The organism is uncultured Maricaulis sp. (assembly GCF_963976135.1).
Lineage (GTDB): Bacteria > Pseudomonadota > Alphaproteobacteria > Caulobacterales > Maricaulaceae > Maricaulis.
Genome location: NZ_CAXBKN010000016.1, coordinates 1 through 41351, shown reverse-complemented (window position 1 = coordinate 41351; position 41351 = coordinate 1). Strand labels below are relative to the sequence as shown.

Sequence of the window (41351 nt, the reverse complement as noted above, 5' to 3'; positions counted from 1 at the left end):
GGTAAATCCAGGTCGAGAATTTCTGTGACGGATCATAGGTGCCCATAAATCGCCACGCCGCTACGAAAGCGTCCTGAACGACGTCCCAAGCCTCGTCGCTGCCGCGCATGGACCGATGCACGTAGCGATAGAGCGGTTCTTTGTACCGGTGCATCAGCTCGGTAAAGGCGCGTTCCTCACCTGCCGCTGCTGCCGCTGCAAGGTTGGCATCTGTTCGCTGTGTGTTGGGCATGTGCTCATGCCTCCAGCTTTCTCGGCGCGTTAACAGGCCCAGCAAAAAATGCTTTCCCCTATGCTCCGGGACATAGGTCGCACACCCTCATGACGTGGTCGATTGTGGCATCTTGTAGCACCTCAAATCTTATTGGGGAGATCAGTCGATCACGGCTTCCAGCGGGAAACGCGTCCACATTTGGAACGACGGTGCCGCGACCCAGGATTCGGCACGGTAATCTCTCGCTCCGGCAACCCTGTCAGATCGACCGTCTCTGGCTACCGTCGCATCTGACATCACTTCAATGGAACCGACAGGCACGCCCAGAGTGTGCCTGCGCACGATTATCCTCCGTTGCCAGGCCCGCATTGAAGGTTACGGCCACGTCCAGCGTGACGGACCAACTTGTTTATACCCCGCGTCGCTTAATGTGATCATGCGCTTCGGCGGCGTTCAATTCCCGGGTCGAGTTCCCTGCCCTGACATAGTATTTAGATGTGTTCGAGACCGACATGAAAATGGGCTCTGGCGATTTGTCGACCAACACCCAACAAATGATTTTTTCCTCAATAACAGGAAACCGACAGCGGACATGTGTCGCCGCTACAGCACCCAGATGCGTTTGCAATACGCTAATGAAGGCACGCTCAAAGCCATCCGGGTTTTTGTGCCGGATCGTCTCAAAATCCGCTTCAAGGCCTGTGATAGTGCCATCATCGCCCACGCCAATCAGCAATCGCCCGCCGCGATGATTCATCAGACCCGCCACGGTCTTGGCGATTACGGCTTCGAGGCTTTTATTGACGCGCGCCTCCTGAATGTCCCATCTGAGACTTGATTTGAACTCCGTGACCTCATTCTCCCCGCCCTGCACCACGCTTGGCAGCGCGGATTGGAGGTCCTCCAACAAGCCCTCATTTCGATGAACCTGAACCGCCAGTGCATTTGTGAGGATTGAAAAGGCTACGCCAATTACACCGCCCAGAACGGCGAAGATGCCATTCATCGCGAGAAAATTGGGGCCGGGAACCTGGCTCAAACGCGACTCGGCAAAGCTGCCAATCCCGTCATGGTTTGCCAGCAGCAGGTCCCGGAACTCCAACCACACCACGAGCATGTTGATCGGATGAAGGATGATGACCCCGACGACGGAGCCGACCACAGCATAGAGCACGCCCTGCCGCCCTGGATCGTAGGGTGAGCCCAGGTGCAATTTGTGAAAAAGTTTACCGAGCATCGGACCCGCCTTTCAATGCTTGTTCGACATAGGATTCGACGACATCGACCGCGCGCCTATTCAAGCGAAGCTCTTGCCAGCCTCAACCCGCGACGCATCAAGCGTCGAGACAGGCATCGAGGGCGAAAATATCACCGCCACCGCGATCGCCGCGGGCGATGGACAGAGCACCGGCAACGCGCTGTCCGCCCGGCGCCCCAAAACCTGCCCTCTGAGCCTGCAAGAGCATGAGCCGTGTGTCCGGCCCAAACTCATGCAATACCTTGGTGGCCGCCGCGAAGTGTCTCATATGCGATATCCTCCAGTTTGATTGAGCCAAAGTTGCCGCGATCAAGACTTCTGCAGTCCAAAGCTATTACGGCTGGCATCATGTCTCCCCTCAGCCGACAGACCGAAGGTGACAAGCCAACCATCGCACCGTCCATGGAGCGCTCATGTTCAGAGTGAAGATCGCTGCGCGAATCGCGAAGCCCGCGCATCACGCACCCCGCCGGAGATCAGCCCACCCCCACATGACACCAACGAGATTTCCCGCCCCAATCTGAAGGTGCCGTCCGCACGAAGCGCAGGCGCGTCTAAGGACGCCTGATAGCGATAATTTAAGGGTTCGCCGCTTCACGTGCGTAACCGTTAGGTGAAGCGACCGCATGGAGATGACCAATGGCCATGAAGAACCTGACAGCGATCATCAGCCCGGAGATGGTGGAGCCGGTTGAGAAGCGCCTGCGCCACCTGGGCGTTCCGGGGTTGAGCCTGTCTCACACGAAAGGCTATGGCGCATACAAGAATTTCTACCAACGCGATCTGATGACGACACACGCCCGGCTGCAGCTTTTTCTTGAAGAGGAGCGTGTTGCAGAGGTCATAGCGGCTCTACGTGAAGTGATGGGGCCCGTGGGGGATAACGGGGGTATCGTGTCCGTTTCGCCAATCGAGGAGTTCTATCACCTTTGACAGGAAGTCACTTGGACTCCCCGCCACCGGGGTCCGGCGGGGCGTGCGAAAAGAGATGGGCGGTGTGTAGCGTCACTGGCCGGTGCCGCAGCGCATGCTCCGAAAAGTCGTTGGCAAGGCGACCCGCCAAAACACCTGTTCCAACCAATCGATGAGTTCCCCGCGACCGATTCCGCTCCGCGGGACCACGCACCAAAGACCAGGACGAGCGGTTCATATTGCCCCTGCCGACTTAGCTGGTTCACGCGACACCTACTGCTCATCATGATTTGCGTGCCTCAAAACTACGGAAGAGAACGTCTTCGAATTTGCGGGCCAACCGATCTCGAAATCGTACGCTTTTCACAGCCAACGGTTCGGTACATGACAGAAGGCATGACCATAGTGGGGTGCCCCGGACAAAGGGGCACCCCGCAATGTCAAAATTGAACCGATCGTTCAACATCAAAAACATACGCCACTCCAGATTCGCCATGGCCCATGCTGGCCTGGTCCTCCAGCAAAGTGAGCGCCTCATCGATCCTGTCGGGTTGGCAAACGAATTCGATTTTTATCTCCGATATGACCCGCGTTCCCAGGGAGGTCGAGTACTCAACCTCCTGAATATCAAAAGCCGCCAACATACCTTTGACATCAACGATAGATAGCGGTCCGAAGTTTGCTCGAACGAGTGCCTGCACCACGTCAGCAGCGCGGGCTCGGTGTACATAGGCTTTCACTTCTTTCATGGCTTTGCCTCCTTATGCGCAAGCGCGCGGGTCTCCATCCATTCGTAAATCGTTGGAATGAGCAGGAGCGTAAGTAGCGTTGACGTGATCAATCCGCCGACGACGACAGTCGCCAATGGCCGTTGCGTTTCCGCCCCAACGCCGGATGAGATGAGCATGGGTATCAAACCGAGGATAGCCACACTCGCGGTCATCAATACTGGCCGAAGGCGCATTTCAGCCCCCTCGCGAACCGCGTCGCGAATTGAGCGTCCCTTGGCCTGTAGATCGTTCATAAAGGACACGATGACGATCCCGTTGAGCATCGCCACCCCGAACACCGTGATGAAACCAATCGCGGACGGCACGGAGAGATACTGACCCGTAATGAACAAGGACAGCAGACCGCCGATCGTGGCGAACGGTACATTCGCGATAATGAGCGCCGCGAACCGAAGTGAGTTGAATGCTGTGTACAAAAGCACGAACACGAAGAAAATCGTCACCGGAACGATGATCCCAAGTCGGGCCATGGCGCGTTGCTGATTTTCGAATGCCCCGCCCCATTCGATCCAGTAGCCGGCGGGGAGATCCACCCGATCTGCGATTAGAGCGTTTGCATCTGTGACAAAACCGTCCACGTCACGGCCTTGCACATCCATCTGGATCACCGCATATCGCTGCAACTGCTCGCGGCGAACGAAGGAATAGCCCTCCGTAACATCAATATCCGCAACACGTGACAGGGGCACAACAGCGCCACCGGGCACAGTGATGGGAATGTTCCGGATTGCCTCGACGGACTGACGCGAGGCATCGTCCAAACGGACCGTGATATCGAAACGCCTCACCCCATCGATCATCGTGCTGACTGGTTCTGCGCCAATGCCGGTGCGAACGAGCGTCAGGACATCATCCGCGTTCATGCCATATCGCGCCAAAGCCTCGCGATTGACCTGAATTCTAACCTGGGGCTTGCCCAAATTAGCTTCCAGCGCCAAATCGGCGACCCCGGGCACATCGCCCACAACATTCAGTATCTCGGCACTCAATCGGTCCAGTTCGGCGAGGTCCTGGCCATAGAGTTTGATCGCGAGCGTGGAGCGAACACCGGAGATCAACTCCTCAACCCGCATCTGAATGGGCTGAGTAAACGCAACAACCGACATCGGCGCCGCGACCTCCAGCCGTTCGCGCATTTCCTCGGCGAGATCGGATACTTCACGGCGCACTGGCCATTCACTTTGCGGCCTCAGCGCGGTGTAGATTTCCATATAGTTGACATCCGCAGTTTCACCGTTTTCCGCCCGACCGATCATCGCAATTGTCGTTTCCACTTCAGGAAACTCCGCGAGTGCCAACTCAATATCTTCTGAGATGGCGATGGACTGATCGAGTGAGGTCGACGGCAAGGAGGTGACCCGCCACATGATGGAACCTTCTTGAAGTTGCGGCATGAACTCTTTTCCGAGAAACGGAAAAAGCGCCAAACTCCCGATCAGACAGGCGACCGCGATACCTACAGCAACACGTTTCTGGTTGAGGCAAAAATCAAGCGCGGGTCGATAACCTCGCTTGATGAAGCGCACTAAGAATGTGTCGCGCTCAGGCTTTGGCTTCAGGATGAGGGATGCCAAAACAGGAATGACAGTGAGGGAAAGGATCAACGATCCCGCCATTGCAAAGGTGATGTTGAATGCCATTGGCTTGAACAACTTTCCCTCGAGGCCCTCAAGCGAGAACAAGGGAAGGAAAACCACGATGATAATGATGATCGCGAAGGTGATCGGATTGGCCACCTCACGGGCTGCCTGCAATACCGCCGCGGTGCGGTCCACCTTCCCTCCGCGTTCAAGCTCTTCGGCCATGATGCGAAAAGAATTCTCCACCATCACAACGGCGCCATCAACCATCATACCAATGCCGATAGCCAATCCGGCAAGTGACATAAGGTTGGCAGACAATCCCGCCTCCTGCATTCCGATAAAGGCAATAAGCATGGCCAAGGGGAGCGCGGTGATGACAACAATCGCCGACCGCAATTCTCCCAGAAAGAGAAAGAGTACAACGGCGACGAGAATGGACCCCTCAATCAGAGCACTCGTCGCTGTATCAACCGCCTCGTCGACAAGTTCGGTGCGATCATAAATCGGACGCACCACCACACCCTCTGGCAGAGCGCTTTCGACAACCTCCATTCTTTCCTGCACTGCGGCCACGACGTTGCGGGCATTCTCACCGACACGCGACAATGCCATGCCGAGCACAACTTCTTCGCCATCACGCGTGACGGCACCAAATCTCAAGGCGGGTGCCTGAGTAATCTCAGCGATATCGCGCAGAAATACAGGCGTGCCGTCCACAACGTTCAACACGATCGACCCGATATCTGCTTCATCGCGAACGAGGCCGAGCCCGCGGACCAGGAACTGCTCTGAGCCCTGATCAATATATTGCCCTCCGACTTGTCCATTGTTGGCCTGCACGGCCTGCATCACCTGTGTGAAGGTCAACCCGTACTCGATCAAAGCACGCGGATTGATGCGGATCTGATATTGCCGTTCCTGCCCGCCCCACGACATGACGTCATCCACACCCGGCGCGGTGCGGAGAATAAGTCGCACACTCCAATCTTGAAGTGTGCGCAGGTCCATGTCGGAAATATCTTCCTCCAGGACCCCGTCGGCTCGCTCCAGAGTGTACCAGAACACTTGTCCGAGACCGGATGTGTTCGGTCCCATTTGAGGAGTTCCGTACCCCTCCGGCAAACGCGCACCGACTTCCGCCAGTCGTTCCATGACGAGGCGTCGCGCAAAGTAGATGTCAACATCGTCCTCAAAGTAGACCGCAACATATGACAGTCCGAAGAGGCTGACCGAGCGAATTTCCTGCACGTCCGGCAGCCCGGCCATGCTGGATTCAACCGGGAATGTTATGAGTTGCTCGACGTCTTCGGCAGCCAATCCCGGCGATTCCGTATAGATGTTGACCTGGATCGGTGTGACGTCAGGAAAGGCATCAATCGGGATGGTCCGGACGGCATTCAGACCGAGAAAGGCGACGACGAGGAAGGCGATGAGAACCAGAAATTTGTAGCGAAGGGAGAATTCAACGAGTTTGTTCAACATGACGCGCCCCTAGTGACCATGACCTTCGCCCATTTCGGAGCGAAGCAGGCGTGATTTGAGAAGAAAGGTTTCGGTAACCGCGATCCGTTCGCCGGGGCGAAGTCCTTCGATGATTTCGATGAAGTTTTCGGACTGCAGACCAACGCGAACGGCGCGCATTTCGAAACCCTCATCGGTTTCCACAAAGACGACAGATTGGCCCGATACGCTTTGAATCGCAGATGCTGGCACCCGCAACCGCGAGACCGGGTCCTCGATTGCGATGCGCACCGACACGAACATTCCCGGTCGCAATCCGGTTGTCGCACTTTCAAGAATTATTCTGGCACTTCCGGTACGCGTGCTCTCACCCAGTTGCGGGTTTACGAATGCAATGGTCGACGATGCTAATACTTGACCGCTCTGATCGACGATCTCGACGGCGCTGCCCGCACGAACTCGCGACATGTCATCGCCGTAAACTGCCGCATCAACCCAGACGCTGCTGGTGTCGGCGATGACAAAGGCAGGTTCACTTTGCCCCGCGGTCAGGGTCTCGCCCAAAACCGCATGGCGTTCAATGACGGTGCCTGAGATCGGCGCGACCAAATGATACTGCGTCAATGACGCACCAGATCCGGATACCGACAACTGCGTGAGGGCGACGCCGAGCGTTTCAAGTTGTTGCCCCACTGCGCGGACTTCGATCTGTGCTTCGTTCAAGGCTTGACGAGCATCCAGGAAGTCCTGCTCCCGCGAAATGCGGTTCTCCCAGAGACGTTCTTCACGTTCGAACGAAGTCTGTGCAAGTTGCAGACGTGCTCTCGCCGATAAATAGGCCGACTTGGCGTCCGCCAACTCGCGACTCTCGAGCGTAGCCAACACCTGTCCTGCCTCGACAACATCCCCCTCGCTGGCCGCGACGTTTTGAACGATGCCCGGAATGCGCGGCGAGACGTGGGCGACCCGGTCCTCATTGAACCGAACCTCGGCAGGGACATTGATCGATTGGATGATTTGGCCGTGGCTCACTGCTTCGATCTCAATATTGAAGGACTGGAGCATGGCGGGCGTGAGTTCGAGATGCTGGCCTTCTTCAGCGACATCCGCAGGCGCGTCACTGTGACCGGCCTCATCGTGGCTTTCAGCGCTGCCTTCTGATGCCGCGCGCGGCGAGCAGGCAGTGAGGGCAAACGTCGATGCCGAGAGTAGCAAAAGTACGAGTATGGTTTTCCGGTTCATCGAGAAGCCTCCAATTGGTGGGCGTCGGCGAGGGCACGAAGCCGTGTTCCGCCGGTCAACAGGTCTATTTGGATCGTAGCGAGATGCACGCGCGCCGCTGCATCGATAGCGCCAGCACGCAATTCGAAGAATTGCCGCTGAACATCAAGAAAGTTCAGAAGGTCAATTTGCCCTTCGTGGTAGGCCATTCGTGCGCTCTCAAAGGACCGCTCTGCCGCAGGCAGGATACGCGTTCTGATAGCGTCAAGCTCATTCCTGGCGGCCGCCCATTCTGTGTAGCTCGAAGCGAAATCGCCCAGGAGTTGCCGCCGCACACTTCCTTCGGTTAGTCGCGCTGCCGTTTCACGTCGTCCGGCCGCTGCTATCGCGCCCTGGTTTCGATTGATCACTGGAATTGGGAGTGAGATTGATGCGACGAGTGCGGTGTCTTGCCCGCCGGCGAGCCGCCGGACACCCAGCCCCACGGTAGCGTCCGGGATGGCATCTGCCCGGGCACGGCCGACATCCGCACGTCTTATGTCGGTCTGTGCGGCGGTCAGCAGCAGTTCAAGGCTGGAATCCACCGCGTCGGAATCCAGCACCTCAAGATCGCCGATGCCGCTGAGGGCGTCGGCGGCTTCCAGCCTAGTGCTGTTCGAAAATTCTTCTCCCAGCATCATGAACAGTCGTCGCAGATTGGATATCTGCTGCAATTGTAGAGAAACCAGTTCGGATCTGACGCGCGCCGTCACGACTTCAACCCGTTGCTGCTCAATCGGCGACGCCCGACCAGCTTCCACCCGTCGATTGACGGCATCGGCCATCTGATCAGTCAAGGACACGACTTCGGCTTGTAGCGAGACACGCTCGCTGGCCGCAACAGCGAGCACATACTCGCTGGCTGTCGTCGCAAGCACGTCGGTGAGAACGATTTGAGCCCGTATTCTGGCGGCATGGACTTCTGCATCCGCGGCACGGCGGGCATAGAAAAGGTCTCCGCCGAGACGCACTCGCTGAGAGATGCCCACGGTAGTCTCAACCTGATCAGTGCCACGGCGATCTGAGCCGAAATTTTCGACATCCACTGACAGGTCTGGATTGTCCCAGAGCGACGCTTGCATGGCGTCAGCCTCACTCCCGGCCAGCTCTTCACGAGCAGCCGCAAAGCGCGGGCTTGATTGCACTGCCGCGTGGAGCGCCTGCGGCAGTTGGAGGGTGGTATCGGATCCGCTCTGTGCGGCGGAGGGGGCTGCGATGAGTACGGCGCACAGCATGGCCATAAACATCAAGCGCACGGGCCCATCGGCCTGGCGCACGGCTAAATTTCGCATGAATGATCCTTCGATCGTTGCTGAATGAAACTAGTGGAAGTGCTAGTTCAGAGCGTCGATCGGAGGCGGTGTGGGAGGGCCCGCGTGCCGCGTAGGAAGGAGTGCGTCCGTATAGGAACCGGTCCCAACAGATTCGAACATTTCCCACTGGCTCAGCGTATGCGATGGGGCCGATGCATGGCTATGACACACGTGACACTCGTGCGAATTGCCGATGGGGTCATCCCCGCTGCCCGAGCCAAAATCTGCGGAGGTGTGCGTGAACTGGTGATCGATAATATCCGCAACCGGGTCTGCCATAGCGATTGACGACATTGCCAACAGCACAAGCACCAAACCCAAGGACCGTATGTGTCGCAGATAGTTCAAAAACGACTCTTCCCCTGACGAGAGCACCGCCAGCCTGCATCAAGGCCTCCGCACCTGCCAGTCGTCGCGCCGATTGTCAACGGACCCGGCTCATGGTCCGGCCCGGGAAAACCACTTGCGGGTGGGAGCCACGGGCAAGAAATTGTGTATGATCTCGACGACGCGATCATCCAAGCGAAGTTCGAATCCAGCCTTCACCGCTCGCGCTTCCGATAGGGCTATCGAGCAGACGCTTCAGCCGAGAGCGGCTTTCCGCCGGCCGGGATGGCGGGGGTTCCCAACGCCTCGATCACCCGGCAATCTGCGACCCGACCGCCCGCGCATTGCGCCACCATGCGTTCCAGTTCGGATTTCAACGCCATCAGCCGCAAAATCCGGCCCTCCACTGCCAAAAGCTGGGCCTTGGCTATCCCATTCACAGTATCGCAAGGCTGGTCCGGTCGATCAGACATGCCCAACAAATCGCGGATAGCATCCAGCGGAAAGCCCAGTTCGCGAGCGTGGCGGATAAAAGCCAATCGATCTCGAGCAGCCTTGGAGTAGAGCCGCTGGTTTCCGGAAGACCGCTCTGCCTCCTGTAAAAGCCCGATTTGTTCGTAGTAGCGGATGGTTGGAACCTTCACGCCAACAGCCTCGCTCAACTTTCCGATGGTCAACATGAGAAACCTCTTGAACCTCTAGTTACTAGAGATGTTAGAGCTGCAAGTCACTGGAGACAAGCGTCGCCCTTCGAGGGGGATGGAAAGGTTTATAATGAGCTCGAATGACACTTCGGAACGCTGCGACTGGACCGTGACTGGTATGGATTGTGCCAGCTGCGCGACCAGGATTACCACCGCGTTGACCCGCCTTCCGGGTGTCGAAAACGTGCAGATCGGCGTAATGTCGGAACGATTGACGCTGTCACTCGACGTCACCCGCACCGAGCGTGAAGTCGTAGAGACAATGGTGAAGAAGCTGGGTTTCGGGATTGCCCCCATGAGGTCGCCGGCCGCCCGGAGGGAGGCGGCTGTTCCGCCCGCGGCCGAAATGATCAACAAGAACGGCGACACTGTGCCTGATCGCCAGGGTCAAGGCACAGGAACAGGGACTGACCTCAACAACCCAAAACCTGTTGAGGCCGAGAATGCAGGCAAGCAAAAGCTCGACCATGGCGGCGGACGCCACAACGGGAACGCCGACCCGGACAGGCGTTGGTATCAGACCGCCAAGGGCAAGTTGGTCGTCGGCACCGCTCTGTTACTGGCCGCAGCCTGGGCGGTTAAACTGTTCGCCTCGGAGACCTTTGCCAATTATGCCTTCATCGCGGCATGCCTAATCGGGGTTGCCCCAATCGCTGTCCGCGCCTTTGCCGCGGTGCGGGCCGGCATCCCCTTTACCATCGAAGCGTTGATGACCGTCGCAGCGACCGGGGCGCTGGTGATCGGCGCTGCGGAAGAGGCCGCGCTGGTAGTCTTCTTGTTCGCCGTAGGCGAGGTACTGGAGGGCCTTGCTGCCGAAAAGGCCCGCGCCTCGATCAGGGCCCTGGCCGACCTGATTCCAAAAACGGCGCTCATCGAGGAAAACGGAGAAATTCGCGAAGTTGATGCCAGCACGCTTGCGATCGGCCAACGCGTGCTGGTCCGCCCGGGCGACCGCATTCCCGCTGATGGCGAGATTGCAGAAGGCTCGTCGGGCATTGATGAAAGCCCGGTTACGGGCGAATCGATGCCGAAGACCAAGGGTCCGGGCGATGTGGTTTTCGCGGGCTCGATCAACACTGAAGCGGTGTTGCGTATCACTGTCACCAAGACCGCCGAAGAGAACACCCTTTCCCGCATCATCGCATTGGTCGAAGAGGCCGAAACAGCCCGGGCGCCAACTGAACGTTTTATCGACCGGTTCAGCCGCGTCTACATGCCCGCAATTGTCGGGTTGGCCGTGCTGGTGGCACTCATCCCGCCGCTTGCGATGGGCGCAGACTGGGAGACCTGGATTTACCGCGCACTGGCCCTGTTACTGGTCGGTTGCCCCTGCGCATTGGTGATCTCGGTTCCCGCCTCCATTGCCTCCGCGCTATCGTCTGGAGCCAAGCGGGGGATCTTGATCAAGGGAGGGGCCGTTATTGAGGCAGCGGCGCGCGCCACTCGCGTGGCATTTGACAAGACGGGAACCCTGACGGTAGGGCGGCCCGCCGTGACCGATGTGATCCCCCTTGATGCAACGGAACCGGAATTGTTGGCCGTGGCCGCGGGGGTAGAGACCGGTTCAAGCCACCCGTTGGCGGAAGCGATCCTGCGTCGAGCCAAAGAGAACGGCGTTACTGCCTTTCCTGCAACCGCTGCAAAAGCGCTGATCGGTAGGGGTGTCGAGGCAAAGGTTGGAGGAGCCCTGGCCTGGGTTGCTTCGCCGCGCTACGCCGCCGAGATGGGTGCATTGGATACTTTTGGCGTCCGACGGGCGGCGGCCCTGGAGGAAGCGGGCAAGACCGTCGTCGTTGTGTTTCGTGAACGCGTCATCCTTGGTTTGATCGCCATGCGTGATGAGCCGCGCGCCGATGCCATTGAGGGTGTGCGCCAATTGGGAGTGATGGGCGTCACGTCGACAATGCTCACCGGTGACAATGCCCGAACCGGGGCGGCAATTGCCGGCGTTCTGGGCGTGGAGCATCGAGCAGAGCTGATGCCCGAAGACAAGGTGGTGGCCATCAAGGAAATGGCGGCGCACGGCGGCGTGATCATGGTCGGTGACGGAATCAATGATGCCCCAGCACTCGCGGCGGCATCCGTGGGCGTGGCAATGGGATCGGGCACCGATGTGGCGCTTGAAACCGCAGCCGCGGCCCTGCTGCGCAACCGCGTCACCGATGTAGCCGCGATGGTACGGCTGGCCCGCGCGGCGATGGGCAATATTCGCCAGAATGTGACGATTTCGCTCGGGCTGAAGGCGGTGTTCTTGGTCACAACTGTGCTGGGCATGACTGGCCTGTGGCTCGCCATTCTCGCCGATACCGGGGCCACCGTCTTGGTGACCCTGAACGCCCTGCGCTTGCTCCGCTTCAATCCAGAACGCGAGAGGTAGGGCGATGACGATGTTCGCGTGGGCCAGCTTGGGCGTTCTGGTGTTATATCTGGCGGCTTTCTTCGCCGGATCGATGCTGGCGGCAAGGACGGCAAGACGATCAGTCTGGCTGTTCGCTCGGGCCACCGGAGCGGACGCGCTTGCAGCCTTCGGTTTCAAGCTGGCCTTCGGACTGGCACTCTTCAGCCCACTGTTACTGACGGCCTTTCCCGCAATTGCGGTGCTGGACCCTTTCTGGTCACCGCAGGGCCTGTTTGCAGGAATGACGGGTCACTTCATCGCCATCGCGGGTGGGATGCTGGCCTTCGCGGCACAGATGGCGATGGGGGCCTCGTGGCGCGTCGGTGTGGCGGATGATGCGGTAGGAGCGCTGGTGACCGGTGGGCTCTACGATCTGTCGCGCAACCCGGTATTTTTGGGGCAAATTTTGTTGTTGGCTGGCGTCGCACTAGCAATCCCGACGGTGGCCGGAGGCGTCTCAGTCGTCATCTTCTGGGCATCAGCAAACCGCCAGATCCGATCAGAGGAGCGGGTTCTGACGCAAAGCCTGGGACAGGTGTACAGCCACTATCTAACGTCTGTTCCACGCTGGTTCGGTCTACCGAAAGCACGCGACATGAAAAGGACCGTGCCCATTCAAGTCGCAGGCCTCGCCACGCTTGCGCTCGCAGTGGATCAGATCAGCAAAACAGTGATTTTGCTGGTCATGGAGCCGCCTCGGGTGATTCCGGTGACGCCATTCTTCAATCTAACCCTTGGGTTCAACGAAGGCGCGAGCTTCGGCATGTTGAGCGGGCTGATGCAGGGGAAACCTTGGGCGATGATCGCCCTAACGGGCGTGATCATCGCGGTGGTCGGGGGGTGGGCATTTCGGGCGAAGACCGGATTGCAGCGAGCCGGGTTGAGTCTGATCCTCGGCGGCGCGCTCGGCAACATCCTTGACCGGATCCGACAGGGCGCCGTCACAGACTTTCTGGATTTTCATTGGGCGGGCTGGCATTGGCCGACCTTCAACATGGCGGATGTGGCCGTTATCACAGGCGCAATGCTGATTTTTTTCACTGTTATACCCCGGCGGCACAAGACTGCGGCCAGGCGGCCCTGAATGGCAGAAGCCTTGCGTCCGATTACCACGAATGATACGCATTCGCAAAATCATTGGAGATACTCGATGCGGGCCATCGGTCACTTTCTCGTCGCGGTGTTCGCGTTCGCAACGATCGCCTTTCCGCCCGCCGGCCTGGCGCAAGAAACCGCGCCCTCGGCGCAGGTAGCCTGGCGTCTTCTCGACTACCTCGCGGTCGACTATCCCGAAGCGGTCAGTGACGGCCAGGTGCTCAGCCAATCCGAGTATGCCGAAATGCAGGAATTCTCGGCATCGGTGCGTGACCGGCTGGCGGCGCTGCCGCCGTCGACCGCCCAACCGGGTCTCGTCGCTCAGGCCGAAGGTCTGGTTTCGGCCATCGGCCGGAAAGCGCCCGCCCCCGAAGTCGCTGACCGAGCCCAAAGACTGGCGAGCGCGCTACTGCTTGCCTACCCGACGCAGCTCGCTCCGTCGGAGGCGCCAGATCTGGCACGCGGAGCCGCGCTTTATGCCGAGCAATGCGCCGCCTGTCACGGCGTCATGGGACATGCGGACGGCCCGGCCGCCAGCGGGCTCGATCCGCGGCCGATCGCCTTCGCCGATGCCGCGCGTGCCCGCCAACGCAGCCTGTTCGGTCTCTATCAGGTGATTTACCAGGGGCTGGACGGGACCGCCATGGCGAGTTTCGCCGAGTTGCCGCCGCAGGATCGGTGGGCCCTCGCCTTCTATGCTGGAAGCCTCGCCTTCGATGAAACCGCGGATCAAGGCGAACGGCTCTGGACGGGTGATGCCCGGCTGCGCGCGCGCTTTCCCGATCTTCAAGCGCTGACACAAACAACGCCCGCAGCACTCGCGGCCGAGATCGGCGAGCCCGCCGCGACCAATCTCACAGCCTATCTGCGCCGCCATCCCGAAGCCGTGTCGCAGCGAACGGACAATCTGGGCGTCACCCGCACCAAGCTCGCCCAGAGCCTGGCCAGCTATGAAGCCGGAGATCGCCAGCTCGCGCAGGAATTGGCGCTGTCGGCATATCTCGACGGCTTCGAACCGGTCGAACCGACGCTCGCCGCCCGCGATCGTGCCTTGTTGACGCGCATCGAAAGCGCAATGGGGGCCTTTCGCGCCAGCGTGTCATCCGGTGCGCCATTGGAGGAGGTGCGAGCGCAAGTAGAGCAGTTGGGCGCCCTGATGGACGCGGCGGAAGCCGCACTGGCACCCGAACAAGCAAGTCCTGTTTCAAGTTTCGCCGGTGCATTCACCATTCTCTTACGGGAGGGTGTTGAGGCCCTCCTCATCGTAGTGGCAATGATCGCATTCCTCGGCAAGGCGGATCGGCGCGACGTTCTGCCTTATGTGCATGGAGGCTGGATTTCGGCGCTGGTTGCCGGCGTCCTTACCTGGGTGGCGGCCACTTCCCTGATCTCCATCAGTGGCGCGAGCCGCGAACTGACCGAGGGTTTTGGCTCGCTGCTTTCGGCGGTCGTGCTGATCTCGGTTGGCATTTGGATGCACGGTAAATCGCGGTCCGACGCCTGGCAGGACTACATCAAGGCGAAACTCTCAACCGCGCTTTCGCGTGGCTCCGCGTGGTTTTTGTTCTCACTCGCCTTTGTGGTCGTCTACCGGGAAGTTTTCGAGACAATCCTGTTCTTTGTCGCACTCTGGAGTCAGGGCGCGCATCTGGCGATGCTCGCGGGGGCGGCAACGGCGGCGCTGGCTCTCGCATTGGTTGGTTGGGGGCTACTCAGCTACAGCAAGCGTCTTCCGATCTCACAGTTCTTCTCGTACAGCTCGATGTTGATTGCGGCACTGGCCGTGGTGCTCGCGGGCAAGGGGTTCGCGGGCCTACAGGAGGCCGGCCTGCTCGGCATTCATCCTGTCTCATTCGTGCCTCGCATCGACATTCTCGGTGTCTTTCCAACCTGGGAAGGCCTGGCAGCTCAAGGTCTGGCGCTCACAACGATTCTCGTCGGTTTCTGGTGGGGGGGCAGAAAGAATGCGGCGGAGCGACACGGGCCTTAGCGCCGGGCCCCGGTCAAGGAGGCCATTTGAGGGCGGGGAGCTCGGTTCGGTCCGATCCGGTTTGTCGAATATGAGCGCACCGTGTGTGGACAGGTTTATGCGATCTGCCGGTTCAAAGCTGATAGACCGGCGCAAACCCGCCTCCACTCGTGCGAAAATTCGTTGTCTGCCCCTGATAGACCCGAGCCGCGAGCAGCAAGGTCTCCCCGGCATACGTGTAGACCCTGACATCGTATTTGAGGGTCATCCGCTCGCCACCGACGGTGACCGCCCGCAGCGTCGGCGGGATCAGAACCTGGGCGATATAATCACCAGCCAAGATTTCGGCCCATACCCGTTTGGTCAGTTTGTCACCACGATAGGTAGCCCGACTGCCAAAGCCGGCGGCGGGTTTGAAGAAATATCCGCGCCGCCCTGTCCATAATTCCTCCGCGGCATCCGCCGTGACCGGTCGCGTCGCAGGGATTTGCGCGAGCGCAGCGCGATGGCGCTCGCTGACGCCCCAAGCCTCAAGCCGCGCGGCATCGCTGAGCCATATCAGGTTGCGCTTGTCGGCGTAGAGCTTGTGATGGCGAGGTGCCGGACTGACAACCGCGACATCGTCCATCAACGCGGCGCGGAGTTGAGCATTGGCAGGCTCGGACAGGTTGAAATCTGTGAGCCTGTTATAGACCATATCGATCACTTTGCCGCCGCCAACAAGGCGGCCGGTTTTACACGATAGCGCCTGGGGTCCAAGGATCACTGTTTCGATCCCGCTGCGGTTCAATAGATCCCGGGCCAGAAGCATGTCGGGATAGAGATATTGTTCACCGGCGTCCTGGTCGATGATAGCGACGGTGCGTGGGCGGCCTGCACGGCCCGCGCGCTGCCATTCCGACACGAAGCTCTCAACAATAAGCGCATCGATTGCGCCTGTATTCGTCAGGCGCGCGTCACCGCAAGCCACGGCGCGTTCCGCGACGGCACGCTGAAGCGCACCGACCAAAAACGCGCCGCCAGCATTGGTATTGACCTCGATGAGTTTCGGGCCGTATTGGGAGATGTGGAAATCATAGCCCATGAGCAGACTGCGGGTGTGGGCCTGGACACCGGCAACACCATCGCCTGAACGCTTCAGCACAGCATCCTGATACGGCGACAGCGCGGCAACCGCTTCAATGGCCTCGATTTGTGCCTGCATCGCTGCAAGGTCTGCGGGCGAGACGAACACAGCCGTTGCAGCGAACAAATTGGGGCGAGCGGCGATCAATTTTCCCAAATCAGGGTCGTCGGAGCGCTCAAGAATAGCCGCATCGATCTCAGCTCTGCCGAGCGTCATACAAAAGCAAGACTGATTGAGCGCGATCAGATTCGCCGCACCGTCCAGTTCGCAAGTCCCATCACACCTCATTGCCAGTCCTTTCCGGACAATCCCTCGCATCTGCACACGCCGCCAGCGTCCCGTTTATATGGACCGCCACACTGGTGCGAAAGCCCGGCCCGCTGTGAGCCTGACGGATCTTGAGGGCTTGCTCCCCGCGTGACGTATTAATACTGCGCACCAATTTTCTGCTGCGCGAGCTGACAGGGATGTAAGGATCATGCAAGCAAGCTGGCGTGGCGGATGCGGCGTAATCACTCATAGCGACGAGACACAGCAACGGCTTCAAGACATCCTGCTGTCTGCGGAACGCGGCAAGCTTGCGCTGACGCAAGCGGAGCTGTCTGGCGTGTTTTCGGCAACCGACAGGCTGGCGAACGCAGCGATGTGGCTCGTCGCCCACATGGCTTATGCGCGCCGGGTCGATCTGTCCGGCGCACCGCTAGAGGCAGAGGATTTCAAGCCCGCGCCAGAGGGACATATGGGAGGCTCGCTCAACATGGCGGTCGCCTTCGCCGGCTATCTTGCGGCCAATGCACTCAGTGGACACACACGCGCCTGGACCCTGGGCCAAGGTCACTGCGTCGCTGCCATCGAAGCGGTCAACACGTTGACAGGCGATGTGTCAGAGGATCAACGCGGACGTTATGATCGCACCGAAGCGGGTCTGACGGCCCTCGTCCGCGACTTCTACAGCTATGCAATCACGCCGGAAGGCCGCCCGGCGGTTCCACTTGGCAGTCATGTCAATCCTCATACCGCGGGCGGCCTGTCTGAAGGCGGCTATCTTGGCTTCACCAGCCTGCAATATATCCACATGCCCTTGCCAGGCGAGCGCCTGGTCGCCTTCTTGAGTGACGGAGCGTTTGAAGAGCAGCGCGGGTCCGACTGGGCGCCCCGATGGTGGCGCGCAGGCGATAGCGGCCTCGCCATACCGGTCATGGTGCTCAACGGCCGGCGGATCGAACAACGTACCCAGATCAGTCAGGAAGGCGGCCTTGACTGGCTCGTCAAGCACCTCGAGCTCAGCGGGTTCGATCCCATAATTGTGGACGGTCATGACCCACTCTCTTATGCTTGGGGCATATTGGACGCCGAAGCTCGATTGGCGAAAATCGTCGAGAGCGATGGTCCCTACCCCGCGCGGCTCCCCTACCTGATTGCACCTTGCATCAAGGGGTTCGGATTTCCCGGGGCTGGCAGCAATCGGGCCCATAATCTCCCGCTGGATGGCAATCCACATACCGACGCCGCAGCGCGCCTTGCATTCAATGACGGGGCAAGGGCTCTCTTTACGCCCCCGGACGAGTTGGACGACGCGATCCAGCGCCTCGGCGTGCACGCGGTGCAGGACCGGCCACGCGAAAGCCGCAACGCCCTCGCTGTCCGCAAGGTCGCAAGTCCGGTCCTGCCTGCATCGACCGCGCCGAGCGATCGCGCGCCCGCCCCAAAATGCGCGATGGACGCCATTGATCGCTGTTTTTCAGAGATTGTCCGCGCCAATCCGCACTTGCGGGTCCGCGTCGCGAACCCCGATGAGTTGCGCTCCAATCATATGCCACTGACCCTCGAAATGCTGAAGCATCGGGTCAATGCACCGGAAGCCGGCACGCCAGAGGACATCTATGGCAGCGTCATCACAGCCCTGAATGAAGAAGCCGTCATCGCCGCCGCTCTCGGCAATAAGGGCGGTCTCAACCTGGCGGTCAGTTACGAAGCTTTTGCGATGAAAATGCTCGGCGCGCTGCGCCAGGAGATCATCTTCGCGCGCCGGCAAAAAGAACTCGGCCGGCCGCCGGGCTGGATCAGTGTTCCCGTGATTGCCACATCGCACACTTGGGAGAACGCCAAAAACGAGCAATCGCACCAGGACCCCACCTTGCCCGAGGCCTTGCTTGGCGAAATGTCGGATACGGCTCGCGTCATATTTCCGGTTGACGCAAGCAGCGCCGCAGAGGCCCTGCGCGCCGTCTATCGCGGCCATGGCGAGATCGCCTGTCTCGTAACGCCAAAACGAGATGTCCCAGCCCTCCTATCGGCCAGCGAGGCGGTGTCGGCCCTTGAATCCGGTGCCATCCACATTGCTGGCGATGCGGCGTCGGCCCGCATTCAGCTTGTGGCGGTTGGCGCCTACCAGGCGCATGAGGCCCTGCGCGCTTATGATCGCCTCACCGAGCACGGTGTTGCGGCCTGCGTAACGTTGATCCTAGAACCTGGCCGGTTCCGGTCAGGGCGCGACCCGCTGGAGCAAGCCTTCACCGCAACGGACAAGGCCCTTCATGAGTTGTTCCCGGTCAATCTGGCGCGCGTCCTCCTGACCCATACCCGGCCGGAGCCGATGACGGGCCTGCTGAGGCGCCTGGACGGCGGCCCCGATCAGTTGCGCGCGTTGGGCTATATTTCACACGGCGGAACATTTGACGTGTCCGGCATGTTATTCGCCAATCGCTGCACTTGGGCCCACGCAATCGACGCGGCCATGACCCTTCTGGGCGAAGCCTTTCCCGGCGTGCTGTCGAAGGACGAGCGAGCCGCCATCGAGGGGCGCGGAGACCCATCCGTCCTGCAATCCCTGAAGCCCATTCAACGCGAGGAGACCGCACCATGACCCTGACCCTCACCAGCCTTGGCGGCGCAGGAACCGTTACCGGATCACGCCATCTTCTTGAATATAACGGCCAGCGTCTGATGATCGATTGCGGCCTGTTTCAAGGGTACAAAGCCTTGCGCGAGCGCAATTGGGCTCCCTTCCCCATCGATCCAAAATCGATCGATGCCATCATATTGACCCACGCGCATATTGATCACAGCGGTTATCTGCCGAAATTGGTCAAGGACGGTTATCGCGGTCCCGTCTACTGCTCGAGCGCGACAAAGGATCTTTGCGAAATCTTGCTGCGCGACAGCGCCTATATTTCAGAGCGGGATGCTGAACGTGCCAACAGGTTGCGCTATACAAAGCACAAACCCGCCGTGCCGCTCTACACGGTCGCTGACGCCGAGGCGGCGATAGAGCAGCTCACGCCGATTGAATTTCACGAAGACATTCATCTCGAAATCGGCGCGGATTTTCAGCTACGGCGCGCCGGCCATATTCTCGGCGCCGCAACAGTCGAAGTGCGTTGGGGCGGCAAGACCATTGTCTTCTCCGGCGATCTTGGCCGCTATGGCGATCCGTTCATGTACGACCCGGAGCCCGTTCGCAATGCGGACTATGTGGTTATTGAGTCGACTTATGGTGATCGCACGCACCCGAAGACCGATCCAATGGAGCAATTGGGCGAGGTGATCGACCGCACCGTCAGGCGGGGTGGCACGGTGGTCATTCCGTCGTTCGCAGTCGGGCGCGCGCAACTTCTTCTCTACCACATCTGGATGCTCAAGAAGGCCGGCCGGCTCACCAATGTAGCGATCTACCTCGATAGCCCCATGGCGATCAATGCAACGGACTTGCTATGCGCTCATTTGGACGACCACAGATTTACGCCGACGATGTGCGATGAGGTCTGCGGGATCGCGAAATATGCCCGCGACGTCGAAGCCTCAAAAGCGATTACCAGCGATGTGATGCCGAAAGTCGTGATTGCAGCGAGCGGCATGATCACGGGCGGGCGCGTACTGCATCATGTACAGTCCTTTGGCCCAGATCAAAGAAACACAATCCTGTTTGCTGGATACCAGGCCGCCGGCACCCGCGGCGACAAGATCCTGAAGGGTGCCGACAGGGTCAGAATGTTTGGCCAGGATGTGCATATAAACGCCGAGGTCACCAGCCTGCCGGCCCTGTCAGCGCATGCCGACGCTGATGAGCTGATGAGCTGGCTGAGCGGCTTTGAGACACCGCCGGCGCGGGTCTTCGTCGTCCACGGTGAGCCGGAGGCGTCCAGCACATTCAGCGCACGAATCCAGGACGAACTCGGTTGGCGCTCCGACGTGGTCGAGATCGACAAGACCTATGAGCTTGGAGGCACGCAGTGATGGCGCCTGACAAGCGTGCTGCCTTCGAAGCCGCGCTGACCGCGCGGCGGCTGAGATGGCACACTCAGGACGATGCGATCATTTTGATGCGGACGGACTGTCCGATATGCCGTTCGGAAGGTCTGAACTCGCGCTCACGCATACTGGTCCGATGCGGCGAGAGGGAGGTCGTCGCAACCCTTCACCAGGTCGACGCTGAGTGGTTGAGTCTTGGTGAGGCGGGCTTGTCGGAAGCGGCCTGGATCCGGCTTGACGCTGAGGCGGGTTCCATCCTCAAGGTTAGCCATGCACCAACGCTGCCTTCGCTTTCAGATGTTCGCCGGCGTATGACCGGCCGACGACTCAACGGCGTCGCTTTTGAGCGGATCATCACCGACATCGCGGCCGGCCGGTACTCCGATATCCAGCTGGCCGCCTTTGTCTCCGCCTGTTCCACCCTGAAGCTCGACATCGATGAGATGAGATCCCTGACCGGCGCCATGGTCAAAGTCGGCGAGCAGCTTGAGTGGGATGCAGAGATAGTCATGGACAAGCATTGCGTCGGGGGTTTGCCGGGAAATCGCACAACCCCAATTGTCGTGGCCATTCTGGCCAGCCTTGGTTTGACCATACCAAAAACATCTTCACGCGCGATCACCTCTCCGGCCGGCACAGCCGATACAATGGAGACATTGGCGCCAGTCGACCTCACATTGGCGGACATCAGACGCGTCGTTGACGCCGAAGGGGGGTGTCTGGCGTGGGGCGGCGCAGTGCAACTCAGCCCCGCTGACGATGTTCTGATCCGCATCGAACGCGCGCTCGACATCGACGCCGAAGGTCAGCTCATCGCCTCTGTCCTATCAAAAAAAATCGCCGCCGGCGCTACACATGTTGTCCTGGATCTACCCGTCGGGCCCACCGCAAAACTGCGAAGCCAGGCTGATGCCCGAACGCTGGCTGACCACATGGCGATAGTCGCCGACGGTTTCGGCCTGAAGACCAGATTCGTCTTCAGCGACGGGCTGCAACCAGTCGGGCGCGGTATTGGCCCCGCGCTTGAGGCCCGGGATATATTGAGCGTCTTGCAACGACGCGGCGACGCGCCGCCCGATCTGCGTGAACGCGCCATTGCGCTTGCGGGTGCCGCTCTGGAACTTGCTGGCAAAGCAGAGGCGGGATCCGGTTTAGCGTTGGCGCAAACCGCGCTCGATAATGGATCTGCCTGGGTGAAATTTCAGGCGATTTGCGAAGCTCAGGGCGGTATGCGCGAGCCGCCGACAGCAGCGCAAACGGCGCCGGTGACGGCTATCCGGGCGGGCAAGTTGGTGGCGATAGACAATCGCAAACTGTCGCGGCTCGCAAAACTCGCTGGCGCGCCGCAACAACCCGCCGCAGGCCTGATGCTCCATAAGCGTCTCGGAGACACAATTGCGCCCGGCGACCCGCTCGTGACGATTCACGCTGAGGCCTCCGGTGAGATCGAGTATGCGCTGAGCTATGCCCGCGCCAACACTGACATGTTCACAATAGAGGGCTGACCCATGACGATCTACATTCCCCTGCCCGGCAATGAGGCCATGGCCGCCGAGCTCGCCGAGCTCACAAACAGCGAGCTTGGCGCGCTCGAGCTGCGTCGCTTCCCCGATGAAGAGACCTATGTCCGCATCGCTTCGGATGTCGCGGGCAATGCAGTTGAACTGGTCTGCACGCTGGCCAGGCCCGACCCGCAATTGCCCGGGCTGCTGTTCGCGGCCTACACGGCGCGCGAGTTGGGCGCAACATCCGTGGGGCTGATCGCGCCCTATCTCGCTTACATGCGACAGGACAAACGTTTCTCCGATGGCGAGTCGGTGTCCTCGCAGCATTTTGCAAGACTGCTCGCCGGGGCGTTCGACCGGGTTGTGACCGTCGATCCGCATTTGCACCGTATCCATGATCTCGGAGAGGTGTTTTCGATCAACACCAAAGTCGTGCACGCCGCTCCCGCGCTGGCAGACTGGATCAAGGCCCATGTCGAGAAGCCGCTTATCGTCGGGCCGGATGTTGAAAGCGAGCAATGGGTTGCCGACGTCGCGCAGCGGGCGGGCGCCCCGCATTTGGTGCTCACCAAGGTGCGCCTTGGAGACCGGGATGTTGAAGTGATCGCACCGGGTCTTCAAAAATGGAAAGGCCTGCAGCCCGTTCTGGTCGACGATATTGCCTCCTCGGGGCGCACAATGATCGAAGCGGCCCATCATTTTGAAAAGGCTGGCTTTGCCAAACCTGTCTGCGTCGTTGTCCATCCACTGTTCGCCGACGATGCGTATGAAGCGTTGGAGGCGGTCTCCTCGCGTATTGTCTCCACCAATACCATCCCACATGTCTCCGTCGGCATTTCCATCACGAGCTTACTGGTCTCTTGATACCAAAACGAAATCTCCTGGCCACGACAAGCCGTCGACAAGGGACGCTCCCGATATCGGAAGCTGAAAGAGCAAGGGCGTCCCGAAGGGCGCCAACATCATGAGCCTGGCCAGACTATTTCTCGTATTTTTTCTTTGGGCATTGTGCTTTCCCTTGATCGAAGTCGGGCGCGTTGATGTCTCGCCACTGCGTTTCGCGACGATGAGAGCGATTCTGGCCGGCGCAGTGTTATTGGGGACAGCCGTCATCTTGCGCAAACCGTGGCCGCGGACCCGGCGCGTTTGGTTGAAAATCGCCTGCATTGGAATCGGAGCGACCAGCTTGGGTTTCTGGGGCATGTTTGAGGCGGGCCGGTGGGTCGCGCCCGGTTTGGCGACCGTTCTGGCAAATACCCAGCCACTGATCGCGGCTGTGCTGGCCGTCATCTTTCTCAGGGAGCGTTTATCCCCGCGACTCCTGACCGGACTGCTCGCGGGTTTTGCCGGCATCGCGCTGATCGCATTTACCAACGCACATCCGGAGGACACCGCGGATCCGGCGTTCGGTCTGCCATTCCTGATGATCGCGATTCTTGGGATTTCCGGCAGCAATGTACTCATCAAGCAGATCTCCCGGGAAATAGATCCACTGGTTATGATGGGGCTCCAACTGCTGATAGGTGCGGTCCCGCTGGGACTGGCCGCCCTTGTCATGGAGGCGGATCGACCATTTGAATTTACCGCATCGTTTGGCCTCGCATTATTTTTCCTGGCATTGCCCGGCACGGCGTTGGCGTACTGGTTATGGACCGGTGTTTTGCGAACGATGGATTTGAACCGCGCCAATGCCTTCAGTTTCCTGGTGCCCGTGATTGGTTTATTCATTGGCTGGACCTATTTCGGCGAGCGTTTCACCGCAATGACCTTCCTGGGAATCATCATCGTCCTCGGCGGTTTGACCCTCGCCAATTGGCCCGAACGGGAGACCAACCATGACCGATCCAAATAGGCCTCGCGGCAAGCCCCTCTTCGTTGGCCTGGCACTGGCCGCGGCCGTTTCAGCCGGTTGGACCGGCTATTGGCTCATGATCAAACCCGGTAGTGATACCGCGTCCAGACGACCGCCCTCACCGGCGGCTATGGAAATAGACGAGCGTGATCAACGGCTCGTCACGATGGGTGAACCGCTCTATGCGACCAATTGTGCGTCCTGTCATGGGGCCGATATGGAAGGACAGGCTGATTGGCAGCGCCGGCTGCCAAACGGGCGGTTACCTGCGCCACCGCATGATGAAACCGGGCATACCTGGCACCACCCGGACAGCACGCTGTTCGATATTGTGAAATATGGCACCGCCGCCTTGCTGCCGGTAGACTATGAAACCGATATGGGGGGCTATGAAGACATCCTGACTGACGCGGAGATCCGCGCGGTGCTCGCTTATATCAAATCGCGATGGCCAGACGATATTCGCGACCGCCATCGCCAGATGACCGAGGCTGCCCGGCAGTAACAATTCCTGCTGTCGGATGGGAAACCAGGCACCGACAAAGGGGGTCACCAGCTTATCGGCGGCCCAAACCTGCCCCTCGGCTCATATTGGCATTCACTTGAAGACCAACCGCGCCAATTCGGCGCGGCGCGAGCGGCAACCGATCACTGAATTTTTCAAAAGCGTTATTGGGTCTTTGACGTCCAGGCAACGCCGGAAATCGAGGTCGCTCCCCCCCCGGTCTACTCTGCGGCAGCCAAACGAGCGGGACCGCGGAGAAAAGCTAGGACTCGAGGTTTCATCGCCAGCGCCGGCTTCTCGACCGTCACCCGCATCACCCAGCCGGCGGCAATGGCGCTGACGGTCATGATCGCGAACAGGGCGTTGGCACCGAGGCCCGGCATCAGCGCGAAGGCCATCATGCCCAGCGGCCAATGCAGGATGTAGATGCCGTAGGAGACGTCCTCGACTTCGCGCAATGCCTTGCCGATCCGGCCGGGCACATCGAGGAAGCCGGCCCAGAGATAGAGCCAGGCGAGGGCGATCTGCAGCATCACCGGACCCATTGCGGTGCCCTGGCTGGCGAAGGCGGCGAGCAGTGCCAGGCCGACATAGCCGGCGGAAAGCGGCAGCTGGTCACGGGCAGCATAGAAGCCGGCGCCAATCATGAAGGCGGGGCCGAAACGGGCCATCGAACCGATCGTATCGTCGCCCGGGCCGCTATAGCCCGTGATCTGATAGAGAACGCCGAATGCAGCGGCGAGGCCGGCCCAGACCAGGATCAGGCTGCGGTTGCGGTAGAGGCCGACCGCAGCCAGCAGGCCGACGCCGAGATAGGCGAGCAATTCATAGCGGATCGTCCACAGCGCGCCATTCATCGTCCCGCCGATCGGGGAGGCGTTGAAGACTTGCGGCAGGCCGGCCATCGGGTCGGCTTGCGACAACACCATCAGCGGAAATTGCAGCGTCTGGGCCTGGCTGAAATAGGCGCCGAGCGGAAGCTCGGTGAAGAGCGGGCCGATCACCAGCCACATCAGCAGCACGGCGGCGATCAGGCCGGGGAAGATCCGCAGCACACGCGACAGGGTGAAGGAGGTCATGTTCGGGCGGTTGAGCAGGCTGGCGGTGATCATGTAGCCGGACAGGATGAAGAAGCCGTCGAGCGCCAGCTGCACCGTCGCGTCGACAAACTCCGGCCAGACGCCGTGATAGGGCAGGCCCATCGGGATCAGGACGGCATGCGCATAGACGACGACCAGTGCGAACCCGATCCGCATGGCCGTGAATGTGTTCGACTTGTCTTCGAGCCGGCCATGGCCGGAATGAAAGATCGCACGCATCGCTTCGTCCTCGTCTGCCCGTCCCCCGGCGCAGCGATGCAAAAAGCGGGCCGCCCCTGCCCACCCGCCCTTACGGCTAGAGTGTGGATTCGATAGAATTCGGGTTCCAAATTTGGATCAGATTCGATCCTGCCAGTGTGATTTCCATCCCAAATCGAGAAAACGGACCTGTGCGGATGTCACAGATCCAACCAGGTCGCGCCGCGACGGTAGGAGGCAAAACAAGAGCGGGTCTGCCGGTATTGCACCGAGGTGCGGGCGACGACCGTCAACGATGGCTTGCGTTACTAGCCCGGCCAGACCCACGTGGAGCGCGGTGCGTCCTGGCCTCAATTGCCAATGCGAATGCGCGCGGGACCAACAAACTGATAGGGCGGGATCACAAGGTTTTCTGGCGCGGGACCGCGCCTGACGCGACCCGAAACATCGTAGACCGAACCGTGGCAGGGACAATACCAGCCGCCAAACCGGCCACGATTATCACCGCTGGACTGACCGAGCGGCACGCATCCCAAATGTGTGCAGACGCCGATGACGACCAACCATTCAGGATCAATCACCCGGTCAGCATCATTTTGTGGATCGATGAGGGTGTCATCATTGTCGTCCGCGCGCGCCTGCCCCATTGCCTCCAACGTCCGTCTTACGATGAAGACCGGCCGTTCCCGCCAGGCGATTGTCAATCGCTCACCAAGCTGCATGGACGACACGTCGACTTCTGTCTTGCTTCCCGCCAGGGTATCGGCAGCGGGATTAAGGCTATCAATGAATGGCCAGACGGACAGCCCCGTGCCGATCACCGCGCCGCCTATGGCCGCGATGTAGATGAAATCTCGCCGTGTTGTCGTATCATCCATTACAGTCCCTCGGCGGCTTTGCGCGGGGTTGGGCTCGCTGGAGATCGCCGCGGAGCCGAACAGGTTGCACACGCCATTTTGATGATCCAGCCCTGATTTGGCCCGGTTCAGATTGCGGGTGATACAGGTGTTACGTCTCAGTCCACCCCTCCCCTCAACATGGAGACACGGCGTCCTGAGGCGTCGCGATCTGGATCCAATACCGGCGTGGTCGACGAAGTTGAGCGAACATGTCATGGGAATTTTTGAGGATGGGGAAGCGAACCGAATCCGAGACCCAACCACCCGGCCCGGCGTTGGATGGGGAAGGATACACCGATCGGGAACACCGCCACTGCCCGGTCGCGGCTATTCTAGCCGGCGGTTGAATAGCCAGGTGCCGATCGAAAGCGTCGCAATCGCAATAACGATCATCGGCCAGGTGTGAGCCCAGATATCGGAGGCCGGCAGGTCCTTCAGGAAAATGCCCTTGCAGATCACGATGAAGTGCGTGATCGGGTTAGTTTGCGTCACAAGCTGCAGCCAGTCGGGCATGTTCGCCACGGGCGTTGCATAACCGGACAGCAGCACGGCAGGGATCATGTAGATAAAAAGACCGATCACCGCTTGTTGCTGCGTGCGAACAACCGATGAGATGAAGAGCCCAATACCGATGATGGACAAGAGGAAGACGACCATCGCGAGGAAGAGTGCCGCAAGATCACCGCGGAGCGGCACGTCGAGGAGAAAGACGCTAAACGCCAGCATGACGGCCGAACTGGCCAATGCGATCAGAAGCGCCGGCAAGGTTTTTCCAATCAGAATCTCAAATGGCGTCAGCGGGGAGACGAGCAGCTGCTCGAATGTTCCCAATTCACGCTCTCTGGCAATTGCGAGTGCGGAGACCATGAAACCGACGATCGATGCGAGTACGGCAAAGAGTGCCGGTGTCGCCGACCACAACGGTTCCGAATTCGCGTTGAACCAGGTTCGCGAAATCACGGCCGTCGGCATTGTAATCCCAGCCTCATCCAGGAGTTCCAGATTGTAACTCTCGGTGATCCGGTAGATGTAACCAGAGACGATCTGCGCGGCATTGGAACGTCTTCCATCCAGCAGGAGCTGGAAGTTCGAAGAGTGGCGCCGCAAGATCCGCCGCGAAAAACCATCTTGAAAATGCAGACCTACGAGCACGCGTTGGGCATCGATTGCAGCACCGAGCTCTGCTTCGGATTCAAAATACAAGATCTCCTGGAACCGCGAGCTACCGACAACACGGTCGAGGATTTCGCGAGAATACCGGCCCTGGTCCCGATCAACGACGCCGAGCGAGATGTTCGTGACGTCCTGGGTGATTGCAAACACATAGATGAGCAGCAAAAAGGGCGGTGCAATCAGGACGACCAAACGTGTTTGCCGGTCGCGGGCACTTGCCAGGAGTTCCTTTTTTATCAAAGCGAAGAGGCGCGTGAGCATAGCTAGTCCAGCCGTGTACGGGTCCTGAGGAGCGTGATCGCGAAAAACACCAGCGCTATGCCTGACAAGGCCGCCAGGTTGGGCAAAATAATCGGCCAGACGTCCCCCGTCAGAAAAATCGTCTGAAGCGAGGGTACAAAATAGCGCGCCGGGACCAGATAGCTGACCCACTGCAGCGCGACCGGCATACTGTCCACTTCAAAAACGAAATTGGAAAAATAGAAGGCTGGCAAGAAGGCCGCGAGAATGGACACCTGGGCTGCTACGAGCTGGTTTCGCGTCAGGGTGGAAATCAGCAGACCCTGGCCCAGAGAAGTCAGCATGTAGACCGCAGAAACCAGGGTCAATATCGCCGGTGAGCCGCGCAGCGGGATGTCGAATACGACAATCGCGAGCACGGTGGAAAGTGCCATCGAACCCATTCCCAGCAGGAAGTATGGGGCGAGTTTTCCAATCAGCAATTCGGCGATGTTGACGGGGGTCGCAAGCAGCGCCTCCATGGTCCCGCGCTCCCATTCGCGCGCGATGACGAGCGCGGTGAGCAATGAGCCGATCAGCGTCAGGATAATGGCGATCGAACCCGGTACGAGATAGTTCCGGCTGGCCAATTCCTGATTGAACCAGACGCGATGTTCGATGGTGACAGGCGGCGTGATCATCGCTCCACCGCGGCTCAAGCTCTCCTGCTCAAGCCAATTCACCCAGAGCAGCTCGATATAGCCCTGAACCAGAATAGCTGTGTTCGGATCGCTGCCGTCGACGATCACCTGGAGCGGTGCGCTATGGCTCCGGTACGCCTGGTCGGCGAAGTCCGCCGGCAGAACGATGATGGCGTGAAGGTCGCCGGCAATGAGGGCAGGCTCAAGGACGCGTCGATCTCGCGCGTATGTTGCATCGAAAAAGGGAGAATTCGTGAGCGCAGCAGTGAAACTGCCGGATTGCGGAGTCGCTTGCTCGACAACAAGACCGACATTGTAGTGACGCGGATCAAACGAAACGCCATAGCCAAACAGGAAGAGCAAGAGGGCCGGCAAGATCACCGCGACCGCGAAATTGCTTGGATCACGCAGCACCTGGCGAAACTCCTTGCGGACCAGCCCTTGAACGCGCCGGACGCTGAACACCGCGTGCGTGGGATCATCGCTCATGCTGCAGCCCCGTCACGGTGTGATGCGCTGACGAGCTGGATAAAGGCATTTTCCAGCGTCATGCCCGGATCGCCAGCCGCGGCTTTCAGAGCCGCCGGGCTGCCCTCTGCGATCATATTCCCTTCGTAGATCAGCCCAACGCGGTCACAATATTCGGCTTCCTCCATGAAGTGTGTGGTGACGATTATCGTGGTGCCGCTGTCGGCAAGTGCATTGATGTGGGACCAGAACTCCCGCCGTGTCCTCGGGTCGACGCCCGATGTCGGCTCGTCGAGGAAGAGAACATTCGGCCGGTGCATCACGGCACAAGCCAGGGCGAGACGTTGTCTGTGGCCGAGCGGGATGGTCCCGGCGTTTTGATTGATCAGTTCATTCAAATCGAAGGTGGAGATCATTTGCCTGACCGTCGCGCCGCGCTGCTCCGCGGTCAAACCATAGACACCGGCAAAAAAATCCAAATTCTGGCGAACACTCAGGTCGCCGTAGAGAGAGAATTTCTGCGCCATATAACCCAGTCGCCCACGTGCCTCACTGGGCGATTGGCCGAGGTCGAACCCGGCTATTGAGGCGTGTCCGGATGTCGGCTTGAGCAACCCGCAGAGCATTTTGAAAGTCGTCGACTTTCCCGCTCCATTGGGGCCGATCAAGCCGTAGATTTCACCCCGCGCCACCTCAAAGCTGATGTCACGCGCTGCAACGAAATCCCCAAAAGCTTTCGTCAATTTGTCGGCCCGGATGGATGCATCCCGGTCGCTTTTGGCAAGGTCCGGCGAAGCTCGAAAGGGGGACCGGGACGTTCTCGCACCGCCCAACCGATCCATGAATGCGTCTTCGAACCGGGGGCGTACCGGCACCAATTTGGTGTTCGCGAACGCTTCAAGGAGCGTGTCGGAATCACCGCCCTCGCGAATTACCAGTCGCAAATTTTTCCCTTCAATCACGCCATCGATGACATCGGGGCTCGCCAGCAGATCGTCGAGCGCCCGGCGGCGGCCCGCCTTCATGCCCGTCAGGTGAAATGTCCTGCCTGTCAGCGGTTCGGTCATCGCTTGCGGCATCCCGTCAAAAATCTTCTGACCTTCGCTCAGGACGAGAACGCGCGGGCAGAGCTCTGCTTCGTCGAGATAGGCGGTACTCCATATGACGCCGATCCCGTCATCGACCAGACCTTGAACCATGTGCCACAGCTCGCGCCGGGAAATGGGATCAACGCCCACGCTCGGCTCATCAAGGAGCAGAAGCCTGGGCTTTCGGATGAGCGAGCAAGCGAGGCCGAGTTTTTGTTTCATGCCGCCTGACAGCGCGCCGGCCAATCGGTCCGTGAACGGGTGAAGGTTCGTAAATTCCAGAAGAGTTTCGAAACGCTCGGTGCGCGACTTGCCGGAAACCTCGCGCAGGTCCGCGTACAGGCTCAGGTTCTCCATGACCGTCAGGTCTTCGTAGAGACCAAATTTTTGCGGCATATAGGAAAGAACAGCGTGTAGGCGCTGAGCGCTGTTTCGGGGGTCCAGACCGCACACGCGCACCGCGCCGGCATCCCGATCAAGAAGCCCTGCGAGCAGCCGCAACAGAGTCGTCTTGCCAGCGCCATCGGGCCCAACCAAGCCAGTGACCTCGCCGGCATGCACGTCAAAAGTGAGGTTTTGCAATGCCGGCACATCGCCTACGCGAAAGGATTTGCCCAAACCGGCAACGGATATGAGCGGATCAGTCATTGTTGATTGAGCGATCGACATGGACCGTCACGGGCATGCCTTGCCGCAGGTCGAGATCCGAATTCTCGATGACGATCCGAACGCGATACACCAGGCTGGTTCTCAGCTCCCGCGTCTGCACCGTTCGCGGTGTGAATTCTGCGGTCGGTGAAATAAAGCCAACGCGACCGTCATAAGTCCCACCTGAATCGGTGGTCACGGTGACCGGCATGCCCGGGTGGATATGGCCGAGATCTGGCTCATCGACATAGGTTCTCGCCCAGACAGTAGAATTCAAGGTCAGCGTGAAGACCGGTTCGCCCGCTGCAATGACCGATCCAGGTTCGCGGATGCGGGTGAGGATTTGCCCGTCGCTCGGGGCAATAAGTTGTGCATCTTCCAGCCTTCGATGCGCAAGCTGGAGTGAAACCTCCAGCGCGTCACGTTGCGCCCGAGCCGCCCGGATGTCTTCTTCGCGAGGACCTTGTTGTACCAGAATCAGGGTTTGCTGCGCCACGCGAAGGCGCGCTGCGGACAAATCGACCTGCATTTGCGCCTCGTCATGAATCTGGTGCGAGGCAATGTTGCGTTCAGCCAGCGTTTGCTGGCGATCGAGCGTGGCTTGCGCGAAAACGAGAGCGGCTTGAGCCTGTTCGACATTGGCCCGGGCTTGGGCAATTTCCGCAGGGCGGCTGCCGGCGGCGAGCGCATCCAGCAGCGCCTGTTGCGCGGCAAGTTGAGCTTCGGCAAGGGTTACAGCGTCGTCGAAATCAGCCCGCTCTAGCACCGCGACGATATCGCCGCCGGACACGCGCGCGCCCTCATCGACATTCACTCGTTCAAGCCGCCCCGGGACACGAAAACTCAAATCGACCTCTCGCACATCGATGTTGCCGTAAAGCGTCAGATGAGTGGGGTGTTCGGGCTCGGAACGATTGAGCCACCACATTGCGAGCACAACAAGCAGGCCGATGAGGGCGAATCCCGCCCATCGAATTCCTTTAGTCATCGCACGCCTCCTTCAGAGATGTTCGCGACAACAAGCCGTTTAATTCGAACTCGGTCAGATCTCTGGCCAGACTCCGGCTGTCCGATTGCGGTGAGACAAAGACCGCAAAATGCAGCGCGCGTTCGATCATTCCAAGAACCACCCAGCCCACAAGGTCCGGATTGAGCGGTCGAACCAAGCCTGCGGCAATTGTATGCCGCATATAGAGGGCGAGCGCGCCGGCGATGCGGTCAAAGTGCGCTGACAGGCGAACCCGATCCTCCGGCGGCAAGGAAGATTGTGCGTCAAGGATGAGGCGAGTGAGTTCGGGATGATCCCGGCAGAACTTGATCAGTATCGACCAGATTCCCTCCAGCTGACAACGCAAGTCGTCCTGGTTTTCAATGGCAGTGACTGGATATCGGTCAAGCGTTTCTGCCATCAGGTGCGCAAAGAAGCCATCAATCAACTCCAGGAAAATTGCCTTCTTATTCCTGAAATGAAGGTAGAAACTGCCCTGGGCAACACCCGCATTCCCGACAATGTCGGAAACCCGAGCACCCTGATATCCCTTCTCGTGAAACACGACCTCGGCGGCATCGAGAAGTCGCCGTTGCATATTGGTCGGACTACGCACGGCCGAGGGGTCGTTCACGATACCAATCTCCCATTAGTACTGACTGACATGTCAGTCAGTACTAATGGGAGGCGAAACCGGACGCAAGCCCTGAACGGAAAAACCGGTCATTTGATCGCCACGTTCCGCAAAGCCCCGGTGATAAGGTCCGTGCGATAGCAAGCCGCACAATTCTCCGCGCACCCACGATCACGAGGCAGAACTGATTGGAAATCGCCCCATCGGGACTTATTCGCTGACGACCATTGAGGTTTAGACACATGTGAAAGAAGGTGATGAAAACGGCAAATGGCTGATCACAGGAAAATTTGTCACTTCAAACTCCGGTCAGAATTCGCCTTTCCTCCCGCGTCAGGGAGAGCTTTCGAGATTTCCTGCATTCAGAGTGAGGGGTAGGGCCAGGTACAGACGTATTCGTTCATGACCGCGCCTGTTGCCTGGCACGCTGTCCGTCTCCCCCTTGGCTAAGCCGACGGGTAGCAGGCACGGTCACACCTGTTTGTTGAATGTTGGAGCTATCCTTGCTGTCTCGACGTCACTTCCTAAAGGTTACGGCTGCCACCGGCAGCGGGCTGGCTGCGAGTTCGCTGGTGCCCGCCTGGGCGCAGAGCGGACCCGACGCCAATCTCGGCGGTCTGCGCCCGCTCTCCGGCACCGAATTCTTGCTGGAAATTGGCAGATCGCAGGTTCGCATTGACGGGCAGAGCGGCCCAGCGATTACGGTCAATGGACAGCTTCCAGCCCCTTTGTTGCGCTGGCGCGAAGGCGATGACATCACGCTTCGGGTCCACAATGGGCTCGATGCGGACACGTCGATCCACTGGCATGGCATCTTGCTTCCCAATGAGATGGATGGCGTGCCGGGCGTCACCTTTCCCGGCATACAGCCCGGTGAGACCTTCACCTACCGCATTCCCGTTCGCCAGGCGGGTACATACTGGTACCATTCCCATTCGGGTCTGCAAGAACAGCTGGGCCATTACGGGCCGATTATCATCGAGCCGCGCGGCGGTGATCCGGTCACCTATGACCGGGAATACGTCATCGTGCTGTCCGACTACACGTTCGAGGGCCCGCATCGGGTGTTCCAGCGCCTGATGGCGCAAAGTGACACCTATAACTTCCAACAAAGAACACTGCCCGATTTCTTCGGCGATGCGTCGCGCGAGGGATTCATGTCGGCGCTCCGCGACCGTCTGATGTGGGGCGGCATGAGAATGAGCCCGACCGATATCTCGGACGCGACATCGGCAACGCTCGACTATCTGGTCAACGGGCACGGCCCGAATGATAACTGGACCGGCTTGTTCAATCCCGGGGAACGTGTCCGGTTGCGCTTCATCAACGCCTCGGCGATGACGTTTTTCAATGTCCGGATTCCGGGACTGCCGATGACGGTCGTCCAGGCCGACGGTCTCGACGTCCAGCCTGTCGAGACCGACGAGTTCCAGATTGGGGTCGCCGAAACTTACGACGTGATCGTCACCCCGCAGGACGACCAAGCCTACACGCTGATGTGTGAAACGATCGACCGGAGCGGCTACGCTCGGGCCACTCTGGCGCCGCGCCTGGGCATGGTCGCGCCGGTTCCGGCGCTGCGCCCGAGACCAACCCTGACAATGCGCGATATGGGCATGGATCATGGCGCGATGCCGGGCATGGACAACAACTCGATGCCGGGAATGGATCACGGCGCGATGCCTGACATGGACCACAGCTCAATGCCGGGAATGGCTCATGACGCTAGCCTCCCGCCAGCCCCGCCTGCCGGGATGGACCATGCAGCGATGGGGCACGGCGTCCAGGGATCAGCCGCCGGCATGCAGGCGCATGATCACCCGCGCGGACCCGGCGTTGCCGGTGTCGCCATGCGACCGGTCAGCCGATTGCATGAACCGGGCGCCGGTTTGGAGGACGTTCCGCACAGGGCTCTGGCCTACACGGATCTGCGCAGCCTGGAGCCCAACCCTGATCAGCGCGCCCCGACCCGCGAGATCGAGGTCCATCTGACCAGCAATATGGAACGCTATATGTGGTCGTTCGACGGCAGGCGGTTCAGCGAAGTCGTCGAGCCGATCCAGTTCACCCAGGGTGAGCGGCTTCGCCTGACGATGGTCAATGACACGATGATGGTTCACCCCATTCATCTGCATGGCATGTTCTTCGATGTGGTCAATGGCGAAACCGGTCACAAACCGCGCAAGCACACGATCAACGTCAAGCCCGGAGAGAAACTCTCAGTAGACGTCACGCCCGAACATCTGGGCGACTGGGCCTTTCACTGCCACCTGCTTTATCACATGCACGCCGGCATGTTTCAGGTGGTCTCGGTTCGCGCACCGGCAGGCTCCGACCGTCACATGCATCACGGAGCGCAATAATGAAAACGTCTACATGGACCGCGCTGGCCTGCATGATCGCGTTTGGCGCCCCGGTTGCCGCCCAGGATTATGCCGATGCCTACTATCCGCCCGAGGCGATGAATGCAGCGCTTGAAGCGGTGCGACACGAAACTGGAGGACAGCGGCAGTTCTACTTCCAGGCGAACAGGTTTGAATACCGGTCCGATGACGAAACGCAGAGTCTGGCATGGGACATCAACGCTTGGTATGGTGGGCGCCTGAACCGGTTGTGGATCAAAAGCGACGCCGCGTACGACCTCGACAGCGGTGCGTTCGACGAGGCGCGGTTGGAAGCTCTTTGGTCGCGGGCGATCTCACCATATTTTGATGTGCAAACGGGTCTCGCCCATGATTTCGAATCCGGCAATGGGCGCACCCATGCCGTGCTTGGAATACAAGGTCTCGCCCCCTATTGGTTCGAAATTGATGTCGCGACCTACCTATCCGATCAAGGTGAGCTGACCGGCGCAGCTGAGGTTGAATATGAGCTTTTGCTGACCCAGCGTCTCATACTGCAGCCGCGAGCGGCGGTATCCTGGTCTGCAGATGCGATCCCCGATCTTGATACCGGAAGCGGCTTCACCGACATCCAGGCCGGCTTGCGTCTGCGGTATGAGATCGTGCGGCAATTTGCGCCCTATGTCGGGGTGGAGTGGACACGTCAACTTGGCGACACTGCCGACTATGCCCGAGCGGCTGGCGCCGATCAGGACACAACCGCCCTAGTTGCAGGCTTGCGGGTCTGGTTTTGACCCTTTTCTCAAATCAACAGAACGGCCTTGAATGTGCTCGCCATGACAATTGAACCAATCAGAGTAGCTTTCACAACGCGCGCGGCGAGGATCGGTCCTGTGGTTCGCCCTTGACGGCAGATCGACCGGACTGATTTCGCCGCGTGATGCAGCGAAGAGTCCCCAACATTTCTCCACGGGCATCCGTTCGCGTTGTTCAGGAGAGCGCTCGTTAGATGAGTGATCAGGAGTATGACATGTTCCCTTCCGCCTTCGCTCGCGCGGCCATAACGGCGCTCGTATTTGGCACCGCCGGTCTCGCGCAGGCCCAGGACCATCCCTTGTCCCTGCCGGAAGCCGTGCTGCTGGCCGGACAGGTCGAAGAACCCTCCGTTGAGGTCTGGCGCACCCGCGCCGAGGCGCTTGACAGTCAGGGGATCGCCGATGCGGCTCTGCCCGATCCGATGCTCCGGGTTGGTCTGGCCAATATCCGGTTGAGCGATTTTGACCTGAACCGTGAGGGCATGACCCAGACTCAAGTCTCCATTCGCCAGATGTTTCCGCGTGGCGATTCGCGGCGCCTCTCGCGGGAAATCCGCGAGTGGGAAGCGCGCTCGGCGCGTGCGGCGGGGGCGTTGGAAAGCCGGCGCATCCGTCTGAGCATCCGTGAAGCCTGGTTGGAACTATATTATCTGGACCGGGCCGCAGCGATGATCATCGAACATCGCAATGCGGTCGGACAGCTGGGCGAGATCGCCTCGGCCAGCTTTGGCGCGGGGAATCGCAATAGTCACGATGTGATCCGGATTGATCTTGAACTTCAAACATTGACGACGCGCCTGGTCGAGATCGAGCGCAGTCGCGAGGTCGCGCGGGCCGCACTGGCCCGCTATCTTGGCGACCAGGTCGCGGCACGGCCCCTGACGCCGCAAACGCCGATTTTGCCGGCTCCGGATGAAATCGATGCGATGCGGGCGCAATTGGTGCGCCATCCGGCGATCGCCATCCTGGACGCCCGCATCTCGGCGCGCGATCGCGGTGTGGAACTGGCCCAGCAGCGCTACCGGCCCGGGTTTTCTCTGGAGGCCGGCTATGGCCTTCGCGACAGCCGCTCCGATCTGGCCTCCATCGGCGTCAGCGTCGAGATGCCGCTATTCGGACATAGCGGTCAGGATGCAGGGGTCGCGGCGGCCCGTAGCCTGCGCGAGGCGGAAGTGCTCAGCCGTGATTCGACCTTGCTGGAGATGGACCGCGAATTGGCAGCGAACCATGCCAGTTTCCGGCAATTCACCCAGACCGTTGCGCTCTATCGCACCGATGTGCTGCCGCGCTCACGCGAGACGGCGCAGGCTGTCCTGCTCGCCTATGGCAATGAGCGGGCTGACTTCGCCGAGCTGGTCCGCGCCGAACTCGCACTGCTCGATACCGAACTTGCCCTTTACCGAACCCAGGTCGATGCCCTTAAAGCCCAGGCCCGGCTCATGTTTCTCGCCGGAGATCCCTCATGAATACCCGTAACCTTTTCATTGCTCTCGCCCTGCTGCTCGTCGGTCTCGTGGGAGGGGCTGGTCTGATGGCCGTGCTCAAGCCAGAAGCAGATCGCGTGGCATCCTCCGATGAACCCCGCGTGCTTTACTGGGCCGCCCCGATGGACCCAACGTTTCGTAGCGACAGTCCGGGCAAATCACCAATGGGGATGGATCTGGTCCCGGTCTATGAGAGCGATGACACAGCGTCCGACGACGGCGCCATCCGCATCAGCCCCGCTGTCGAGAACAATATCGGGGTGCGCACGGATGTCGTCATTCGGGGGGGCTTCCACCGTACTCTGTCCACAGTCGGATATGTCAGACCGGTCGATGGTCTGACCTCAATGGTCGATGTCCGAGCTGAAGGCTGGATCGAGAACCTGCCCGTGTCCGCCATCGGCGACCGCGTGACCCGAGGGCAGGTGGTGCTTGAACTCTATTCTCCGGCGATCGCCACGGCCCAGGCCGAATACCTCCAGGCCGCACAGATCGGGCGCGAAGCCCTGTTGCAGGCCGCGAGATCGCGCCTGGTCTCCTTGGGGATGGAGCCGGACCAGATCGCCCAGCTGGGCCGACGCGGCAGTGCTGGTCGCACCGTGGCCATTCGTGCGCCGCAGGACGGAACCGTCATCGCCATTTCCATCCGTAACGGCGCCTTCGTCCGCCCCGGAGGTCAGCTGATGACTGTCAGCGATCTGGGCACGGTCTGGGTGATGGCCGATGTGTTCGAGGACGATGCTCAGCGGGTTCGCGCCGGCGATCAGGCCCGGCTGGAAACACGCTCACTGCCCGGCCGTGAGTGGGTTGGGGAAGTGGAATATGTCTATCCGACAGTCAATCCGCAAAGCCGGTCCGTGCCGGTGCGCATTCGGCTCGACAATGCCGACGGTGCGCTGCGGCCCGACATGTATCTCAATGTCGCCATCCAGACCGAGCCGCGCACCGATGTGCTCCAGATCCCGCTTGAGGCGGTGATCCGCACCGGGCAATCGGAACGGGTTATTCTGGCCGAGGGCGATGGGCATTTTCGGCCAGCCAGCATCGTAACTGGCGCCGAATCCGGCGGCATGGTGGAAATTCTGTCCGGGCTTGCCGCCGGTGAGCGGATCGTCGTGTCCAGCCAGTTCCTGCTCGATTCCGAAGCGAGCATCCAGGGCGCGATGCTCAGAATGAGCCCGCCAGGGGTCATTATCCATGAGCCCGTACCGCCGGGCGACGTTATGCCGATGAGCATCGTCTCGCGCGGCACAGTCATCTCGCTCATGCGCGACCATGGCATGATCGAAATCGAACACGGGGCCATTGTCGAACTGGGCCGTCCAGCTGGCACAACCATGTTCAACGCAATGCCTGGCGTCGACTTGTCGAGCATTGAGCCGGGAATGAATGTCGCGTTTGAACTGATGGATGCCGGAGAGGCGAACTGGCAGGTCGGCTCCATCGCTGCCGAGACCGCGCCTGAAGGTGACCAGCCATGATCGGCTCGCTCATCCGCTGGTCGATCGCCAATCGGGTGATCGTCCTCATTCTTGCCGTGCTGCTGGCGGGCTATGGAACATTTTCGCTGTCGCGCACGCCGCTGGACGCCATCCCCGACCTGTCTGACGTCCAGGTGATCATCAAGACCACCTATCCGGGACAATCGCCGCAAGTGGTGGAGGACCAGGTCACCTATCCGCTCACCACCGCCATGCTGGCCGTGCCGGGCGCGGTGACGGTGCGCGGCTATTCCTTCTTCAATGACAGCTATGTCTACATCATCTTCGAGGACGGCACGGATCTCTACTGGGCCCGCTCCCGGGTGCTCGAATATCTCAGCCAGGTCGCCCCCAACCTGCCGGCCAGTGCTTCGCCGGCGCTCGGGCCGGATGCAACCGGGGTCGGCTGGATTTACCAGTACGCGCTGATCGACCGGACCGGACAGCACGATCTGGCGCAATTGCGCTCGATCCAGGACTGGTTCCTCAAATTCGAACTGCAAACCATCGAAGGCGTCTCGGAAGTCGCCACGATCGGCGGCATGGTGCGGCAATACCAGGTGGTCGCCGATCCCGACCGGCTGCGCGCCTATGGCATCCCGCTGTCGCATGTGCGCATGGCGATCCAGCGCGGCAATCAGGAAAGCGGCGGGCGTGTCATCGAGATGGCCGAAGCCGAGTACATGGTGCGCGCCTCGGGCTATATCGAAGGGATTGACGATCTCGCGGCGATCCCGATCGGATTGAGCGATACCGGCACGCCGATCTTGTTGTCCGACGTCGCGGAGATCCGCATCGGGCCGGAATTGCGCCGCGGGCTGGGTGAGCTGAATGGCGAGGGCGAGGCGGTCGGCGGCGTCATTATCATGCGTTTCGGGGAGAACGCGCAGGCGACGATTGAACGGGTCGAGCACCGGCTGGACGAATTGCGCGGCTCATTGCCTGACGGCGTCGAGATCGTCACCACCTATAACCGGGCGGGACTGATCGAGCGGGCGGTTGAGTCGCTGAGCGAGAAACTGATCGAGGAATTCATTGTCGTCGCCCTGATTTGCGTGATCTTTCTGTTTCACATCCGCTCCTCGCTGGTGATCGTGTTCAGTCTGCCATTGGGTGTCTTGGCCGCTTTCGTCGTCATGAATGCGCAAGGCATGAACGCCAATATCATGTCGCTCGGCGGGATCGCGATTGCGGTCGGTGCGATGGTCGATGCGGCCATCGTCATGATCGAAAACCTCCACAAGCATATCGAGCGCGAACCGCTGACGCCCGAGAACCGCTGGCGCATTGTCGGCGATGCCGCGTCCGAGGTTGGGCCGTCGCTGTTCTTCTCGCTCTTGATCATCACCTTCAGCTTTGTGCCAATCTTCGCCCTGGAAGCGCAGGAGGGGCGGCTGTTTCACCCGCTCGCCTTCACCAAGACCTATGCGATGGCGGCGGCCGCTGGCCTGTCGGTGACGCTGGTGCCAGTGCTGATGGGCATTTTCATTCGCGGCAAGATCACGCCGGAACACAAGAATCCGGTCAACCGGATCCTGATCGCCGGCTACCGGCCCTTCATCAAACTCGTGCTGGGCCACCCTTGGGCGATGATCGGTCTGGCCGTGCTGGTGCTGGCCAGCTCCGCGGTGCCGTTGTCGCGCATGGGCAGCGAGTTCATGCCGGATCTGGACGAGGGCGACATTCTCTACATGCCCAGTGCCTACCCGGCTGCCTCGGCGGGCCGGATGGGCGAGCTGCTGCAGCAGACCAATCGCCTGATCATGACCGTGCCCGAAGTGTTGACCGTCTATGGCAAGGCCGGCCGCGCCGAGACCGCCACCGATCCGGCACCGATGTCGATGATCGAAACTACCATTCAGCTGCGACCGCGCGAGGAGTGGCGTCCGGGCATAACGATGGACGATATTCGCGCCGAACTGAATGCTCTGGTCGACATTCCCAGCCTGACCAATGCCTGGGTGATGCCGATCCGCGGCCGTATCGACATGCTGGCAACGGGAATCAAGACACCGGTCGGCATCAAGATCGCCGGGCCTGACCTGGCCGTCATCGCCGAGATCGGCCAACAGATCGAGGACATTATCGAAGGCGTTCCCGGCACCGCCTCGGTCTATGCCGAGCGAGTCACGGGCGGACGTTTTGTTGATATCGACCTCAATCGGCTGGAGGCCGCACGCTTCGGTCTCAACGTCGCCGATGTCCATGATGTCATCCGCACCGCGATCGGCGGCATGACGGTGACCGAAAGCGTCGAGGGCCAGGAACGCTACCCGGTCAATATTCGCTATCCGAGCGATTATCGCGGTTCGCCGGAACAGCTCAGATCGTTACCAGTGATCACGCCGACCGGGGCCCAAATCCCGCTCGGACGTATCGCCGACATTTCCATTGCCGCCGGACCCGGCGTCATCCGCAGCGAGAATGCGCGACCGAACGGCTGGATCTATGTCGATATCGCCGATGTCGATATCGGCACCTATGTCGCCGACGCCCAGCGCATCCTGGCCGACGAACTGGTACTGCCACCGGGGTATTCGATCAGCTGGTCCGGCCAGTATGAGTTCATGGAGCGCGCGAAGGCGAAGC

32 protein-coding genes are annotated in these 41351 nt (G+C 60.1%); 16 read left to right on the top strand and 16 right to left on the bottom strand.

The window, feature by feature from the left end:
- The 3 genes from AAC023_RS03780 to AAC023_RS03770 all read right to left on the bottom strand — a co-directional run.
- A partial coding sequence (locus tag AAC023_RS03780; protein ID WP_339738280.1) for a sigma factor occupies window positions 1-232 on the bottom strand: 232 nt, incomplete at its 3' end.
- Window positions 233-623: 391 nt separating this feature from the next.
- A complete protein-coding gene (locus tag AAC023_RS03775; protein WP_339738278.1) occupies window positions 624-1451 on the bottom strand; it encodes an ATP-binding protein in 828 nt (275 codons plus the stop codon).
- Between the two features lie 97 nt (window positions 1452-1548).
- On the bottom strand, window positions 1549-1740 hold the full coding sequence (locus tag AAC023_RS03770; RefSeq protein ID WP_339738276.1) for a hypothetical protein: 192 nt from the start codon (window positions 1738-1740) through the stop codon (window positions 1549-1551).
- Between the two features lie 371 nt (window positions 1741-2111).
- Between AAC023_RS03770 and AAC023_RS03765 the strand changes: the two genes are divergently transcribed.
- The gene (locus tag AAC023_RS03765) at window positions 2112-2405 is read left to right on the top strand and encodes a P-II family nitrogen regulator (protein ID WP_339738274.1); all 294 of its coding nucleotides are present in this window, start codon (window positions 2112-2114) and stop codon (window positions 2403-2405) included.
- A 419-nt stretch (window positions 2406-2824) separates the two neighbouring features.
- On the opposite strand, the gene AAC023_RS03760 is transcribed toward AAC023_RS03765, so the two are convergent.
- Genes AAC023_RS03760 through AAC023_RS03745 form a run of 4 tightly spaced genes read right to left on the bottom strand, consistent with a single transcriptional unit; the run spans window position 2825 to window position 8771 of the window.
- Window positions 2825-3133 carry a P-II family nitrogen regulator gene (locus tag AAC023_RS03760; protein ID WP_339738272.1) on the bottom strand — a complete coding sequence of 103 codons (309 nt, stop codon included), beginning with the start codon at window positions 3131-3133 and terminating at the stop codon, window positions 2825-2827.
- Window positions 3130-6240 (bottom strand): CusA/CzcA family heavy metal efflux RND transporter, encoded by a 3111-nt coding sequence (locus AAC023_RS03755; protein ID WP_339738270.1) that lies wholly within the window; start codon window positions 6238-6240, stop codon window positions 3130-3132. Before AAC023_RS03755 ends, AAC023_RS03760 begins: the two co-directional genes overlap by 4 nt.
- Before the next feature lie 9 nt (window positions 6241-6249).
- The gene (locus AAC023_RS03750) at window positions 6250-7461 is read right to left on the bottom strand and encodes an efflux RND transporter periplasmic adaptor subunit (RefSeq protein WP_339738268.1); all 1212 of its coding nucleotides are present in this window, start codon (window positions 7459-7461) and stop codon (window positions 6250-6252) included.
- Window positions 7458-8771 (bottom strand): TolC family protein, encoded by a 1314-nt coding sequence (locus AAC023_RS03745; RefSeq protein WP_339738267.1) that lies wholly within the window; start codon window positions 8769-8771, stop codon window positions 7458-7460. Before AAC023_RS03745 ends, AAC023_RS03750 begins: the two co-directional genes overlap by 4 nt.
- Before the next feature lie 177 nt (window positions 8772-8948).
- Here AAC023_RS03745 and AAC023_RS03740 point away from each other — a divergent pair, with 177 nt between their 5' ends.
- Window positions 8949-9080 (top strand): hypothetical protein, encoded by a 132-nt coding sequence (locus AAC023_RS03740; protein ID WP_339738265.1) that lies wholly within the window; start codon window positions 8949-8951, stop codon window positions 9078-9080.
- 278 nt (window positions 9081-9358) lie between these two features.
- Here the strand turns inward: AAC023_RS03740 and AAC023_RS03735 are convergent, their stop codons facing one another.
- Entirely contained in the window at window positions 9359-9799 is a 441-nt protein-coding gene (locus tag AAC023_RS03735) for a helix-turn-helix domain-containing protein (RefSeq protein ID WP_339738263.1), read from the bottom strand.
- Window positions 9800-9893: 94 nt separating this feature from the next.
- Here AAC023_RS03735 and AAC023_RS03730 point away from each other — a divergent pair, with 94 nt between their 5' ends.
- The 3 genes from AAC023_RS03730 (at window position 9894) to AAC023_RS03720 (ending at window position 15306) form a co-directional block, all read left to right on the top strand.
- Window positions 9894-12200, top strand: coding sequence for a heavy metal translocating P-type ATPase (locus tag AAC023_RS03730; RefSeq protein WP_339738261.1), 2307 nt, complete (start codon window positions 9894-9896; stop codon window positions 12198-12200).
- Window positions 12201-12204: 4 nt separating this feature from the next.
- Entirely contained in the window at window positions 12205-13305 is a 1101-nt protein-coding gene (gene lspA, locus AAC023_RS03725) for a signal peptidase II (RefSeq protein WP_339738259.1), read from the top strand.
- 66 nt (window positions 13306-13371) lie between these two features.
- Window positions 13372-15306, top strand: coding sequence for a cytochrome c/FTR1 family iron permease (locus tag AAC023_RS03720; protein ID WP_339738257.1), 1935 nt, complete (start codon window positions 13372-13374; stop codon window positions 15304-15306).
- 112 nt (window positions 15307-15418) lie between these two features.
- Here AAC023_RS03720 and AAC023_RS03715 read toward each other — a convergent pair whose 3' ends face one another.
- On the bottom strand, window positions 15419-16729 hold the full coding sequence (locus AAC023_RS03715) for a hypothetical protein (RefSeq protein ID WP_339738255.1): 1311 nt from the start codon (window positions 16727-16729) through the stop codon (window positions 15419-15421).
- Between the two features lie 160 nt (window positions 16730-16889).
- Between AAC023_RS03715 and AAC023_RS03710 the strand changes: the two genes are divergently transcribed.
- The 6 genes from AAC023_RS03710 (at window position 16890) to AAC023_RS03685 (ending at window position 24524) form a co-directional block, all read left to right on the top strand.
- On the top strand, window positions 16890-19277 hold the full coding sequence (locus AAC023_RS03710; RefSeq protein WP_339738253.1) for a xylulose 5-phosphate 3-epimerase: 2388 nt from the start codon (window positions 16890-16892) through the stop codon (window positions 19275-19277).
- Complete coding sequence (locus AAC023_RS03705; protein WP_339738251.1) at window positions 19274-20647, top strand: MBL fold metallo-hydrolase; 1374 nt, start codon at window positions 19274-19276, stop codon at window positions 20645-20647. Before AAC023_RS03710 ends, AAC023_RS03705 begins: the two co-directional genes overlap by 4 nt.
- Complete coding sequence (locus AAC023_RS03700; protein WP_339738249.1) at window positions 20647-22167, top strand: thymidine phosphorylase family protein; 1521 nt, start codon at window positions 20647-20649, stop codon at window positions 22165-22167. The genes AAC023_RS03705 and AAC023_RS03700 overlap by 1 nt, the downstream gene beginning before the upstream one ends.
- Window positions 22168-22170: 3 nt before the next feature.
- A complete protein-coding gene (locus tag AAC023_RS03695; RefSeq protein ID WP_339738247.1) occupies window positions 22171-23031 on the top strand; it encodes a ribose-phosphate pyrophosphokinase in 861 nt (286 codons plus the stop codon).
- Window positions 23032-23131: 100 nt separating this feature from the next.
- Window positions 23132-24019, top strand: coding sequence for a DMT family transporter (locus AAC023_RS03690; RefSeq protein WP_339738245.1), 888 nt, complete (start codon window positions 23132-23134; stop codon window positions 24017-24019).
- Window positions 24003-24524 (top strand): cytochrome c, encoded by a 522-nt coding sequence (locus AAC023_RS03685; protein ID WP_339738243.1) that lies wholly within the window; start codon window positions 24003-24005, stop codon window positions 24522-24524. Before AAC023_RS03690 ends, AAC023_RS03685 begins: the two co-directional genes overlap by 17 nt.
- A gap of 221 nt (window positions 24525-24745) precedes the next feature.
- Here the strand turns inward: AAC023_RS03685 and AAC023_RS03680 are convergent, their stop codons facing one another.
- From AAC023_RS03680 to AAC023_RS03650, 7 genes are all read right to left on the bottom strand, one after another.
- Window positions 24746-25843 (bottom strand): acyltransferase, encoded by a 1098-nt coding sequence (locus tag AAC023_RS03680; protein ID WP_339738241.1) that lies wholly within the window; start codon window positions 25841-25843, stop codon window positions 24746-24748.
- 329 nt (window positions 25844-26172) lie between these two features.
- On the bottom strand, window positions 26173-26700 hold the full coding sequence (gene petA / locus AAC023_RS03675; protein ID WP_339738239.1) for a ubiquinol-cytochrome c reductase iron-sulfur subunit: 528 nt from the start codon (window positions 26698-26700) through the stop codon (window positions 26173-26175).
- A gap of 348 nt (window positions 26701-27048) precedes the next feature.
- Window positions 27049-28155, bottom strand: a complete 1107-nt coding sequence (locus AAC023_RS03670; protein ID WP_339738238.1) for an ABC transporter permease — start codon at window positions 28153-28155, stop codon at window positions 27049-27051.
- A 2-nt stretch (window positions 28156-28157) separates the two neighbouring features.
- Window positions 28158-29303 (bottom strand): ABC transporter permease, encoded by a 1146-nt coding sequence (locus tag AAC023_RS03665; protein WP_339738236.1) that lies wholly within the window; start codon window positions 29301-29303, stop codon window positions 28158-28160.
- Window positions 29300-31039, bottom strand: coding sequence for an ATP-binding cassette domain-containing protein (locus tag AAC023_RS03660; protein ID WP_339738234.1), 1740 nt, complete (start codon window positions 31037-31039; stop codon window positions 29300-29302). Before AAC023_RS03660 ends, AAC023_RS03665 begins: the two co-directional genes overlap by 4 nt.
- Window positions 31011-32006, bottom strand: coding sequence for an HlyD family efflux transporter periplasmic adaptor subunit (locus AAC023_RS03655; protein ID WP_339738232.1), 996 nt, complete (start codon window positions 32004-32006; stop codon window positions 31011-31013). The genes AAC023_RS03660 and AAC023_RS03655 overlap by 29 nt, the downstream gene beginning before the upstream one ends.
- Window positions 31999-32640, bottom strand: coding sequence for a TetR/AcrR family transcriptional regulator (locus tag AAC023_RS03650; protein ID WP_339738230.1), 642 nt, complete (start codon window positions 32638-32640; stop codon window positions 31999-32001). The genes AAC023_RS03655 and AAC023_RS03650 overlap by 8 nt, the downstream gene beginning before the upstream one ends.
- A gap of 488 nt (window positions 32641-33128) precedes the next feature.
- On the opposite strand from AAC023_RS03650, the gene AAC023_RS03645 reads away from it, so the two are divergent.
- From AAC023_RS03645 to AAC023_RS03625, 5 genes are all read left to right on the top strand, one after another.
- The gene (locus AAC023_RS03645; protein WP_339738228.1) at window positions 33129-35003 is read left to right on the top strand and encodes a copper resistance system multicopper oxidase; all 1875 of its coding nucleotides are present in this window, start codon (window positions 33129-33131) and stop codon (window positions 35001-35003) included.
- Complete coding sequence (locus AAC023_RS03640; protein WP_339738226.1) at window positions 35003-35776, top strand: copper resistance protein B; 774 nt, start codon at window positions 35003-35005, stop codon at window positions 35774-35776. The genes AAC023_RS03645 and AAC023_RS03640 overlap by 1 nt, the downstream gene beginning before the upstream one ends.
- A 215-nt stretch (window positions 35777-35991) precedes the next feature.
- A complete protein-coding gene (locus AAC023_RS03635) occupies window positions 35992-37263 on the top strand; it encodes a TolC family protein (protein ID WP_339738224.1) in 1272 nt (423 codons plus the stop codon).
- Entirely contained in the window at window positions 37260-38762 is a 1503-nt protein-coding gene (locus tag AAC023_RS03630) for an efflux RND transporter periplasmic adaptor subunit (protein WP_339738222.1), read from the top strand. The genes AAC023_RS03635 and AAC023_RS03630 overlap by 4 nt, the downstream gene beginning before the upstream one ends.
- Window positions 38759-41351 (top strand): CusA/CzcA family heavy metal efflux RND transporter (locus AAC023_RS03625; protein WP_339738220.1); only part of this gene is annotated, 2593 nt, incomplete at its 3' end. The genes AAC023_RS03630 and AAC023_RS03625, both read left to right, overlap by 4 nt.

Bases quoted from the DNA above. Each gene is read 5' to 3' on its own strand.
- AAC023_RS03775 (WP_339738278.1), bottom strand. From the start codon at position 1,451: ATGCTCGGTAAACTTTTTCACAAATTGCACCTGGGCTCACCCTACGAT.
- AAC023_RS03770 (WP_339738276.1), bottom strand. From the start codon at position 1,740: ATGAGACACTTCGCGGCGGCCACCAAGGTATTGCATGAGTTTGGGCCG.
- AAC023_RS03765 (WP_339738274.1), top strand. From the start codon at position 2,112: ATGGCCATGAAGAACCTGACAGCGATCATCAGCCCGGAGATGGTGGAG.
- AAC023_RS03760 (WP_339738272.1), bottom strand. From the start codon at position 3,133: ATGAAAGAAGTGAAAGCCTATGTACACCGAGCCCGCGCTGCTGACGTG.
- AAC023_RS03755 (WP_339738270.1), bottom strand. From the start codon at position 6,240: ATGTTGAACAAACTCGTTGAATTCTCCCTTCGCTACAAATTTCTGGTT.
- AAC023_RS03750 (WP_339738268.1), bottom strand. From the start codon at position 7,461: ATGAACCGGAAAACCATACTCGTACTTTTGCTACTCTCGGCATCGACG.
- AAC023_RS03745 (WP_339738267.1), bottom strand. From the start codon at position 8,771: ATGCGAAATTTAGCCGTGCGCCAGGCCGATGGGCCCGTGCGCTTGATG.
- AAC023_RS03740 (WP_339738265.1), top strand. From the start codon at position 8,949: ATGGCTATGACACACGTGACACTCGTGCGAATTGCCGATGGGGTCATC.
- AAC023_RS03735 (WP_339738263.1), bottom strand. From the start codon at position 9,799: ATGTTGACCATCGGAAAGTTGAGCGAGGCTGTTGGCGTGAAGGTTCCA.
- AAC023_RS03730 (WP_339738261.1), top strand. From the start codon at position 9,894: ATGAGCTCGAATGACACTTCGGAACGCTGCGACTGGACCGTGACTGGT.
- lspA (WP_339738259.1), top strand. From the start codon at position 12,205: ATGACGATGTTCGCGTGGGCCAGCTTGGGCGTTCTGGTGTTATATCTG.
- AAC023_RS03720 (WP_339738257.1), top strand. From the start codon at position 13,372: ATGCGGGCCATCGGTCACTTTCTCGTCGCGGTGTTCGCGTTCGCAACG.
- AAC023_RS03715 (WP_339738255.1), bottom strand. From the start codon at position 16,729: ATGCGAGGGATTGTCCGGAAAGGACTGGCAATGAGGTGTGATGGGACT.
- AAC023_RS03710 (WP_339738253.1), top strand. From the start codon at position 16,890: ATGCAAGCAAGCTGGCGTGGCGGATGCGGCGTAATCACTCATAGCGAC.
- AAC023_RS03705 (WP_339738251.1), top strand. From the start codon at position 19,274: ATGACCCTGACCCTCACCAGCCTTGGCGGCGCAGGAACCGTTACCGGA.
- AAC023_RS03700 (WP_339738249.1), top strand. From the start codon at position 20,647: ATGGCGCCTGACAAGCGTGCTGCCTTCGAAGCCGCGCTGACCGCGCGG.
- AAC023_RS03695 (WP_339738247.1), top strand. From the start codon at position 22,171: ATGACGATCTACATTCCCCTGCCCGGCAATGAGGCCATGGCCGCCGAG.
- AAC023_RS03690 (WP_339738245.1), top strand. From the start codon at position 23,132: ATGAGCCTGGCCAGACTATTTCTCGTATTTTTTCTTTGGGCATTGTGC.
- AAC023_RS03685 (WP_339738243.1), top strand. From the start codon at position 24,003: ATGACCGATCCAAATAGGCCTCGCGGCAAGCCCCTCTTCGTTGGCCTG.
- AAC023_RS03680 (WP_339738241.1), bottom strand. From the start codon at position 25,843: ATGCGTGCGATCTTTCATTCCGGCCATGGCCGGCTCGAAGACAAGTCG.
- petA (WP_339738239.1), bottom strand. From the start codon at position 26,700: ATGGATGATACGACAACACGGCGAGATTTCATCTACATCGCGGCCATA.
- AAC023_RS03670 (WP_339738238.1), bottom strand. From the start codon at position 28,155: ATGCTCACGCGCCTCTTCGCTTTGATAAAAAAGGAACTCCTGGCAAGT.
- AAC023_RS03665 (WP_339738236.1), bottom strand. From the start codon at position 29,303: ATGAGCGATGATCCCACGCACGCGGTGTTCAGCGTCCGGCGCGTTCAA.
- AAC023_RS03660 (WP_339738234.1), bottom strand. From the start codon at position 31,039: ATGTCGATCGCTCAATCAACAATGACTGATCCGCTCATATCCGTTGCC.
- AAC023_RS03655 (WP_339738232.1), bottom strand. From the start codon at position 32,006: ATGACTAAAGGAATTCGATGGGCGGGATTCGCCCTCATCGGCCTGCTT.
- AAC023_RS03645 (WP_339738228.1), top strand. From the start codon at position 33,129: ATGTTGGAGCTATCCTTGCTGTCTCGACGTCACTTCCTAAAGGTTACG.
- AAC023_RS03640 (WP_339738226.1), top strand. From the start codon at position 35,003: ATGAAAACGTCTACATGGACCGCGCTGGCCTGCATGATCGCGTTTGGC.
- AAC023_RS03635 (WP_339738224.1), top strand. From the start codon at position 35,992: ATGAGTGATCAGGAGTATGACATGTTCCCTTCCGCCTTCGCTCGCGCG.
- AAC023_RS03630 (WP_339738222.1), top strand. From the start codon at position 37,260: ATGAATACCCGTAACCTTTTCATTGCTCTCGCCCTGCTGCTCGTCGGT.